Origin of the sequence: Sphingobium sufflavum, assembly GCF_021403115.1 — a bacterium.
Taxonomy (GTDB): Bacteria; Pseudomonadota; Alphaproteobacteria; order Sphingomonadales; family Sphingomonadaceae; genus Sphingobium; species Sphingobium sufflavum.
On sequence record NZ_JAJSSH010000009.1, the window covers coordinates 170081 to 218594 of the forward strand.

Annotated in this window: 52 protein-coding genes (1 of these 52 only partly in view); 20 read left to right on the plus strand and 32 right to left on the minus strand. The window is 64.3% G+C overall.

Annotated features, from left to right (window positions below; genetic code table 11):
• The 4 genes from LWE61_RS14230 to LWE61_RS14245 all read right to left on the minus strand — a co-directional run.
• Positions 1-537: the 5' portion of a Pr6Pr family membrane protein gene (locus tag LWE61_RS14230; RefSeq protein WP_234151300.1), read on the minus strand. 63 nt of this gene lie to the left of the window's left edge; the window shows 537 of its 600 coding nt (coding positions 1-537); its start codon is at positions 535-537; its stop codon lies off the left edge, out of view.
• 10 nt (positions 538-547) lie between these two features.
• Positions 548-1369, minus strand: coding sequence for a DUF4349 domain-containing protein (locus LWE61_RS14235; RefSeq protein WP_234151301.1), 822 nt, complete (start codon positions 1367-1369; stop codon positions 548-550).
• Positions 1370-1440: 71 nt separating this feature from the next.
• Positions 1441-4812 carry a transglutaminase family protein gene (locus tag LWE61_RS14240; RefSeq protein WP_234151302.1) on the minus strand — a complete coding sequence of 1124 codons (3372 nt, stop codon included), beginning with the start codon at positions 4810-4812 and terminating at the stop codon, positions 1441-1443.
• Between the two features lie 74 nt (positions 4813-4886).
• Positions 4887-5576, minus strand: coding sequence for a S24 family peptidase (locus LWE61_RS14245; protein ID WP_234151303.1), 690 nt, complete (start codon positions 5574-5576; stop codon positions 4887-4889).
• Between the two features lie 96 nt (positions 5577-5672).
• Between LWE61_RS14245 and LWE61_RS14250 the strand changes: the two genes are divergently transcribed.
• Both LWE61_RS14250 and LWE61_RS14255 read left to right on the plus strand, forming a co-directional pair.
• The gene (locus LWE61_RS14250) at positions 5673-5915 is read left to right on the plus strand and encodes a hypothetical protein (RefSeq protein ID WP_234151304.1); all 243 of its coding nucleotides are present in this window, start codon (positions 5673-5675) and stop codon (positions 5913-5915) included.
• Positions 5912-6313, plus strand: a complete 402-nt coding sequence (locus tag LWE61_RS14255; protein ID WP_234151305.1) for a hypothetical protein — start codon at positions 5912-5914, stop codon at positions 6311-6313. The genes LWE61_RS14250 and LWE61_RS14255 overlap by 4 nt, the downstream gene beginning before the upstream one ends.
• Positions 6314-6325: 12 nt before the next feature.
• Here the strand turns inward: LWE61_RS14255 and LWE61_RS14260 are convergent, their stop codons facing one another.
• Complete coding sequence (locus LWE61_RS14260; RefSeq protein ID WP_234151306.1) at positions 6326-7402, minus strand: hypothetical protein; 1077 nt, start codon at positions 7400-7402, stop codon at positions 6326-6328.
• Between the two features lie 18 nt (positions 7403-7420).
• Complete coding sequence (locus LWE61_RS14265) at positions 7421-8635, minus strand: TIGR04063 family PEP-CTERM/XrtA system glycosyltransferase (protein ID WP_234151307.1); 1215 nt, start codon at positions 8633-8635, stop codon at positions 7421-7423.
• Positions 8636-8774: 139 nt separating this feature from the next.
• On the opposite strand from LWE61_RS14265, the gene LWE61_RS14270 reads away from it, so the two are divergent.
• Positions 8775-8942: a hypothetical protein gene (locus LWE61_RS14270; RefSeq protein WP_234151308.1), complete on the plus strand. Its 168-nt coding sequence runs from the start codon at positions 8775-8777 to the stop codon at positions 8940-8942.
• Positions 8935-10302, plus strand: coding sequence for a putative O-glycosylation ligase, exosortase A system-associated (locus tag LWE61_RS14275; RefSeq protein WP_234151309.1), 1368 nt, complete (start codon positions 8935-8937; stop codon positions 10300-10302). The genes LWE61_RS14270 and LWE61_RS14275 overlap by 8 nt, the downstream gene beginning before the upstream one ends.
• A 155-nt stretch (positions 10303-10457) precedes the next feature.
• Here LWE61_RS14275 and LWE61_RS14280 read toward each other — a convergent pair whose 3' ends face one another.
• Complete coding sequence (locus tag LWE61_RS14280; RefSeq protein WP_234151310.1) at positions 10458-10805, minus strand: hypothetical protein; 348 nt, start codon at positions 10803-10805, stop codon at positions 10458-10460.
• Between the two features lie 4 nt (positions 10806-10809).
• On the minus strand, positions 10810-11463 hold the full coding sequence (gene fsa, locus LWE61_RS14285) for a fructose-6-phosphate aldolase (RefSeq protein ID WP_234151311.1): 654 nt from the start codon (positions 11461-11463) through the stop codon (positions 10810-10812).
• A gap of 111 nt (positions 11464-11574) precedes the next feature.
• On the opposite strand from fsa, the gene LWE61_RS14290 reads away from it, so the two are divergent.
• Both LWE61_RS14290 and LWE61_RS14295 read left to right on the plus strand, forming a co-directional pair.
• Positions 11575-13743, plus strand: coding sequence for a primosomal protein N' (locus tag LWE61_RS14290; RefSeq protein WP_234151312.1), 2169 nt, complete (start codon positions 11575-11577; stop codon positions 13741-13743).
• 17 nt (positions 13744-13760) lie between these two features.
• Positions 13761-14684: an SDR family oxidoreductase gene (locus LWE61_RS14295; RefSeq protein ID WP_234151313.1), complete on the plus strand. Its 924-nt coding sequence runs from the start codon at positions 13761-13763 to the stop codon at positions 14682-14684.
• Here the strand turns inward: LWE61_RS14295 and LWE61_RS14300 are convergent.
• Together LWE61_RS14300 and LWE61_RS14305 are read right to left on the minus strand one after the other, a co-directional pair.
• Positions 14634-15506, minus strand: coding sequence for a bifunctional transcriptional activator/DNA repair enzyme AdaA (locus LWE61_RS14300; protein ID WP_234151314.1), 873 nt, complete (start codon positions 15504-15506; stop codon positions 14634-14636). The genes LWE61_RS14295 and LWE61_RS14300 overlap by 51 nt on opposite strands.
• A 93-nt stretch (positions 15507-15599) precedes the next feature.
• The gene (locus LWE61_RS14305) at positions 15600-16205 is read right to left on the minus strand and encodes an HAD-IA family hydrolase (RefSeq protein WP_234151315.1); all 606 of its coding nucleotides are present in this window, start codon (positions 16203-16205) and stop codon (positions 15600-15602) included.
• A gap of 162 nt (positions 16206-16367) precedes the next feature.
• Here LWE61_RS14305 and LWE61_RS14310 point away from each other — a divergent pair, with 162 nt between their 5' ends.
• Positions 16368-17948, plus strand: a complete 1581-nt coding sequence (locus LWE61_RS14310) for a S1C family serine protease (RefSeq protein WP_234151316.1) — start codon at positions 16368-16370, stop codon at positions 17946-17948.
• Between the two features lie 6 nt (positions 17949-17954).
• Here LWE61_RS14310 and LWE61_RS14315 read toward each other — a convergent pair whose 3' ends face one another.
• The 5 genes from LWE61_RS14315 to LWE61_RS14335 form a co-directional block, all read right to left on the minus strand.
• Positions 17955-18386, minus strand: coding sequence for a PAS domain-containing protein (locus tag LWE61_RS14315; protein ID WP_234151317.1), 432 nt, complete (start codon positions 18384-18386; stop codon positions 17955-17957).
• Positions 18387-18447: 61 nt separating this feature from the next.
• Positions 18448-19866 carry a PepSY-associated TM helix domain-containing protein gene (locus LWE61_RS14320; protein ID WP_234151318.1) on the minus strand — a complete coding sequence of 473 codons (1419 nt, stop codon included), beginning with the start codon at positions 19864-19866 and terminating at the stop codon, positions 18448-18450.
• Positions 19863-22133: a TonB-dependent receptor gene (locus tag LWE61_RS14325; protein WP_234151319.1), complete on the minus strand. Its 2271-nt coding sequence runs from the start codon at positions 22131-22133 to the stop codon at positions 19863-19865. Before LWE61_RS14325 ends, LWE61_RS14320 begins: the two co-directional genes overlap by 4 nt.
• Positions 22134-22189: 56 nt before the next feature.
• Positions 22190-22621 carry a DUF2946 family protein gene (locus LWE61_RS14330; protein WP_234151320.1) on the minus strand — a complete coding sequence of 144 codons (432 nt, stop codon included), beginning with the start codon at positions 22619-22621 and terminating at the stop codon, positions 22190-22192.
• A 431-nt stretch (positions 22622-23052) separates the two neighbouring features.
• The gene (locus LWE61_RS14335) at positions 23053-23301 is read right to left on the minus strand and encodes a hypothetical protein (RefSeq protein ID WP_234151321.1); all 249 of its coding nucleotides are present in this window, start codon (positions 23299-23301) and stop codon (positions 23053-23055) included.
• Positions 23302-23408: 107 nt separating this feature from the next.
• Here LWE61_RS14335 and LWE61_RS14340 point away from each other — a divergent pair, with 107 nt between their 5' ends.
• The gene (locus tag LWE61_RS14340) at positions 23409-23903 is read left to right on the plus strand and encodes a Fur family transcriptional regulator (protein ID WP_234151322.1); all 495 of its coding nucleotides are present in this window, start codon (positions 23409-23411) and stop codon (positions 23901-23903) included.
• Positions 23904-23945: 42 nt separating this feature from the next.
• Positions 23946-25874, plus strand: a complete 1929-nt coding sequence (gene dxs / locus LWE61_RS14345; RefSeq protein ID WP_234151323.1) for a 1-deoxy-D-xylulose-5-phosphate synthase — start codon at positions 23946-23948, stop codon at positions 25872-25874.
• Between the two features lie 174 nt (positions 25875-26048).
• Here dxs and LWE61_RS14350 read toward each other — a convergent pair whose 3' ends face one another.
• From LWE61_RS14350 to LWE61_RS14370, 5 genes are all read right to left on the minus strand, one after another.
• Positions 26049-26465 (minus strand): DUF3035 domain-containing protein, encoded by a 417-nt coding sequence (locus tag LWE61_RS14350; RefSeq protein WP_234151324.1) that lies wholly within the window; start codon positions 26463-26465, stop codon positions 26049-26051.
• A gap of 50 nt (positions 26466-26515) precedes the next feature.
• Positions 26516-27046, minus strand: a complete 531-nt coding sequence (gene lspA / locus LWE61_RS14355; RefSeq protein ID WP_407696245.1) for a signal peptidase II — start codon at positions 27044-27046, stop codon at positions 26516-26518.
• An 8-nt stretch (positions 27047-27054) separates the two neighbouring features.
• The gene (gene ileS / locus LWE61_RS14360) at positions 27055-30012 is read right to left on the minus strand and encodes an isoleucine--tRNA ligase (RefSeq protein ID WP_234151326.1); all 2958 of its coding nucleotides are present in this window, start codon (positions 30010-30012) and stop codon (positions 27055-27057) included.
• A 59-nt stretch (positions 30013-30071) separates the two neighbouring features.
• On the minus strand, positions 30072-31013 hold the full coding sequence (locus LWE61_RS14365) for a bifunctional riboflavin kinase/FAD synthetase (protein WP_234151327.1): 942 nt from the start codon (positions 31011-31013) through the stop codon (positions 30072-30074).
• Between the two features lie 93 nt (positions 31014-31106).
• Positions 31107-31922: an alpha/beta fold hydrolase gene (locus tag LWE61_RS14370; RefSeq protein ID WP_234151328.1), complete on the minus strand. Its 816-nt coding sequence runs from the start codon at positions 31920-31922 to the stop codon at positions 31107-31109.
• Between the two features lie 285 nt (positions 31923-32207).
• On the opposite strand from LWE61_RS14370, the gene LWE61_RS14375 reads away from it, so the two are divergent.
• Complete coding sequence (locus tag LWE61_RS14375; RefSeq protein WP_234151329.1) at positions 32208-32492, plus strand: VOC family protein; 285 nt, start codon at positions 32208-32210, stop codon at positions 32490-32492.
• 72 nt (positions 32493-32564) lie between these two features.
• On the opposite strand, the gene LWE61_RS14380 is transcribed toward LWE61_RS14375, so the two are convergent.
• From LWE61_RS14380 to purE, 4 genes are all read right to left on the minus strand, one after another.
• A complete protein-coding gene (locus tag LWE61_RS14380) occupies positions 32565-32930 on the minus strand; it encodes a hypothetical protein (protein WP_234151330.1) in 366 nt (121 codons plus the stop codon).
• Between the two features lie 105 nt (positions 32931-33035).
• Entirely contained in the window at positions 33036-33557 is a 522-nt protein-coding gene (locus LWE61_RS14385; RefSeq protein ID WP_234151331.1) for a dihydrofolate reductase, read from the minus strand.
• 7 nt (positions 33558-33564) lie between these two features.
• Complete coding sequence (locus LWE61_RS14390) at positions 33565-34635, minus strand: 5-(carboxyamino)imidazole ribonucleotide synthase (protein ID WP_234151332.1); 1071 nt, start codon at positions 34633-34635, stop codon at positions 33565-33567.
• A complete protein-coding gene (gene purE / locus LWE61_RS14395; RefSeq protein WP_234151333.1) occupies positions 34632-35150 on the minus strand; it encodes a 5-(carboxyamino)imidazole ribonucleotide mutase in 519 nt (172 codons plus the stop codon). Before purE ends, LWE61_RS14390 begins: the two co-directional genes overlap by 4 nt.
• A 246-nt stretch (positions 35151-35396) precedes the next feature.
• On the opposite strand from purE, the gene LWE61_RS14400 reads away from it, so the two are divergent.
• Positions 35397-36005, plus strand: a complete 609-nt coding sequence (locus LWE61_RS14400; protein WP_234151334.1) for a GGDEF domain-containing protein — start codon at positions 35397-35399, stop codon at positions 36003-36005.
• A 20-nt stretch (positions 36006-36025) separates the two neighbouring features.
• Here the strand turns inward: LWE61_RS14400 and LWE61_RS14405 are convergent, their stop codons facing one another.
• Positions 36026-37201 carry an acyltransferase family protein gene (locus LWE61_RS14405; protein WP_234151335.1) on the minus strand — a complete coding sequence of 392 codons (1176 nt, stop codon included), beginning with the start codon at positions 37199-37201 and terminating at the stop codon, positions 36026-36028.
• A 184-nt stretch (positions 37202-37385) separates the two neighbouring features.
• The gene (gpmA, locus tag LWE61_RS14410; protein WP_234151336.1) at positions 37386-38072 is read right to left on the minus strand and encodes a 2,3-diphosphoglycerate-dependent phosphoglycerate mutase; all 687 of its coding nucleotides are present in this window, start codon (positions 38070-38072) and stop codon (positions 37386-37388) included.
• Between the two features lie 163 nt (positions 38073-38235).
• On the opposite strand from gpmA, the gene LWE61_RS14415 reads away from it, so the two are divergent.
• Positions 38236-38949, plus strand: coding sequence for a dienelactone hydrolase family protein (locus LWE61_RS14415; protein WP_234151337.1), 714 nt, complete (start codon positions 38236-38238; stop codon positions 38947-38949).
• 60 nt (positions 38950-39009) lie between these two features.
• On the opposite strand, the gene LWE61_RS14420 is transcribed toward LWE61_RS14415, so the two are convergent.
• The 3 genes from LWE61_RS14420 to LWE61_RS14430 all read right to left on the minus strand — a co-directional run bounded on the left by LWE61_RS14420 (position 39010) and on the right by LWE61_RS14430 (position 41107).
• Positions 39010-39264, minus strand: coding sequence for a hypothetical protein (locus tag LWE61_RS14420; protein ID WP_234151338.1), 255 nt, complete (start codon positions 39262-39264; stop codon positions 39010-39012).
• A 65-nt stretch (positions 39265-39329) separates the two neighbouring features.
• A complete protein-coding gene (locus tag LWE61_RS14425; protein WP_234151339.1) occupies positions 39330-40487 on the minus strand; it encodes a M14 family metallopeptidase in 1158 nt (385 codons plus the stop codon).
• Positions 40484-41107 (minus strand): DUF4136 domain-containing protein, encoded by a 624-nt coding sequence (locus tag LWE61_RS14430; RefSeq protein WP_234151340.1) that lies wholly within the window; start codon positions 41105-41107, stop codon positions 40484-40486. The genes LWE61_RS14425 and LWE61_RS14430 overlap by 4 nt, the downstream gene beginning before the upstream one ends.
• Before the next feature lie 188 nt (positions 41108-41295).
• Between LWE61_RS14430 and ykgO the strand changes: the two genes are divergently transcribed.
• From ykgO to LWE61_RS14445, 3 genes are all read left to right on the plus strand, one after another.
• On the plus strand, positions 41296-41421 hold the full coding sequence (ykgO, locus tag LWE61_RS14435) for a type B 50S ribosomal protein L36 (protein ID WP_004210176.1): 126 nt from the start codon (positions 41296-41298) through the stop codon (positions 41419-41421).
• Positions 41422-41623: 202 nt separating this feature from the next.
• Positions 41624-42106: a nuclear transport factor 2 family protein gene (locus LWE61_RS14440; RefSeq protein ID WP_234151341.1), complete on the plus strand. Its 483-nt coding sequence runs from the start codon at positions 41624-41626 to the stop codon at positions 42104-42106.
• 232 nt (positions 42107-42338) lie between these two features.
• On the plus strand, positions 42339-42587 hold the full coding sequence (locus LWE61_RS14445) for a hypothetical protein (protein WP_234151342.1): 249 nt from the start codon (positions 42339-42341) through the stop codon (positions 42585-42587).
• Positions 42588-42712: 125 nt separating this feature from the next.
• On the opposite strand, the gene pyk is transcribed toward LWE61_RS14445, so the two are convergent.
• A complete protein-coding gene (gene pyk, locus LWE61_RS14450; protein ID WP_234151364.1) occupies positions 42713-44170 on the minus strand; it encodes a pyruvate kinase in 1458 nt (485 codons plus the stop codon).
• 123 nt (positions 44171-44293) lie between these two features.
• Between pyk and LWE61_RS14455 the strand changes: the two genes are divergently transcribed.
• The 4 genes from LWE61_RS14455 (at position 44294) to LWE61_RS14470 (ending at position 46375) form a co-directional block, all read left to right on the plus strand.
• On the plus strand, positions 44294-44593 hold the full coding sequence (locus LWE61_RS14455) for a DUF1244 domain-containing protein (RefSeq protein ID WP_234151343.1): 300 nt from the start codon (positions 44294-44296) through the stop codon (positions 44591-44593).
• Between the two features lie 42 nt (positions 44594-44635).
• Positions 44636-44878, plus strand: coding sequence for a DUF2312 domain-containing protein (locus tag LWE61_RS14460; protein ID WP_234151344.1), 243 nt, complete (start codon positions 44636-44638; stop codon positions 44876-44878).
• 45 nt (positions 44879-44923) lie between these two features.
• On the plus strand, positions 44924-45292 hold the full coding sequence (locus LWE61_RS14465; RefSeq protein ID WP_234151345.1) for a YbjQ family protein: 369 nt from the start codon (positions 44924-44926) through the stop codon (positions 45290-45292).
• A 459-nt stretch (positions 45293-45751) separates the two neighbouring features.
• A complete protein-coding gene (locus LWE61_RS14470; protein WP_234151346.1) occupies positions 45752-46375 on the plus strand; it encodes a glutathione S-transferase family protein in 624 nt (207 codons plus the stop codon).
• Between the two features lie 78 nt (positions 46376-46453).
• On the opposite strand, the gene LWE61_RS14475 is transcribed toward LWE61_RS14470, so the two are convergent.
• Entirely contained in the window at positions 46454-47191 is a 738-nt protein-coding gene (locus LWE61_RS14475) for a Bax inhibitor-1/YccA family protein (RefSeq protein ID WP_234151347.1), read from the minus strand.
• A gap of 120 nt (positions 47192-47311) precedes the next feature.
• Here LWE61_RS14475 and thpR point away from each other — a divergent pair, with 120 nt between their 5' ends.
• A complete protein-coding gene (gene thpR, locus LWE61_RS14480; protein ID WP_234151348.1) occupies positions 47312-47848 on the plus strand; it encodes an RNA 2',3'-cyclic phosphodiesterase in 537 nt (178 codons plus the stop codon).
• A gap of 287 nt (positions 47849-48135) precedes the next feature.
• On the opposite strand, the gene LWE61_RS14485 is transcribed toward thpR, so the two are convergent.
• Positions 48136-48514 (minus strand): OmpA family protein (locus LWE61_RS14485; RefSeq protein WP_234151349.1); only part of this gene is annotated, 379 nt, incomplete at its 5' end.

Sequence of the window (48514 nt, forward strand, 5' to 3'; positions counted from 1 at the left end):
CGCCGCCATCACGACGGCATGGACGGCCACATGCGTCCAGCCATGGGCGGGGAAATCGAGGAAGGGGTAAGCGAAACGCCCCTCTACAGCGCCGCGCACCAGAGCATAAGCGAAATAGGCCAGCGGATAGAGCGTCCACAGCCATGGGTCACGCCGGGTCAGGCCGCCCTTGGGCGCGGCGACCAGCCAACCGAGCGGCGCCAGGACAGGCGTTGCCTTGTGCAACAGCCCGTCCGCGATCAACGCGCCTCCCCTCAGCGGGTGGAGACCCGTGAGCAGCAGCGCATAGACAATGCCAACCAGCAGGATCGCGAGAGTGATTCCGCCCAGCCGTCCCGGCGTGGCGATGTCCCTGCGTCCCAACGCCAGCGCCCCAAACAGGATGGCCAGCAGCAGATTGGTGACGATCGTGAAGAAATGCACCAATATCCACAGCGTCGCGGGCACGGACTGTTCGACCGCCAACGTGGCCGCAAACTGCACGGCCAGCCCGGCCCATGCGGTGAGCGAGACGATCCCCGCGACGGCACCGGACACGCGCGGCACCCTATTCCCTTGCCGCGAAGAGACGTCGACCGAACCGCCGCCACAGCCAGACCAGCAGCCCCGCCAGCACAGCCCAGGGCAGCAGCGTGATGAGGACTGTCAGGATAATGGCGAAACCCGCCACGATATTGGCCCAGCCATCCTTGATCGCGCCGATAATCGGCCCATCGCTCAGACCCGGATCGACATTCCCGGAGACATAGGTGAAGGTCATCGGCGTACTGGCCAGCTTGAGGGCGGCCGTTTCGCGCACGGCCACCGATTGCCGTTTCTGGTCGGACAGGCCGTCCAACCGTGCCTGCAATTGTGTGCGCTCAGCGGCACTCAGACCCGGCCTGGCGGGTTGTTGCACGATGCGGCTGCGCTCTTGTTCCACGGCGGCGTTGTCCCGATCGACCGCTTCGACCTCCGCACCCGATTCCTCGCTGTCGATGCGTGCACCGGACAGCATGCCGCCGCGCTTCACCACCGTCTCCACGCCCGTCTTGCCAAATCCGCGCGCGATCTCCGGGGCCAGCTTCATCTGAAGCGATGCCGTGATCGTGCGGTTGCGCTGCACCTGATAGTCCATGCCGGTGATCCGGCAGCGCGCAGGCGTCAGAACCTCGCACTGGGCGGCATGCTCTTCCTGCACCATCGCGAGCCGCTCCGCAGGCAGGCGAAAGCCATATTGGTAGGTGAGCGACATACCAGGCACTCGTGTCACCGCGACATTGGGCATCAGGGCCTGCGTGTCGGCAAAGCCCTTCTCCTCGGCAGCCTCCGGCTTCCGCCCGCAAGCCGCCAGCAGCAACAGGGTCGTAGCCAACCATATCCGTCGCATCGCTTCTCCCGCCCGCTTCCATCGGCACGCCTTGTTCTTTCACGACATTCCGACGAGCGCAACGAAAGACGTCAGCCGCCCGGCGGTATGCGCAGGTCGAGCGTCACGGGAAACTCACCCGCCCTTTCTTCTGACGGCATGTCGACCGGACCAGGCGTATGACCATAATCCTGGAACCGCGCCTTGCGCCGCGCCTCCGCCTCATATTCATTGACCGGCACGATGTCATAATTGCGCCCGCCCGGATGGGCGACATGATAAACGCAGCCACCCAGGGACCGCCCGCTCCAGCTATCCAGCACATCGAAGGTCAGCGGCGCATTCGCCTTGAGATAGGGATGCAGGCAGTTGGCCGGTTCCCACGCCTTGTAACGAATGCCCGCCACGCCCTCGCCGGGAGTGGCGGTGGCCTGCATCGGCACGCGCCGGCCGTTACAGGCGATGACGTGCCGCCCAGCGACAAGGCCGGTGGCGCGCACCTGCACCCGCTCGGTGCTGCTGTCCACATAGCGAACAGTGCCGCCGATGGCCCCGGTCTCGCCCAACACGTTCCAGGGTTCCAGCGCATGGGCGATTTCGAGGGTGACTCCACCCGCCTCAATCGTGCCATGCACGGGGAAACGGAACTGGCGCTGCGCCTCGAACCAGGCTGGGTCGAAATCATACCCAGCCTGCCGCAGATCGGCGAGCACGTCGAGGAAATCGGCCCACACATAATGGGGCAACAGGAAGCGATCGTGCAGCGACGTGCCCCAGCGGACAAGACGCCCCTGCTGCGGATCGCGCCAGAACCAGGCCACCAGCGCACGCAGCAGCAATTGCTGCGCCACGCTCATCTGCGCGTCTGGCGGCATCTCGAACCCGCGAAATTCGACGAGGCCAAGACGGCCGGTCGGGCCATCGGGCGAGAACAGCTTGTCGATACAGATTTCGGTGCGATGCGTGTTGCCGGTGGTATCGACCAGCAGGTTGCGCATCAGCCGGTCGAGCTTCCAAGGCGGTAATTCACCAACCTCGGGACCAGGGATCTGCGCCAGCGCGATCTCCAACTCATACAGGCTGTCATGCCGTGCCTCGTCGATGCGGGGCGCCTGGCTGGTCGGACCGATAAATAGGCCGGAGAAGAGGTAACTGAGCGAGGGGTGACGCTGCCAGAAAAGCACGAGGCTCTTGAGCATGTCCGCACGGCGGATGAAGGGCGAATCGAGCAGTGTCGGCCCACCCATGACGAGGTGATTGCCGCCTCCTGTGCCGATGGATCGGCCATCCACCATGAACTTGTCGGCGGTCAGGCCGACCTGCCGCGCTTCCTCATACAGGATCGTGGTGATCTCCACCGACTCGCGCCATGTCGTCGCGGGATGGATGTTGACCTCTATCACGCCGGGGTCGGGCGTAATCTTGAAGACGCGCAGCCGCGGGTCGGGTGGCGGCGGATAGCCCTCGATACGGACCGGAATACCGGTCTTCTCGGCAGTCGCCTCAATCTCCGCGACCAGTTCCAGAAAATCGTCGAGCGTCTCCACCGGCGGGATGAAGATGGAGAGATAGCCCTCGCGCGGTTCCACGGTGATAGCGGTGCGGACCGCGCCGTCGATGATGCGCTGCTCGACCCGCTCCTGCGCGTCATGGCCACCTTCCGCCGCCTCGACACGCTCGGACCGTTGCTCCCTTTCGCGAGGAGAGTGGGCCTCCGCATCGCGTTGCCCCCGGAAATCGGCCAGCGGCTCCCGCGCTTCGCTGGTATCGCGGGCATGGATATAGGGGAAATCGGACGGCGGCACATAGGGCAGCGATCCCAGCGGCAGGCGATAGCCCAACGCACTGTCGCCCGGCACCGCGAACAGGACGCCGCGGCGCACCTTCCACTTCTCGCTCTTCCAACGGGGCACCGCCGCCACCTTGCTGTTCCACCGCTGGATAGGCAGGACATAGCCGACCGGATTGGAGAGGCCGCGCTCGAACGCGCGCACAATGCGGCTGCGTTCCTCCGGGTCGTCTATCTTGGGATCGGTAGGGGAGACATTGTCGGGCAGTTCGGCTTCCTTGACCGACCAGCTCAACGCATCCTCATAAACGGCATCGACATAGTCCGTCTCGACGCCCAGCGCCTGCGCCGTCGCGATCAGAAACTCCCGCGCGACAGCGACGCTGAGTTCCGGGCCGGCGGCCGCCTGATCCCCGTTCTTTGGCGGCAGGACCGATCCGGCGATCAGGCTCTGGTCGCGCCACACCGGCACGCCGTCGGTGCGCCAGTACAGCGAATAACCCCAGCGCGGCAGGCTCTCACCCGGATACCATTTGCCCTGCCCATGGTGGAGCAAGGCACCCGGCGCAAAGCGTTCGCGCAGGCGGCGGATCAACTGGTCGGCGTAGAGCGCCTTGGTCGGGCCGACCGCATCGCCGTTCCATTCGGGCGCTTCCGGGTCATCCGCAGCGACGAAGGTCGGTTCTCCGCCCGTCGTCAGCCGCACATCCTGCGCGATCAGGTCGGCCTCCACCCGGTCGCCCAAGGCGAGCAGCGCCTCCCAACGGCTGTCGGTGAAAGGCTTGGTGATCCGCACCGCCTCGGCAATGCGGGATACGGACATCTCAAACTCGAAATTGACTTCCGCATAGTCGGCAACGCCGGTAATGGGCGCGGCGGAACGATAGTGCGGCGTCGCGGCGAGCGGGATATGCCCCTCCCCCGCAAACATGCCGGACGTGGCGTCGAGCGCGATCCAGCCCGCGCCCGGCACATAGGCTTCCGCCCAGGCGTGGAGATCGCACACGTCCTGCGTCACGCCCTTGGGGCCTTCCACCGGCTCCACATCCGCCACTAGCTGGATCGAATAGCCGGACACAAAGCGCGCGGCGAAACCGAGACGGCGCAGAAGCTGGACGAGTAACCAGGCAGAATCGCGGCAGGATCCGGTGCCGACCTCCAGAGTCTCCTCCGGCGTCTGCACGCCCGTCTCCATGCGGATGACATAGCCGATATATTGCTGGACCCGGCTGTTCACATGGACAAGGAAATCCACCGTTCGCCCCCGGAAACCGGCCATTTCGGCGACCAGCGCGTCGAAACGCGCACCCTGCGGCTCCAGCCCATGATAAGCGGCCAGATCGGACGCGATCACCTCGTCATAGGCGAAGGGATAATCCTCCGCGTAAGGCTCCACGAAGAAATCGAACGGATTGATAACCGCCATGTCGGCCAGCAGGTCGACCTCGATCGAAAAATGATCGACCGGATCGGGGAAGACCACCCGCGCCAGCCAGTTGCCATGCGGGTCCTGCTGCCAGTTCAGGAAATGGTTCGCAGGCTCTATCTTGAGCGCATAATTGGGGATTTTCGTGCGGCTGTGCGGCGCGGGCCGCAGGCGAATGACCTGTGGGCCAAGCCGGATAAGCCGGTCATAGCGGTAGGCCGTCTTGTGGTGCAACGCGGCTGTAATCATATCCGCATCAAACGGCGATCCTTGTTGCAATGCAACACAAATCTGCGGCTACCTGAAATGGGCCGTCATTCGCCCTATCCCATACGCCGCCCTGCCCAGATGACCCGGCCGACGATCGCCACGCTGTCCGGGTCTACATCGTCCCAGTCCGGGTAGGCGGGATTATCGCTACGCACAGAGAAACGGTCACGGCGCAGCGTCATGGCGACCCGCTTCACCATCAGTGCATCGTCGAGGCGCAGCACATATATGCCATCGCGCAGCCGGTCCGCGCCATCACTGCGATCCACCATGATATCGTCGCCGTGACCCAGCGTCGGGGCCATCGACTCGCCGTCGACACGAATGATCGACAGGCTGTCGGGCCGCCCGCCCAGATCGCGCAACCAACGCGGGCTGAACGCAATGGCGTCCGCCGCCGCTTCATCTTCATCCAGCGACCCAGCCCCTGCCGACGCGCCGAGCGGCAGGCGGGGCACGACCACCAATTCCCGACCGGGAGGATATTTCCTATTTCCGGCGGTGAGCGCAGGCCGGACCGCAGGCACCCCCCCGTCCCTTCCCCCCAGCAGGCTCTCCTCCACGCCTAGGAAACGCGCGATCCTGCGGCGATCCTCCTCATCCAGCTTTCGCGGCGTACCCCGCTTAACATATTGCTGAATATAAGCAGAATTGCGCCCCAGCAGTGCTGACAGGGCACCATAGCTGGTCCCTTTCTCGCGGATCAGCCGGTCCAGCACGTCGCGGGGCGATGTGTCATCCATAATGGAACATATAGGATAGGATTTTTCCTAGACAAGTAGGATTTGATAGAGAACAAAAAAGGAACATTTTGATTCGAGCGAACGGAGGCGCGCGCCATGACCATCTTGAGAACCGTCGAAATCTTCCTGCGACAGACGGGCATGGCGCCGACCCGTTTCGGGCGGGAAGCGGTGCGCGATCCCCGCATCGTGCTGGACATGCGCAACGGGCGGGAACCGTCGGAACGCATGTGCCGCCGCCTGCGCCACTTCATCGCCACCCATGGCGACTGGCAACCGCCGGTGCGGACAGCCGTCCGAAAGGCCACGCCCATCCAGAATCAGGGAGCACAGGCATGAACGCGCGCGCAATCTTCCCGGCGACAAAGATGAAAGCCTATCGTCTCGCTCGCCGCAACGACGCGATCAAGCCCAGTTCGCCCCGCCCGATGCGCCGCGATTGCCATGGCCGCCTGCTGACCGCGCTGGTCGAAATGGCGGGACCGGGCAGCGAAACGATCGACAGCCACATCACCGGATGGGCCAGCGCCACGTTCGTCGGTGCGCGCCATGGTGTGACACTGGTGATTCGGGGGGATAATGTGGAGGTCCGCGCCGCGGCGCTGCGCCAGTCCCTGCCGGACGCGGAATTCGCCCTGGCCGGTCATATCGTCGCCGACCTGTCCGTCGATCATTGTAGTGCGGACGACGATGTCTGGTTGCTGACACTCTCCATCCTCACCATCGAAGCATGGTGAGGCGACGAAAGGTCAGCGCGCCTTGGCCGACAATTTCCGCAGCGTTTCGAGTGCCGCATTAAGCGCGACATCCACTTCCGGCGCGACATCCCGCTCGTCATCGGCAGGGGGCAACGCCTCGACAGCGGTCGTAATCGGCGTGACGGGATAGCCGGTCAGGCTTTCCTCGACACGGTCCATCGCATTGGCCGCATCGCGCAGGGCAACCCGCTGGGCCACGCCCTGTTCGAAACGGTCTACCAGCGACAGCAGCGAGGGCGGGCCGGGCGTTGCACTATCGGATGCCGGGGCAGCGCTCGCCACGAAGGGCGCTGTCACCGACGGGACCGGAGCCGCCACAGGCGCCGAAACAGGATTATCGCCTTGCGCCTTCGCCTCACGCTCGGCCAGCAGGCCCCGCACCCAGCTCAAATCCGAATCGCTCAGCGGCGCGGGGGAGCGGGGCAGCGGGCGGGGGCGATCCTCGCTGGTGGTATCGCGAATCGGGGAAGCGCAGGGCGGGACCGGGGGTGGCGGAGCCACATCCGGTCCCGCGTCGAGGACGGTGAGTTCGGTGACGCCCGGCAGATCACGGCTGACGACCAGCGGCGCGCGCGGCGGCGCGTCCGGATGCATGTCCCGGCGATTGCGGGCGAGAAAGTCGATGGGCACGGCCGCTTCGCGCTTGCTGCGCAAGACCGGACCGCGCGACAACGGCGCGGGATAGCTATCCAGGCCGCCGTCACCGCCACGGGCAAGGCGTGCCAGATGATGCAGTCCGAGGCTTCGCGTCCAACCCATGATGCCATTCCCTTTCATGCCCGGTCCAACACCCGCGATTCGCACCGCGCCGCCGTCGTCATCCCGGCCCGCCACGATGACCGCCGCGATGGCGGCCCCGATCAGGGCCAGAACGATCCGCACGGGCCACCCGATGGGGGGCGCCAGCACGGGCAAAAGCTCGGAAAGTCCGATGGACGCGAGGATGAGTTCGACCAGCTCGACCGGCACCGCGATCAGGCAGGTCACTGTGACCAGACCCGCAATCGTGGCGCTTTTGAGCCTGTTTCGTTCCCTGCCTTGCGCCCTGAGGCGCTGATGAACTGACATGTCCATCCCGACGCTCCCTCAGCTTTCCAGCACCCTGCCTAGCAGGCGATGGTAAACAGGTTCGTAACGCAGGATATTGGTCGCCCAGTCGCGTTCCTGCTCGACAAAGCGGCGGGCGGTGATGCGGCGGGCATCCCATCCCTCCCGCGCGGACAGCAACCCGGCGATGGCGCGGGCGGCGGCGGGCGGATCATCGGGCGGGAACAGCGTGCCGGTGTCGCCGTCGCGGATCAGCTCGCGATGACCACCCACGGATGACGCCGCAACCAGCCGCCCCTGCGCCATCGCCTCCAGCGGCTTCAGCGGCGTGACCAGTTCGGTCAGGCGCATCGCCTTGCGCGGATAGGCCAGCACGTCGATCAGGCTGTAATAGCGTTCGACCTCCTCATGCGGGACGCGGCCGACGAAATGGATGGCGTGGGCGACCGGCGACGCGGCGGCCTGCACACGCAGCGCATCTTCACGCGGACCGCCACCGACCAGGAGGAGCCGCGCCATGGGTCGTTTTGCCAACAGATGGGGCATGGCGGCGATCAGATCGTCCAGCCCCTCATAATCATAGAAGCTGCCGATGAAGCCCACTACGTCCGCCCCGTCGAGGCCGAGACGGGTGCGAAGCGCGGCATCGGGCGCGGCGGGCGATCCGAACACGCCCATGTCGACGCCATTGGGCGACACGATGATCTTGTCCCCTGCCACCCCCCGTTTGATGAGGTCGCCGCGCAACCCTTCGCAGATCACGGCCAGCGCATCGGCCCGGCGGACGGCATGGCTTTCCAGCGCGCGGGTGACGCGATAGCGAAGCGACCCCTGATGATCCGTGCCGTTGCCGACTGCGGCATCCTCCCAGAAGGCGCGGATCTCATAGAGGAAGGGGATTCGGTGCCGCCGGGCGACCGGCAAGGCGGCGAGCGCGCTCAGCACCGGCGAATGGGCGTGGATCAGGTCCGGCTGCCAGTCGCGTACAGCGGCGGCGATGCCGCGCGACAGGGCGCGAATGTCCTGCCACTCCCGGATCGGGCCGATGCGGCTGGTCGCCACGCTGGGCACGCGCCGGAACGTCAGGCCCTCCACCGTCTCCTCCGCCGGACCAGACAGGACATGGCGACCGCCCGTGATCCCCATCACCTGCCACCCGCGCGCCTGCTGCGCCTTCAGGATCGCACGGGTGCGAAAGGTATAGCCGCTGTGCAGCGGCAGGCTGTGGTCGAGGATGTGCAGGATACGGGTCATGGTCACACCTTGTGCCATCAAGGGTTTAACGTGACGTCAACCCGACCCCATTAGGCAGGGAGCGCGCATCGGCAGGGACGATGCGTGGCGAAGCGACATCGGTGAAGAGACACGGGCAAGGGACCATGAGCGAAGGGACATGATCGACAATCTGACCCTTCTTCTCAGCCATGGTCTGATCCTGCTGACCTGCTGGCGGCTGCTGTCGCGCGCCGACCTGGACACCGACCGGCCGGACCCGGATCGCGGACTTTTCCGTCCCCGCTCCGCGTCCGCGGATACCCGCCGGGACGCAGGCGATGCGTGATCTCGTCTTCATCGCCTTTCTCGCCGCCCTGTTCGGACTGGGCGCCAAGCGGCCGTTCATCCTGATCCTGACCTATGCCTATATCGACATCGTCTCACCGCAGCGGCTGACCTATTTCCTGCTCAACGCCATCCCCATCTCGCTGCTGGCCTTTGTCGCCTCCGTGGGAGCGTGGATCATCTTCGATGACAAGGCGGATACGCGGCTGTCCTCCCGGCAATTCCTGCTGGGGCTGCTGCTGCTCTATTGCGGGATCACCACGGTCAACGCCGACTTCCCGCTCGACGCCGCCGACAAGTGGAGCTGGGTTTGGAAGGCGCTGGTCTTCGCCATCTTCCTCCCCCTCACCCTGCGCACCCGGCTGCGCATCGAGGCGCTCAGCCTCGTCATGGTGCTGTCGGCCAGTGCGATCATCATCAACGGCGGGATCAAGACGGCGCTGTCGGGCGGCGGTTATGGCGTGCTGAACCTGATGGTCGACAATAATGCGGGCATGTATGAAGGCTCGATCATCTCCACGGTCGCCATCTGCATCATACCGCTGATCCTCTATCTGGCGAACTATGGCACCATCTTTCGTCCCGACTGGCGGGTAAAGCTGTTCGCCTATGGCTTCTGCCTCGCCTGCCTGCTGATCCCGATCGGCACGGAAGCGCGCACTGGCCTGATCTGCGCCGCGATCCTGGGCGGCCTGATGTTCCTGAACGTGAAGCGCAAGATGCTCTATGCGACAGGCGGCTTCATCGCCCTGCTGTGCGCCATCCCGTTCCTGCCCGCCAGCTTCACCAGCCGCATGGACACCATCTCCAACTATCAGGGCGACCAGAGCGCATCGACCCGCGTCGCCGTGTGGAAATGGACCCTCGACTATGTAAAGGAGCATCCGTTCGGTGGCGGCTTCGACGCCTATCGCTCCAACAGTTTCGAATATCAGACGGTCAAGAATGTGACCGACCAGAACGGCAATGTCACGGTCGAACGCAAGACCGTGGTGGACAAGGCCCGCGCCTATCACTCCAGCTATTTCGAGATGCTGGGCGAACAGGGCTATCTGGGCATGCTGCTCTGGCTGGTGCTGCATTTCGGCACGATGCTGCGCACCGAACAGGTGCGCCGTCGCTATCGCCACACGACCGACCCGGACAAGCTGTGGATCGCCCCCTATGCGCAGGCGATGAGCCAGGGGCACCTCATCTACATGATCGGCTCCCTGTTCGTCGGTATCGCTTTCCAGCCTTTCGTCTTCATGCTGATGGCGCTCCAGATCGGGCTGAGCACCTATGTAAAGCGGCTGGAGAAGGCTGGCGACTGGCAGCCGATGGTGACGGTGCAAAAGGGTCGGGCGATGGTGGCTGCCTGAGGAAAACTTGGGCAGATTCTTGGCATCCCGCCGTTCGTCATGAGCTTGTCGAAGGACTGCACTTTTCCTTCGAACGGAAGCCAAAGGAAAATGAACGGTCCTTCGACACCGTCACGACAAACGGGTTTCCGGCAACTCACGGACACTTCCGCCCGTTACCGACCCCCTGCAACCCCCAGCCGCTCCAGCCACGCCGCCGCCTGTTTCGGTTCCCCCGGCGCGCTAGGCGCCACCGGGCCACGCGACTTTTCGAACTCTGCATGGAGGTCAAACGGCTCCAGCCCCAGTTGATCACGCATCGCGTCAATCTCCTCGCCCAGATCGCACAGCGCCGTCACGACCGGCGCGACTTTCGCCCGCGCAGCCTTGTCCCTGCTATGATCGAACAGGCCCCAGACGCCGGCCGCGGTGCTTTGCAGCGCCGCGATCAGGGCCTCGCGATACTCCGTCTCCAGTTCCGCCCGGCGGGTGTCGAGACGTTCGAGGCGGTCGGCTCTGGCCATGGAATCAGAGGATCGACTGACCGGTCTTCGCCCAGTCGGCTTCGAACTGCGCCAATCCCTTTTCGGTCAGCACATGGTTGAACAGCGACTTGATGACGGAGGGCGGCGCGGTGATGACATCGGCACCGATCTTGGCACATTCCAGCACATGGATCGGGTGGCGCAGCGACGCGGCCAGGATTTCCGTCGAGAAATCATAATTGTCATAGATCAGGCGAATGTCCTCGATCAGCGCCAGACCGTCGAAGCCATTGTCGTCATGACGGCCGACGAAGGGCGAGATGAAGGCCGCGCCGGCCTTGGCCGCCAGCAGCGCCTGATTGGCCGAGAAGCAGAGCGTCACATTGACCTGAACACCCTCGGACGACAGCGCCTTGCAGGTCTTCAGCCCGTCGATGGTCAGCGGCACCTTAATCGCGACATTGGGCGCGATCTTGCGGAGGACGGCGGCCTCCTTCATCATCGTTTCATGGTCGAGCGCGACGACTTCGGCGGAGACGGGACCGTCCACCAGACCGCAAATCTCCTCGACCACTTCCAGGAACTTGCGCCCCGACTTGGCGATCAGCGAGGGATTGGTGGTCACGCCGTCCAGCAGGCCGGTGGCGGCCAGATCGCGAATTTCGGCGGTGTCTGCGGTGTCGACGAAGAATTTCATGGCGTGCTTCCCTGTACGGCGCCGGGCGCGCCGGTGATTCGATTGCGGCGCTATAGCGCGCAGCCGGTGCGAGCGGTAGCGCGCGGACGCGCCACCCGCTAAGGATCGGGCATGAGCCGAATTCGCGTGATTACCCTCAATGCCGCACTGGGGCCGCTCGACTATCGCCTGCCCCATGGCATGATCGCGCAGCCGGGCAGCATCGTCGTCGCGCCGCTGGGACCGCGGCAGGTGATCGGCGTGGTATGGGACGATGGCAGCTTTCCCGATACGGAGACGGTCGGCGACAATCGCCTGCGCTCGCTGCTGTCGGTGGTGGACGTGCCGCCCCTGCCCGCGCCCTTGCGCCGGTTGATCGAGTGGACAGCCGACTATTATTGCGCACCGCCCGCCGCTGTCCTGCGCATGGCCATCGCCTCCGTCTCCGCGCTGGAAGGCGCGCGATCCGTCATCGAATATCGCGCGACCGGGCGCGATCCACTGCGCAACACGCCCAAGCGGCAACAGGCCCTCGACCGCATCGGCGAGCGACAGGGGCTGGTGCGCGAACTGGCGATGATCGGCGGCGTGTCTGACGCGGTGATCCGCGGCCTCGTCAAGGATGGCGCGATCGAAGGGGTGGAGGTCAGCATGGACACGCCCTTTGCCGACCCCGACCCGGCCTTCGCCCCCGTCGACCTGTCGCCCGAACAGACGGCGGCGGCGGACCGGCTGGTCGAGTTGACGCGGGGACAGGCCTTCCACCCCCTCCTCCTCGACGGCGTCACCGGATCGGGCAAGACGGAGGTCTATTTCGAGGCGGTAGCGGAAGCGATCCGCATGGGGCGGCAGGTCGTCGTCCTCCTCCCCGAAATCGCGCTCACTGAACCCTTCCTCGGCCGCTTCGCCAAACGCTTCGGGCATGAGCCAGTGGCATGGCACAGCGGCCTGCGCCAGACCGAGCGCCGCCGGGCATGGCGCGCCATTGCCAACGGCACGGCCCGCGTCGTGGTCGGCGCGCGCTCCGCCCTGTTCCTGCCCTACGCCAACCTCGGCCTGATTATCGTGGACGAGGCGCATGAGACAAGCTTCAAGCAGGAGGATGGCGTGCGCTATCATGCCCGCGACGTGGCGGTGATGCGCGGCAAGATGGAGGGCTGCCCGGTCATCCTCGCCTCCGCCACCCCCGCTATTGAAACCCGGCATCAGGTCGCGCTGGGCCGTTATGAAGAGATCAAGCTGCCCGCCCGCTATGGCGGCGCGGTGATGCCGGAGATCATCGGCGTCAACCTGATCGAGACGCCACCCGAACGCGGCCGCTGGATCGCGCCGCCGCTGGTCAAGGCGATGGAGGAGGCGCTGGAGAGGGGTGAGCAATCTCTCCTGTTCCTCAACCGGCGCGGCTATGCACCGCTGACCCTGTGCCGCCATTGCGGGCATCGCTTCCAGTGCCCCAACTGCACGGCGTGGATGGTGGAACATCGCCTGACCCACCGCCTTGCCTGCCATCATTGCGGCCATGTCACACCGGCCCCCAAGGAATGTCCCGAATGTCATGCGGACGACAGCCTCGTCGCCTGCGGCCCCGGCGTGGAACGCATCGCGGACGAGGCCGCCGCCCTGTTCCCCACCGCCCGCACCGCCATCGTCACGTCGGACACGCTGTGGTCGCCCGCAAAAGCAGCGGAGTTCGTGCGCGACGTGACGGGCGGGGCCATCGACATCATCATCGGCACACAACTCGTCACCAAGGGCTATCATTTCCCCAACCTGACGCTGGTGGGCGTGATCGACGCCGACCTCGGCCTGGAAGGGGGCGATCTGCGCGCCTCCGAACGCACCTTCCAGCAGATCGTGCAGGTGTCGGGACGCGCGGGCCGCGGCGAGAAGCCGGGCCGCGTCTTCATCCAGACCCATATGCCCGACGCCCCGGTGCTGAAGGCGCTTCTGTCCGGCGACAGCGCACGCTTCTACGCGACGGAGACGGAGGGACGGCGCATCGCCCATGCCCCGCCCTTCGGACGCTTTGCCGCGATCATCGTGTCGGACGTGGACGCGCAGGAGGCCAAGAACAGCGCCCACCGCATCGGCAATGCGAAACCGACGGTGGACGGGGTAGAAATCTATGGCCCCGCACCGGCCCCTCTGGCGGTGCTGCGCGGTCGCCATCGCCACCGCATCCTGATCCACGCCCGGCGCCAGATCGACGTGCAAACCATGATCCGCGACTGGCTGGGCCAGGTGGAGTGGAAGGCGTCGACACGGGTGGCGGTGGACGTCGACCCCTATAGTTTCGTTTGAGAAGGGCAGTGACGCGCATGACCGGATGGACCACCGCCGACCTCCTGCCCCAAACCGGCCACTATTGCGTCATCACGGGGGCGACGGGCGGTATCGGCCTCGAAACCGCGCTGGCGCTGGCGGGGGCGGGATGCATGGTCCTGCTCACCGGGCGCGATCCGGGCAAGGGCGTACGCGCCCTCACCACCATCCGCGCAGCCCATCCCGATGCACAGGTCGCCTTTGCCCTGTGCGACGTGGCAAGCCTGTCATCCGTCAACCGCTTTGCCGACGGACTGGTCGCGGCGGGGCGGCCCCTGGACATGCTCATCAACAATGCAGGCGTGATGGCCCTGCCCCGTCGCGAACTGACCGTCGATGGGCATGAGGCGCAGTTCGGCACCAATGTCGTCGGCCATTATCGGCTGACGGCCCGGTTGATGCCGCTGCTCCGCGCCGCCGCCAGCCCGCGCGTCGTACAATTGGCCAGCCTCGCCCACTTGCGCGGTCGTATCGTCCTCGACGATCTGGATGCGGAGCAAAGCTACGACCCCTGGACCCGCTATCAGCAGTCGAAACTCGCCATGCTGCTCTTCGCGCTCGAACTGCAACGGCGCAGCGATTCGGGAGGATGGGGGGTCACCAGCCTCGCCGCCCATCCCGGCCTCGCCTCCACCAACCTGTTCCGGCGCGGTCCGAGGGAGAGCCTCTACGCCCGTCTGCGCACCGCGGTCATCGACCTGTTCTGCCAGAGCGGCGCGGCGGGAGCATGGCCGACCCTGATGGCCGCGACCGCGCCGGACGTGACGCCCGGCGGCTATTATGGCCCCACCGGCTTCATGGAGACGCGTGGCCCCGCCGGTCCTGCCCGCATTGGTCCCAACGCGCGCGACGCTGCGCTGGCCGCCCAGCTATGGGACAGGCTGGCGGCGATGACCGGCGCGGTCTGGCCGGAGGGATAGGTCACCCACCCCGTCCCCGCCGACCGGCATCGGCACAAGGACCGACCGGGGCTTCGCCATATCCTCCACCAGCGCCACGATAGGCGCGGCGACCGCCGCGAAACCCTCTCCCCCGGCGACGATCTCCGCCCGTGGGAAATGGGCGCGCAATTCCGTCTCTCCCTCACCAAAGGCGATATGGCACGGCCCCTTGTCCGTTGCCGCGACCAGCAACGAACCATGGCGGGTCGCCACCACTGTATGGCGGATAACCTCCCCCGCCCCGCCATTCCTCCACGCCGTCGGCGTCATCCCCAACCGCACGCGGGCGTCCGCATAGGCACGGCTGGGCGCTTCATAGCCGGCGCGATAGATCGCCTCTGTCACATTGCCGTCACCCGCCCGCAACCGCGCGGCAAGCCGGTCGGCACGCACCGACCGGGTGTAGGCGGCAGGGGTCAGGCCCGTATCCCGCTTAAACAAACGATGGAAATGATGCGGCGCATAGCCCGTCGCCCGCGCGATGGCGTCAAGCGACAGCCGCGCCTCACTCGCCGCGATCAGCCGCAGCGCCTCCGCCACAGCCGCACTGTCGCGCGCGGCATCGTCCGGGCGGCAGCGCAGGCAGGGCCGGTATCCCGCCGCCCGCGCCGCCGCGCCATCCGCATGGAACTCGACATTCTCACGCCGGGGCCGCCGGGCCGGGCAACTGGGCTTGCAATATATATGAGTCGTGCGCACCGCGACCACGAAAGCGCCATCGCTCCCCCGGTCTCGCGCCTGAAACGCTGCCCAGGCACCCTCTTCGTCCATCCTGGCCTCTGGCGTGGCGGCGTTCGACATCGACCTGTCCCTATGCGGCAATTGTGCGGCCCATGTGGGGATGGGAGAGGCGCGATGCATCCCGTTTCTTGCGGTCAAAACAGCGGTCGATGTTCAGTCCATCACAGCCGACAGCAGTGTCCGTAGCCCAACCTCTCCGGTCCAGTGCGCCGCCCGCCATCCCACGGCCCTTGCACCCTCCACATTCGCCATCTTGTCGTCGATGAAGAAAAGTTCGTCCGGTGCAAAACCGGTCCGACTCTCAATAGCATGAAAGAAGGCCGCGTCCGGCTTTGAGCAGCCCAGCAACGCGGCATAGTGCATCCCGTCGAAGTGCACCCCAAACCCCATCGTCGTCCACAAATATCGCGCCCGTTCATGCTCCTGCACCGTGGCGAGATGCGTCTCGATCTCCTGTTCACGCAGGGCGATCAGGTCGTCCAGCAAGAGGCGGTCCACATGCGCGTCATGGGCGAACCAGTAATCCACCAGCGTCCCGCACTCGACATGCGGCGCGACCTCCGCCAGCACCCGCGACAGTCGCGCCTGCAAGCCCGCCCGGCCATGCACGATGTCGTCCCAATGAACCGCGAAAAAATATCGTTGCAGATCCTGCACAGAAATACCCAGATCGCGTTCCAGATGGACGCTCCACCCCGCCGGATCGGGATGCCGGACGAGGACGCCGTCCACATCCACCATGATAGCCCTGGTCGTCATGGAACCCCGCCACGCCCGTTTGCTGCCAAGTTCGTTTGCCCTCAAGCCCGATTGCCCATGGTGACATATCGCGCCACCAAACAGGACGCCATCCCGAATGGAGGACATCCACCTCTCCCTTTTTTGTGTCGTTCCACCGCGCCAGCCGATATGGGTCGCGCCATGATCCTCCGTCTCGGCGCCCGCACCCTTGCCTTGCTCTCCCTCGCCCTCGTCGGTGCGGCCCAGCCCGCCCATGCCGACAGCCAGGACATCGCCGCCGCCTCGCGCAGCGTGGTGCGCGTCGCGCTGGTCGCGACCAAGGGTGACGGCGCCTATTTCGTCGGCCATGGCAGCGGCATCGTCGTCGCACCCAACAAGGTGCTGACCAACGCCCATGTCGTCGAACTGGTCCGCGACGAACCGAACATCGTGATCGGCGTCGTGCCCGCCGAGGGCAAGCGCAGCTATGGCGCGCGGATCATCGCTTTCTCGCCGGGCAACGACCTCGCCCTGCTGGAGATCAGCGGCGGCACCCTGCCCCCCGCCACCCTCTTCGCCAACGCCACGCAGGATGGACAGGGCGTGGTCGCCATCGGCTATCCCGGCAATGTCGACCGGGCGCAGGGCATGGTCCTGTCCGACATCATCCAGCCGATGACGCCCGTTAAGACGCAGGGCGCCATCTCCACCGGCCGTTCGTCGAAGCAATATGACACGGTATTGCACACCGCCCCCATGGCGGCGGGCAACAGCGGCGGCCCGCTGGTCGACCTGTGCGGGCGGGTGCTGGGCGTCAACAGCTTCGGCTCCGTGTCGGACGGCAATGACGCCGAATATGGCTTTGCCGTGTCGAACCGCGAAGTCTCCTCCTTCCTGCGGCAAGCGGGCGTCCAGCCACTGCGCACCATCATCCCCTGCCGCTCGCTCGCGGAAACCGACGCGGCAGAGAAGAACGCCACCGAAAAGGCGCGGCTGGAAGCGGACGCCCGCGCCGCCGCCGATGCCGACAGCAGCCGCGAACGGGCGATGCGCGCGCGCCAGGACGCCGAACAGTCGATCATCGTCAGCCGCGAGAATTTCATCGCGGTCGCCGCCGTCCTGCTCGCCCTAGCGCTGGTCTGCGCCGGCGGCGCGGGCATCGCAAAGGTGCAGGGCCGGCCGAAGCAGCTCCGCAATTTCGCCATCGGCGCGGCGGTGCTGCTGATCGGCGCGCTCACCGCCTTCTTCCTGCGCCCCAGCTTCAGCGAGGTGGACGACCGCGCCGCCGCCATCGTCAAGGAACTGACGGAGAAGGACCGGAACAATGACGGCGGGGCCACCGTCGTCAGCGGGGACGCGCTGGGTACGGAGAATATCTGCCGCATCGACCTCGACCGCAGCCGCGTGACGGTGTCGGACACGGCGGACGTGACGCTGGGCTGGACACGGGCGGGCTGCATCAACGGCAAGACGCAGCTTGTGCAGAATGGCGCGACATGGGGCCGCGTGCTGGTGCCTAATGACGAACCCTCCGCCGCCATCCGCACCATCGACCCCGCAACCGGCACCTATCGGTCGGAAAATTACGCGCTGGACGCCGCCACGGCGGAGGCCGCGCGCAAGGCCCGCGCCTCGGTCGATTTCGCGGGCTGCACCACCGAACCGGCGAAGCTGGAAACGCTGACCCGGCTGGAGGCGGAAATCCGCGCCCTGCTGCCCCCCGAACCCAATGAACGGCTGGTCTATCGCTGCACGCCCGGCAAGGCGCCACCTGCGCCCTGATCCCGATCAGGCGCCGCGATGGCGCAACGTCACATCGAATTGCAGGCCGACGAACAGGCTGTCCGTGGACGTGTCCAGCGGGCCAATGGAAAGCTGGTTCCAGAACGGCCGCCCGTCCTTGCGATAGTTGAGGACTTCCCCATCGAAACGCCTGCGCGCCGCCACCGCATCACGCATCGCGGCGACAGTGCGCGGGTCCGTCTCCACACCTTGCAGAAAACGGCAGTTGCGCCCCTCCGCCTCATCCGTGGTATAGCCGGTCAGGGTTGCGAAACCCCGACTGGCAAAGATGATCGGATTGTCGGGCTGCGCTGCGTCGGTAATCAACAGGCCCTGCGTCCAGCCGGGCAACCGTCCGAGATCTAGCCCCAATATCCGGGCAGCTTCCGTCTCTGACAACAAGGCGACGCCCTCCGGCTTTCCAATCGAAAAAGCCAAAGCCGAAAAACCTTGTAATGTCAAAGGCCTGTGTCACAACCATTCCCATAGTGAAACAAATTCACCGGGCCGCGGGCTGCACCCCCAACCAGTGCGACAGGCGTGGCATATGCGGCAACAGCAACCGCTCGACCAGCCACAACAGGATCAGCGACGCCGCGAACAGCGGCAGCAGCACCGCCAGCAACAGGGTTAGGGCGAGGACACCCCGCATCCGGGTCGGCATCCGGGCGACGGGCGGCGCGCCCAGAACCCCATCCGGCCTGCGCCTGCGCCACAGGATGAAACCGCTGACGACCAGCGTCACCAGCATCAGGGCGGTGAGCAGCCCGATCAACTGGTTGACCCAGCCGAACAATGCACCCTCATGCCAGGCCACGCCATAGCCGACGACCCGGTCGATGGCATGTTTGTCGGCAAAGCCTTCGCGCGAAACCTCCTGCCCCGTCGCCATGTCATAGCGCAGGGTGGCCCGCAGCGGCCGGTTCTGCGCGTCGGACCGCACCGTCCACGCCATCTCCGGCGCGGCGCCGAACCGTCCCGGTGCACCCGGCGGCACGATGACGACCGGAAAGGCGAGATGCTCCGCCTGTGCCTTCGCCACGATCTGCGCCAGCGACGGCAGCGCGATGCCGGACGCCTGCATCCGCAGCATGGCGGCATGGTCATGCTCGGCATGTATGCCGCCGCCGCTCATGTCGTGCCCGGCATGCTCTCCGCCAGACGCCGCTACACCCTCGGTCGCCGCTTTGCCCCCGGTCGTCCAATCCTGCGCACCCTGCACAAGGCCGAACTGCTGCCGCACCATGCGGAACGCATCGCCCCAGACGCCCGCCCAGGGCAGTCCCGTGACCAGCAACACCAGCGCCAGCCCCGCGACCCAGAATCCCGTCACCGCATGAATGTCCCGCCAGAAGGCCCGCCGCCCCAGATGGAGGCGTGGCCACAGCACGCCCGCCAGCCCCTTGCCGCGTGGCCACCACAGGTACAGGCCGGTCAGGATCATCACGATGGCCCAGCTTGCGGCCAGTTCGACCAGCCAGCTCCCCCGCGGCCCCAGCAGCAACTGGCCGTGAATATCATGGTCGATGGCCATGATCCGCGTTTCCGGGTCCAGACTGCCGACCACCTTTCCCTGCGGCGCCACGAACACATCCCGCATGCCGACACCGTCCGCTAGTGCGAGGTGGATCATCGCCGCGTCGCCCACCTGTTGCGGCAGGCGATAGCTGTGGAACCGGCTGCCGGGAAAGGCGGCCAGCGCCGCATCCACCTGTGCATTGGGCGAGCCTGCCCGGTCGATGGGCAGGCTCTGGAAGGCCCGCTCTTCCCACCGTTCCACCTGCGGCTTGAACAGGTAGAGCGCGCCCGTCACCGACAGAACCAGCATCAGCGGCATGACCATCAGCCCGGCATAGAAGTGCCAGCGCCACAGTGTCCGGTACAGGGTGGCGTTGGCTTGGGTCACAGCGCGGGTCACAGCTTCCACTCCGCTTCGATCAGGAAATTGCGCTGTGGGTAGGGATGGAACACCCAGGCCCGATCATTGGTGATATTGTTCACGCCCGCCGAAAGCCGCATGGCGTCCGTCACTTGCCATCCCAGCTTGGCATCCAGCGCGAACAGCTCGGACGTATAGCCATAGGTGTCACCCCGTTGCAGCCCGAACAGGTCAGTGTTGGGACGGCTGGCGTAGCGCAGGCCGATGCTGCCCAGCACGCCGGACCCAAAGTCCTGCCGGATGGTGCCGTTGATCCGCCAGCGCGGGATACGTGGGAAAAAGACACCCTCCGCCGCCGGGGCAGGGTCATTACGCAGCGTGCGCGAATCGAGCCACGCCACATTGCCTTCCAACGCCATGCCCCTCACCGGCCAGTTGCGCGACTCGGCGATTCCCTCGAATCCATATTGCCGCGTTTGGTTGATGTTCTTGTAATTGGAGACGAGCACCTGGTTCTGGTTGACACCACTGAATGAGAAGATCGCGTTCGTCACCCGCTGGTAGAAAGCGGAGACCGTCAGCCGCACCGGCCCGAATTTCCGCGAGGCAAGCAGGTTCACGTCTTGGCTTCGCTCGGCCTTCAGATTGGGGTCGAAACTTTGCAGGTTCACCGTCTGGTCCGCCAGCAACGCCGCCTGGAACAACTCCCCCACGGTCGGGAAACGGGTCGCCGTCGCAAGGCTGAACTGCACCCGCACATCTGACGGCAAATCCCATTGCATCGACAGCTTGGGATCGAGCGTCGCCTCCTGCCGCGCGGCATAGCGAAGCCTGTCCGCCACCGACATCAGGCCGCCATCATAGGCTCGCCAATTCTCATAACGTGCGCCCGCCGTCAGGCTGAAGGTCGGCGATATATGCGCCACCGCCTCGACCCAGCCGGCGAGTGTGCGGGTCTTGCCAAAGCTGCGCGTGTTCGGCGTCGCCCCGGCCTTGCTCTGCCAGTTGGTCAGGTTCAGGATGCGGCTATCGGTACGGTAGAAGGCGCCGGACAGACCGAACGCAAGATCGACTGCCCCCGCCTGCCCCTCGACGCTCGCGTCTCCGGTGATCCAGCCGGTCGGCCCCGCCTCCGTTACGCGACCCGCACCATTGGCAAGGCCCGCCGCATAACCGCTGGACTGATAGGCGTCGGAACGGAGTATCTGGTAGGTGGAGACCGACAGGCGCGCCGTCCAGTCGTCCGCCGCCGGCACCGCCAGCTTGCCACCGACGAGCAGTTCGTCCCGCACGGTGCGGGAGAAATTGGCGCCGCTCAGCGTATAATTCACCTCGTTGACGCTGACATTGCCGTCACACACCGCCTGCCCCATTCCATCGCGCAAATAGCAGTCGGGCGCATATTGATTATCGATATTGTGCCAATAGGCGGCGAGTAACTGGCCGCTGATCGCGCCATCGTCATAGCCGATCTTCAGCTTGGCCTGATCTTGCGTCACGGCGGCGGGCGACTGGGCCGCGAATATCTGCGCCGGACCGGCGGCGTTCGTGGCTGGCTGCCGGGGATCGACCACGACGCCCGTGACGGGGGTCACCGCACCGCCGGCATATTTGCCAAGACCGAGGAACGTCATCGGATGGCCGTCATTGCGGAAATGGCGGCCCGACAGGCGCAGCGACCATGGCCCGTCCTTCTGCCGGAACCCCATGCCCGCCTCACCCGACCAACCCCAATAAGTCGCCTTCGTCCCGAACTGGGCATAGGGCTGGCTGAGCGATTGCACCCGGCCGAATGCCTCCGTCCCCTCTGGATCGCGGGTCGTGATATTGACAATGCCGCCCATGCTGTTGCCCGCATAGCGCGCCGAATAGGGGCCATAGACGATGTCGAACTGGCGCACCTCGCCCGGCCCGACCACGCCCCATTTGGGGGCGAAGGCAAAGCTGTTGCCGAGAAAGTTGGAGACGGTGAAACCATCCACCATCACCAGCCCGCGCGCGCTCTGGATACTGTGCGTACCGCGAAAACCGGGCACGCCGTTGCTGTCGCCGGGGAAACGAGTGCGCACGAAAAAGTTCGGCGCATATTTCATCAGATCTTCGGTGTTGGTGGCGTTGACGCCCGCAAATTGCTCTTCGCCCAGGCTGACGGAAAGGCCTCGCGGGGCGATTTCGATGGGGTGCTGCTGCTGCCCGACGACGATGATACCAGGGTCGGCATCCCCCTCCTCTGCATGGGCGATGGCGGTGCAGGACAGGACGGAACCGCACAGCAAGACTGCGCGCGAAACGATCGAAAAACGCATGAATACAACCTTGAATGAAGAAGGCCGCGCATAGCAATGCGCTGGCCAAGAGGGCTTCAGTCGAAGGCTGAGGGCGGTCCAGAGGCAGGCGGCGGCGGCGCCGCAAGACGCGCGATCCAGCCGGCCTTGAGCGCGAACGCGATCGGGCCGGTCGGCAGATGCCAGCTTGGCAGATTGGCCACGGCAGGTTGCGACGGCAACGTGGGGAGCGAGGGCACCCCTGCAAAGGGGCAATGATCGTTGGTGGCCGCGCCGTTATCGGGGTGGCCATTCCCGGCCTTGTCCGCGATCCGGCTTTCAGCCGCACTATCCCGCGCGACCATCACCTTGACCGCACCCTGTCCGGTACAGAGCGTCACCATCACACCCTTGCTCGTCACCACCGGCATGAAACCGCTAGGCGCAAGCAGTCGGGTCAGCAGGACGAGTGCCACCAGCGCGCAAAACAGCGCCCGCAAAGCGGATTGATGGCGAAGTGCCCCCGTCATGGCGCTGCCGTCTAAGAGCATTACACTCGCTTGTCACCTGGACAAAAAGTCGCACGCTTTCCGCAGCCAAGAGGCCTTAGCGATGACGCAGCCCCGGATTATCGTCCTCCAGCCGGACGCGCAGACTGTTCTACTGCAACGCCAGCCAGAAATATTCACCGACCAGCATGGGAAATTCCATCAGCTGCTTCTCGTTCCACGTGCGGGCCAGCGCATCCCACCTCGCATCCGACAGCGCCTGATCGCCTAGTAACTCCTCAACCCCTCGCAGTATCGCCCGATCATGATCGCTACAGCCCCGCGGAAGAGGCTTGCGTCACCCGCTCGCTCCTCCTCCGCTTCGGCCAAGCCATAATGTTTTCCGACTCCCGAATCCATTTGGCCATGACTGTAGGTTCGCACAGTTACATCACAGCTTGGCTACTCTCGCGTCAGTTCGGAGTCTTCTTGCGGATCAGGTAGCGATAGACACCCACCGCGTTGATCGCCAGCAAGGCGACATTCTGCCAACCAATCCCCTCACTGTCGGGTTGCAAGAAGCCCCAGGCGATCAGCGCTATGCTGCTGGTCACGAACAGCACGAAGCCCCAGCCGGTGATGCCTCGCCCCAAATCCAGCGCAACGATAAGCGCGGCGAGCGTCGCCACTGCTGCCCCATAATATTGCAAAGCGTCGAGCATGACCTGTTCCCGGCCCGGCATTGGACCAGAATCACAACGACCCGGCCCGGATGGAAGTTGCGCCTCGCCCGCTTGTGCCCCCGCGCCGGAACGCCTAGGTTGGCGGCATGGCACGAGCCGCGCACAGTCATCATCATCACATCGAACCCGCCGGCGACGATCTGACCACCGCTGCGCGCGCCGCGCTGGAGGCACGAGGCGAGCAGTGGACTGAGATGCGCGCTGCCATCTTCGAGGTGCTGGCCGCCGAACAGGACCGGCCCAGTTCCGCCTACGACATTGCCGACAAGCTGTCTCGCGCCCGCGACAAGCGCGTCGCACCCAATAGCGTCTATCGCATCCTGGACCTGTTTGTAGCCAGCAACCTGGCGTTGCGGATCGAAAGCGCCAATGCGTTCGTTGTTAACGCGCACCCTGGCTGCCGCCACGACTGTATCTTTCTGGTGTGTAAGGGTTGTGGGGAAACGACGCATGTCGACGATGACGCACTCACCACCAATGTTCGCGCCATGGCGGAACGGGAAGGCTTTCTTGCAGAGCGCCCGGTCATCGAAATTCTGGGCCGCTGCGCCAAATGCGGCGCACAGTCCGTTCAGGATTAAGCCCCCGTTAGACTTGCGCGCCAAGGCTGCTAAGGGAACGTCATGACCGACCCGAACGCGACTCCCCTTCTGGACACCGTGACCCTCCCTGCCGACCTGCGCACCCTTGCGCCCGCGCAGTTGCCGCAACTGGCGGACGAGCTGCGGCAGGAGACGATTGCGGCGGTGGGATGCACCGGCGGCCATCTTGGTTCCGGCCTCGGCGTGGTCGAATTGACCGTGGCGATCCATTATGTGTTCAACACACCCGACGACAAACTGATCTGGGACGTCGGCCATCAATGCTATCCGCACAAGATACTAACTGGCAGGCGGGACCGCATCCGCACCTTGCGGCAGGCCGGCGGCCTGTCCGGCTTCACCAAACGGTCAGAGAGCGAATATGACCCGTTCGGTGCAGCCCATAGCTCGACCAGCATTTCCGCCGCATTGGGCTTTGCGGTCGCCAACAAGCTGGCGGGCACGCCGGGCAAGGGCATAGCGGTCATCGGCGATGGCGCCATGTCGGCGGGCATGGCCTATGAGGCGATGAACAATGCTGAGGCGGCGGGCAATCGTCTCGTCGTCATCCTCAACGACAATGACATGTCGATCGCACCGCCAGTCGGCGGCCTTTCCGCCTATCTTTCGCGTATCGTGTCCAGCAGGGAGTTTCTGGGCCTGCGTGACCTTGCCAAGCGCGTCGCACGCAAATTGCCCCGTCCCCTGCATAATGCAGCCAAGAAGACGGATGAGTTCGCACGCGGCATGGCAATGGGCGGGACATTGTTCGAGGAGCTGGGCTTCTACTATGTCGGTCCCATCGACGGCCATAATCTCGACCAGCTTATCCCGGTGCTGGAAAATGTGCGTGATAACGCGGAAGGGCCTGTTCTGGTCCATGTCGTCACGCAAAAGGGCAAGGGCTATGCCCCAGCCGAAGCCGCCGCCGACAAATATCATGGCGTCCAGAAATTTGACGTCATCACCGGCGAGCAAGCAAAGGCCCCTCCCGGCCCACCGCAATACCAGAATGTATTCGGCGAGACGCTGGCCACGCTGGCGCAGACGGACGAACGCATAGTCGCCATCACTGCAGCCATGCCGTCCGGCACCGGGGTCGATAAATTCGCCAAGGCGCACCCCACTCGCACCTTCGACGTCGGTATCGCGGAACAACATGCGGTAACGTTCGCCGCAGGCCTCGCCGCGCAGGGGATGCGGCCTTTCTGCGCTATTTATTCCACTTTTCTGCAACGCGCCTATGATCAGGTCGTGCACGACGTTGCGATCCAGAACCTCCCCGTACGCTTCGCCATCGATAGGGCCGGACTGGTTGGCGCAGACGGCAGCACCCATGCGGGCAGCTTCGACATCACCTATCTCGCCACCCTTCCCAATATGGTGGTGATGGCGCCGGCGGACGAAGCCGAACTGGTGCACATGACCTATACCGCCGCCGAACATGACAGCGGCCCCATCGCCCTGCGCTATCCGCGTGGCAACGGCGTGGGCGTGCCACTGCCCTCCACGCCGGAGAGACTGGAGATCGGCAAGGGTCGCGTGGTGCGAGAAGGCAAGAAGGTCGCTATCCTGTCGCTCGGCACACGTCTGGCGGAAGCATTAAAGGCCGCCGACATTCTGGATGCAAAGGGCCTGCCCACAAGCGTGATCGACCTGCGTTTCGCAAAACCGCTGGACGAGGCGTTAATCAAGCGCGCTATGGCTAGCCATGACGTGTGCGTAACCATTGAGGAAGGCGCCGTCGGTGGCCTTGGCGCCCATGTGCTGACCCTAGCCAGCGACGAAGGTCTGATCGACGCGGGTTTGAAACTGCGCACGATGCGCCTGCCTGACCTGTTTCAGGATCAGGACAAGCCGGAGAAACAATATGCCGACGCCGGGCTGGACGCGGCGGGAATCGTCGATGTGGTGCTCAAGGCACTGCGGCACAACAGCGTGGGCGTGGAGGAAGCGGGTGCAAGGGCGTGACAGGGACTGCTCCCATCAGCAATAACTTGGCCGTTCGAAGCGTGGCGCTCACGAAGCGAATCGCGGACACGCTGAAAGTCCGGGCCAACCGCTCTTAAAATTCCTCAGCAGATAAAAAGAAACCCGGCGTGCTACTGCACACCGGGTTTTCCATATTCGCAGGAAGCGGCGGGATTACTGCCCCGCTGCGGCCCGTGCATTCTGGCCGTCACCTTCCGGCGCGGCGATGATGGTGCGGGTCACGGCGCCCTTGTTGACGACCTTCGTCCCCGGATCGCCCACGTTGGAGCGAATACCGAGCGCGGCAAGGTCGCGACCCGCCGCGGTCAGCGCGGACGTCTCGCCGGGGCTGCGCGCAGCCGGGCCGCCGAACAGGGCATCGAGCGCCTGCTTCTGAATATCCGTGTTTTGCGCTTCCGCCGAACCAGCTTCCGGCGGTACCAGATTAAACTCGGGCGGGATGACCAGCGGGGGCTTGCGCGACACAGCCATCTCGTCCGGGGCGTCCCGGTTGAACAGACCGGACCCGCCGCAGCCCGACAGGGTCAGGATGGTGAGGCCGATGGCAGGCAGGAAAAGACTGGTACGCATGGATCGAAAAGTCTCCCTCACGAGCCGCCCAAGGTGCGGCTCGATAAATCTCAGGCCGCCTTGTCGCGCAGCAGGATCGCGCGCGCAAGCAGGATCAGCACGCCGATGGTAATCGCCGCGTCCGCCAGGTTGAAAATCAGGAAGGGCCGCCAGCTGCCGATATGCAGGTCGGCATAATCGACCACATAACCCAGCCGCACACGGTCGACGATGTTGCCGACCGCACCGCCCAGGACGAGGCCCAGCGCGATCACATCGTCCCGCGCCTTTTCCCGCCACATCCACACCGCCACGAACAGCGAGATGGCGACGGTCATCGCCACCAGTGCCCAGCGCATCGTCCAGCTATCGGCGTGGAAAAAGCCCATCGAAACACCGAAATTCTGCGTGAAGGTCAGGTTGAAAAAGGGCGTGATCTCGATCCCGAAGCCGCCCCGTTCGGGCAGGTGCAATATATCCGTCACCCAATATTTCACGAACTGGTCGAGCAGCGCCACGACCGCCGCGACAAGAACGCCATAGCGCCGCACCACAGGGGTCGCGGGCACGGACGGCGGCGGCGGGGTGGCGGGAAGCTCCATCGACTCGCTCATGCGCCCAGCACCTCGTCACACCGGCCGCACAGTGCCGCTTCCTCCACCACATCGGGCAGATGGCGCCAGCAACGACCGCATTTATGATGGCTGGTAGGCGTGACGGTGATGCCCTCGCCGTCCTCCGCGACATCCGCGACGATGCAGACTTCCGCGAAATCGACATGCTGGGGCACAAGGTACATTTTCACCTCCGCCTCCAGACTGGACCGCACGATCTTCTCCCGGCGCAGCGGCTCGATCGCCTCGTTCACCTGGATGCGCGCCTCGCGGATCGCGGTCCAGCGATCACCCAGCCCGGAGTCGAGCCAACCCGCGTCGACGTCCGGCCACTCAAGGAGATGGACGCTGCCCGCATCGGGATAGCGGCTGCCCCACACTTCCTCCGCCGTGAAGGGGATGATCGGCGCGGCATAGCGAATCAGAGCGTGAAACAGTCTGTCCAGCACCGTGCGATAGGCCCGTCGCTTCTCCGTCTGCGCGCCCGTCGAGACATTGACGTCGCAATAGAGGCAATCCTTGCGAATATCGAAGAAGAAGGCGCTGAGGTCGATATTGGCGAAATCGTTGAGCGCCCGGCTGTACCGACCGAACTCCAGCCAATTCTCCCCCGCCCCATTTCCACCAGAAGGCCCCTCGACCACCGAACGCAATTCCGCATCCAGTTGCGCCAACCGGTGCAGCATATAGCGTTCCAGTTCCGGCATCTCCGCAACTGGCATCGTCTCCGCATCGGTAAAGCCCGCCAGCGCGCCGAGCAGGTAGCGGAAGGTGTTGCGCAGCTTGCGATAGGCGTCGGACGAACCGGCCAGCACTTCCTTGCCGATACGTACATCGTCAAAATAGTCGGTGGAGGCGACCCACATGCGCAATATGTCCGCCCCGCTCTCGTTCATCACCTTGAGGGGATCGACGGTATTGCCCAGCGACTTGGACATTTTGCGGCCCTGCCCATCCAGCGCGAAACCGTGGGTCAGGACCGCGCCATAGGGCGCACGGCCACGCGTGCCGCAGCTTTCGAGCAGCGAGGACTGGAACCAGCCGCGATGCTGGTCCGACCCTTCCAGATAGAGGTCGGCGCGCGCATCCTTGCCATATCGCGCCTCCACGACGAAGCTGTGGGTCGAGCCACTGTCGAACCAGACATCGAGGATGTCGTTGATGACCTCATAATCATCGAGCGCATAGTCGGGGCCGAGCAGCGCCTGATGATCCGCGCCGAACCACGCATCCGCGCCGCCCAGCTTGAACGCCTCCACGATGCGCGCGTTGACGGCGGGATCGTTGAGATAGTCGCCGCTCTGGCGATGGACATAAAGGGCGATGGGCACGCCCCATGCGCGCTGGCGGCTGATGACCCAGTCGGGGCGTCCCTCCACCATCGAGCGGATGCGGTTGGTCGACCGGTCCGGCACCCAACGGGTCTGTTCAATGGCATCGAGCGCGATTTCGCGCAGGGTCGGGCCGTTGGTGAAGACCGGCTCTGCCACGCCGCCCAGCGATGGGTCCGTGGACAACAGGACGTCAGCGACATCGCCCGACCGCTTGTCCATGGGGATGAACCATTGCGGTGTGCAGCGGTAGATGATCCGCGCCTTGGACCGCCATGAATGGGGATAGCTGTGCCGGAACTCGCCCACGGACAGCAGCGCACCGACCTTTTTCAGATCCTCGGTGATCGGGCCACCCGTGCCCTCTTCATTGGGGGCCGCGTTCAGCTTGGGATTGATGACCGACAGCGGATGGCCGCCGAGCCATGCCCAGTCGTCGCGATAACGGCCATCGGCCTGCACCGCGAACACGGGGTCAATGCCGAGCGGCTTGCAGGCGAAGAAATCCTCTTCACCATGGTCCGGCGCCATATGGACCAGGCCGGTGCCCGCGTCGGTGGTGACATGCGGTGCGGCGAGGAACGGGCGGGGCTTAGCAAAGAAGCCGCCAAGATGGTACATCGGGTGGCGGGCGGTAGCGGTTGCTAGATCTTTGCCGGTGCCGCGCCAGACTTCTTCAGTTTCAAAAATGCCAGTCCGCGCGACAAATGCAGAAACAAGATCAGACGCTAGAAGTATACCATTCTCATATAGAGCTAAGTTCTGGTCTGGTCCCGGAAATCCGCCGAATACCGAAGCGATTCCGGTCTGCTTGGGCCTAACCAACACATACTCAATCTCTTCCCCATAGGCCAAACCCTGATTGGTCGGGATCGTCCACGGCGTCGTCGTCCAGATCACCGCATGCGCGCCGACCAGTTCCGGCGCGTTGGGCGCGGAGGTGATCTCAAACGCCACGTCGATCTGGGTCGACGTCACATCCTCATATTCCACCTCGGCCTCGGCCAGCGCGGTCTTTTCGACCGGCGACCACATCACCGGCTTAGCGCCGCGATACAACTGCCCCGACTCCGCGAATTTCAGCAATTCGCCAACGATGGCGGCTTCCGCCTCATATTTCATGGTCAGGTACGGATCGTCCCAGTCGCCCAGGATGCCGAGGCGCTTGAACTGGTCTTTCTGCACGCCGACCCAGCGGTCCGCATAGGCGCGGCACTGGGCGCGGAACTCCTGCGCGGGCACCTCGTCCTTGTTCTGCTTCTTCTTGCGATACTCCTCCTCGATCTTCCATTCGATGGGGAGGCCGTGGCAGTCCCAGCCGGGCACATAGGGCGCGTCCTTGCCCAGCAGGCTCTGCGAGCGGACGATGATGTCCTTGAGCACCTTGTTCATCGCATGGCCCATGTGGATGTCGCCATTCGCATAGGGCGGGCCGTCGTGCAGGATGAAGCGTTCGCGGCCCGCACGAGCGCGCCGAATCTGACCGTACAGATCCTCCGCCGCCCATTTCGCGGCGATCGCCGGTTCCTTGGCCGCAAGACCCGCCTTCATCGGGAAATCGGTGACGGGCAGGAAGACGGTGGACTTATAGTCTTTGGCTTCTTGGCGGGGCGTATCGGTCATGTGTCATCCAGGTCAGACCCGCTCCGGCCATGAGCCAACGGGCAATAGTGCATCGCGCACTACGCCAGCCGGGGATGATCCGCAAGAATATGGCGCGCGATCTCGCAATCGCGGCCAATCTGCCCCTTCAGCGCCTCGAAGCTGTCGAACTTTTCCTCGCCCCGGATGCGGTGGATCAGCTCCACCTCGATACACTGCCCATAGAGGTTGCCGGAGAAGTCGAAGAAGTGCGGCTCCAGCAATTCCTTGGGCACGTCGAACTGGGGCCGGATGCCCAGATTGGCCGCGCCGTCCAGCACCGTGCCATCGGGCAGGCGCCCCCGCACGGCATAGACGCCATAGGCGGGGCGCAGATAGCGAGCGATCAGCAGATTGGCGGTGGGGAAGCCCCATTCGCGCCCGACCTTGTCGCCATGCACCACCTCACCCTCTATGGTGAAGGGGCGCGTCAGCAGGCGGGTCGCGGTGGCGCAATCCCCGTCTACCAAGGCTGAGCGGATACGGCTGGAGGAGACGAGCAACCCTTCCGCGTCCGTGATCGGATCGACCGCCTTGACCACGAATCCCATGGCCGCGCCCAGTTCGGTGAGCGTCGCCACCGATCCGGTCCGCGCCTTGCCAAAGGTGAAGTCCGCCCCGGTGACGACGCCGACCGCGCCGACATCCTCTACCAGCATCCGTACAAAATCCTGGGCGCTAGTCGCGGCCATGGCCGCATCGAAGCGGAAGACCAGCATCGCGCTGGCCCCCGCCGCCGCGAACAGTCGCTCCCGCTGGTCCAGCGTGGTCAAGCGAAAGGGTAGCGCATCGGGACGGAAGAAACGGGCCGGATGCGGATCGAAGGTGGCGACGATGACGGGCCGCCCCCCCTCCGCCGCGCGGCGCACCGCACGCCCGACAACCGCCTGATGGCCAAGGTGAAATCCGTCGAAATTGCCAAGCGCGACAATGGCCCCGCGCAAATGCGCCGGCACCGGTTCGTCACTGTAAAGCCGCTCCATGGCCCCGCCTATAGGGGGACCGGTGCGACCGCGCAATAAAGCGCGAGGGGCGCGCCGGCGTAAATCTTTGCAGCGGCGCGTCCCTCGCCTCGATCAGGCCAGAAAGGTCAGCAGGTCCGCGTTCAGCCGGTCCGGCACCGTCGCGAACAGGCCGTGCGGTTCGCCCTCATATTCCACATATTGCGCGCCGGGGATGCCCTTGGCCGCCGCCTTGCCCGACGGCGCGATGGGAACCGTCTTGTCCGCGGTGCCATGAATGATGAGCGTCGGCACGGTGAAGGCGGCCAGGTCGGAGCGGAAATCGGTGCGGCCAAAGGCATCGACGCAGTCGATCGTCGCCTTGGGACTGGCCATGATGCCCAGAGCGAACGACCAGTCGAGAATGCCGTCACTCACCGGGCTGCTCACCCAGCCGACGCCATAGATAGTCTTGGCGAACGTCTGGAGGAAGGCGAAGCGGTCCTTGCGAATATCCGCTTTCATGTCGTCAAAGACCTCGGCTGGCACACCGTCGGGGTTACTGTCGTCCTTGAGCAGATAGGGCACCACAGACGCGACCAATGCGACCCGGTCGATCTTTGCCGCGCCGTGGCGGCCCAGGTAGCGGGCGATCTCGCCCCCGCCCATGGAAAAGCCGACCAGCGACACACTGGGCAGCGCCAGATGGTCGATCACGGCGGCCAGATCATCCGCGAATACATCATAATTATATCCGTCCGCAGGATGACCAGAATGTCCGAAGCCGCGCCGGTCGTAGGTGATGACACGATAGCCCGCCTCGATCAGCGCCAGCGTCTGATATTCCCACATGTCGCCAGTCAGGGGCCAGCCATGGATCAGGATTACGGGCTTGCCGGCCCCCATGTCCTTGACGTGGATGCTGTGGCCCGTCGGCGTCTCGATATGCATGGCATGCCTCTCGTACTATGTCAGATGGGGTCAGCAACAGGTGGCCGGTGGCATCGTTCCTTTCGCTTCATCCCGTTTCAGCGCAGGATAAGCGGCACCTCTCCCCGCCCCGCAGCCGATCCGCGCCGTGGCGAGTTTCGCGCGCTGCGGGATGCGCGGGAACAGACTTCGGGCAGAAGGCGCGGCCCGCCAATTCAGGCCAGAATGTCATTCCAGATGGAGAACTAGGCATGGACGCCGAGACATTGCATCGGGGATCGCTGATCGACCATATCCCAGCTTGCGGTGCAGAACCCGCCCGCCCGCCGTTTCTACGGTGCGCTGTTCGATGTGTTGGGCATGCCCATCGGCGGCGAGGAGGAAAGCTATTTCTGGGTGGACGAACTGGTCGTCTCCGCCATCGACAGCGCCGCCGCGCAAGGGCGGCCGACTGGACGGCATCATCTGGCGTTTCAGGCTGCGGACCGCACCATGGTGGAGGTCTTTCACAGGCCAGGGCCAGTGGCGACAGCGACAATCGCGGGCCAGGCGAGCGCCCCTATCACCCCGGTTATTACGCCGCCGTCCTAGCCGACCCCGATGGCAATAATGTCGAGGCCGTGTTCCATGGCGCGGCGGATCGGTCCGCAGCGAGCGTGCAGATCAGTTTCCAGCCATGACGGCCTGCCGCCGCCGCGTCCGCTCGCGCGCTTGCCAGCGGGTCCAGCGTTGCCGCCGCCAACCGCCCATCAGATAGAGCATGCTGGGCCAGAAGATGGTCAGCGCCACATCCGCCAGCGTGTCCTCCCACCGCCAACTGCCATGGGCCGCGCGCTGGATGATCTCATTGACCAGTTCCGCACCAATCACCGCCTGAAGCGCGATGCCGGACGCGCGACGTGTCCGCAGCACCATCTGCACCGAGACATAGATCAACAGCCCCACATGCACATGCGCCATGGGGTGCGTCATGTCCGTCCAGCGCAACAGATTTTCGGCGGAGGCGACATAGAGGCTAAAAACATCCATGCCTGCCTTGTAGCGGTCAAGGGTAAAGGTCTGTTTAGGGGGCTGGGTTTCTAGCCGCGCCGACAGTCCGGATCGACCGGCAGGACAGCGAACGGCCGGACCAGCTCAACCCCGACGGCGCAGCGTCACATAGCTATAGGCCGGATGTTTCTCCCCGGTGGAAACATCCTCACGCGCAGTCTCCTCCCAGACGGCGGGATCGAAAGGCGCGACGCGCGCATCCCCCGCCACGTCCACATGCACTTCTGTCAGTTCGATGCGGTCCGCGACCGGCTCGAACAGGCGATAGATTTCCGCGCCGCCGATCACCGAAAGCAACGGACCATCGACTAGCGCCATCGCTGCCTCCCGCGTCGCGGCGACTTCCGCGCCCTCGGCCCGCCAGGCCGCATCGCGGGTCAACACGATATGGCGGCGACCGGGCAGCAGACCGGGCAGGCTCTCGAAAGTCTTGCGGCCCATCACCATCGGCGTGCCCATGGTCATCGCCTTGAACCGCTTCTGCTCGCCGGGGATATGCCAGGGAATATCGCCTGTATCGCCGATCACGCCATTATCGGCGCGGGCGAGCAGCATCACGATCTCCGGCTTGCCGATTTCCACCATGCCCATGCCCCCCATGCTCATCGTCCCGTCACAGGATCAGCCGGGTGACATGCCCCATCTTGCGGCCCGGTCGCGCCTCACCCTTGCCATAGAGGTGCAGATGATTGGCGGGGTCGGACAGGATTTCCGCCCAGGCATCAGCCTGGTCCCCGATGAGATTGTGCATCTCGACCCGCCGCGCGGCCAGCGCCGTGTCGCCCAGCGGCAGGCCGCAGATCGCGCGCACATGATTTTCGAACTGGCTCGTCAGCGCGCCCTCGATGGTCCAGTGACCGCTGTTGTGCACCCGCGGTGCCATCTCGTTGAAGACAGGACCATCGGCACTGGCGAAAAATTCCAGCGTCAACACACCGACATAGTCGAGCGCATCAGCAACCTGCCGTGCCAGCGCCCGTGCCTCCTCCACCTGTGCCGCGACCGCCGAATCACCCGGCACGGTCGAGGTCGCGAGAATGCCATGCTCATGCACATTGACCGCAGAGTCCCAGAAACGGATCTCTCCATCCTCCCCGCGCACGAGGATGACCGAAAATTCCGAACCGAAACGGACGAAGCCTTCGAGGATGCTCGGCTGGCGGCCCACCGCACTCCATGCGCCGACCGCATCGCCCGGCTCGGTAATCCGCGCCTGCCCCTTCCCGTCATAGCCAAAGCGGCTGGTCTTCAGGATCGCCTCGCTGCCAATGCGCGCGATGGCCTCCTCCAGATCGTCGAGGCTTTCGACCGGTGCGAAGGGTGCGGTCCGTCCGCCCAGATCGGCGACGAATTTCTTTTCCACCAGCCGGTCCTGTGCGATGCCCAGGGTGCGAGCATTGGGCCGCACATGGCCAAGATCCGCGAGCAGCGCGATACTGGGCGCGGGCACATTCTCGAATTCATAGGTGATGACGTCGACCTGTGCGGCAAACCCCGCCAACGCGCCCTCGTCCCCATAATCGCCCCGCGTCCAGCGCGGCGACACGTCGGCCGCCGGACCACTGACCTCCGGCGCATAGATATGCGTGCGATAGCCAAGCTGCGCCGCCGCCATGGCGATCATGCGGCCCAACTGGCCACCGCCCAATATGCCGATGGTCGCGCCCGGCGCGATGCGGCTCATGCTACGATGTCGTCCACGGGTGTTTCCGCGACGCTGGCGGTTTGATCGCTACGCCACTTGTCCAGCCGAACTGCCAGTTCCGGGTCGTTCAGCGCCAATATGCCCGACGCCAGCAAGCCCGCGTTGATCGCGCCCGCCTTGCCGATGGCCAGCGTTCCCACGGGAATACCGCCGGGCATCTGGACGATCGACAACAGGCTGTCCATGCCGTTCAGCGCCGCCGACTGCACCGGCACACCCAACACGGGAATACGGGTCATCGACGCGACCATGCCCGGCAGATGCGCCGCGCCGCCTGCCCCGGCGATGATCGCCTGGATACCACGATCCACCGCGCTCTTCGCATAGTCGACCAGCCGGTCGGGCGTGCGGTGCGCGGACACGACGCGACATTCATGCGCGACGCCCAGGGCGGTCAGCGTCTCCGACGCATGGCGCATGGTTTCCCAATCGGACCGCGATCCCATGATGACGCCGATGCGGACTGCCTCCACTGCACTGGTCCCGCCGCCCATATCCTCCCTAGCCCTTCTGATCCCGAAAACGCCTCAAACGCGGCAAGCATCCGAAACGGCGGTAAAATCGCCGCTGGTCTGAAAACCCGCCATAACGGCCCACCTGTCCCCCGACAACCCGCCGCATGAGGGACTCGTCCTGACGAACAGCTTTCCCGCGTTAACGAAAAATTTACGACTTTTGGCCCAACGCAGAAGCTAATAAACGCTCGCAACTAGATCGGGTCGCGATCGGAGGCATGTGTGGTGAGGACTTTGTCCTGCGGCGGCGCCCTTTTGGGGACCGACGATGAACAGGAAAACCAGGAACGCGAACTCGCGGCGCTCCGCAAGGAAGTGGCGATGCTGCGCCTTGTGAATGCGGAGCTGGAGCGTGTGGTCGTCCGCGACACGCTGACCCCGCTCTATAACCGCCGCTATTATATCTCGGCGGTTAACGAGCGCATTTCGCGCGCCAGTCGGTATGAGAGCCGGGCGGTCGCGATCATCATCGACATCGACCATATGAAGCGGATCAACGATGCCCATGGCCATCCCGCCGGGGACTTTGCGTTGATGCATCTGGCGCAGTTGTTGTCGGATACCGTCCGCACCTGCGACGTGGCGGCCCGCATCGGTGGCGACGAATTCGCGCTCATCCTCGACGAACTGGACGAAGCGCAGGCACGGACCAAGATCGCCGCGTTGACAAAATTGGTGCGCGACACCCCCTGCCGTTTCGGCGGTGCAACCCTACCGGTCAGCGCCTCCTTCGGGCTGACAGCGATTCGCGCTGATGACAGCGATGCCGACGTCATGGCCCGCGCCGATCAGGCAATGTACGACCAAAAGCGCCTGCGTCGTTTCGGGCGTTGAACGCCCTGCCTGCCCCGTCTCTACGCCGTGCGGTGCCGATGCTGGAGATTACCCTTTGTTGATGGAGCAGGCTTGCTGACTCGCCCATCGAACAGGAAGGTCAACAACGGCGACCGTTCCACGATCATCCAGAAGCCATAGGACAGGGCAAGCGTCAGCAGCATGATCGCCGCCGCCTTCAATGCCACCGGCATCGATACCGATTGACCCAGCCACACCAGCGTCACCACGATGGGCATATGCACCAAATAGATGGTAAAGGAAGCGGCCACCAGCCGCTGCACCAACGGGATCGGCCGGTCCAGAAACGCCCGCGCACCCGCAAAAACACATTGGGCCAGCGCAAGGCTAGCGATGGTGGCAACGAACCGTCCCGTTGGCGGCGACAGGCGACCCAGATACCAGAGGCTGACGCCGGTCGCGACGACCGCCAATAGCGCCACCGCAATAGACGGCCGCGTCATACGGTCCAGCACAGCCGGCGACCGCTGGATCAGGCAGCCGAGCAGAAACCAGGGCGCATATATGATGAACTCGTCAAGGCGCAGCACCTGCTGCGGCAGGTTCGTCGCCAGCCCCATCTTGTAGAACAGCTCGACCGCGCCCGCTTCCCAAAGGCCCAGCAAAACAGCTACACCCGCCAGCACGAAGGGGAAATGCTGCGCCACCCCGCCATCCATGCGGGACTCGACCAATGCCCAGCGCCACCCCGGTCGCCATGACAGGATCGCAGCGGCAATTGCGCTGCAATAGAGCAGCACGATGATGAACCACAGGTGCCGTACCCAATAGCCGCCCGACGTAGCGCTACTCTGTCGCCACGACGCCAGCGCATCGACAGCAGAAAGATTGGACAACTCCGCCGCCATGTTCATCGGCGGCACCAATATCAACATGGCCGCGACCAGCGGCACGCCCAACCGCACCAGCCGCGCGCGCAGCCACGCGACCGGCTCCCGCCGCGCCAGCAGCAGCGCCGCGAAATAGCCAGCAATCAGGAAGAAGGCCGGCATGCGGAACAGATGAAGGAATTCCGCCAGATAGTTGAAGAACGCCGTGCCTTCCCGCGACACGACGATCCATTCCTGTCCCGGCCGATAGGCGAGCGCGACATGGTAAGGGATGCCCAGAATCATCAGCAGGGCACGTGCGGCGTCCCAGAAATGATCCCGCCTGCCGCTGCCCATCCCGTCCATGCTGTCTCCGATCCCTTGGTCGGAGGACTAACGGCCGGAACCGGATGAACGCCGCTTGAAGCGCCCGCCCATCGCCGCCACTCGTCCTGCCCGTGCCCCACCTCGTCGGCAATCGGGCATTTTCTGGGGATAGGCGGTTGCCCCATGGGCAGGGAGTATCCCCACCCATAAGCCTCTTACCCTGTCAGCGTTCAGAGAGGTAATAGCGATCCTTCGCCGTCAGGTCGTCCGCCAGATCATAAACGATAGGTTGGCCGGTTGGGATTTCCAGTTCGGTAATCTCGTCGTCCGGGATGTTGGACAGATGCTTGACCAGCGCACGCAGGCTGTTGCCATGGGCGGAGATCAGGACGCGCTTGCCGGCCTTCAGTTCCGGCGCGATACGGCTTTCCCAATAGGGCAGGACGCGCGCGATCGTGTCCTTCAGGCTCTCCGTAGAGGGGATCGGAATACCCGCATAACGGCGGTCCTTCGCCAGGTCGAACTCACTGCCCGCCTCCAGGACCGGCGGCGGAATGTCGAAGCTGCGACGCCAGATCTTCACCTGCTCGTCGCCATGCTTGGCCGCCGTCTCCGCCTTGTCCAGACCAGTCAGCCCGCCATAATGACGTTCATTCAGCCGCCAGTCCTTCTCGACCGGCAACCACAACCGGCCCATCGCCTCCAGCGCAAGGTTCAGCGTCTTGATCGCGCGCGTCTGATAGCTGGTGAAGCACTGGTCGAAATCCAGTCCCTTGGCCGCCATCAACTCACCGGCTGCCCGCGCTTCGCCCGCACCCTTTTCCGTCACATCGACATCCCACCATCCGGTGAAGCGATTCTCCAGATTCCAGTGCGACTGGCCGTGGCGGATGAGGACAAGCGTAGGCATGGGCACTCCCTTTGATTGAGCAAAAGTCTTGGCATTGCCCTCAATGGGCCGGATGGCGTTTGCATAGCGACAAAATCATGTCGCGCAACTTGGCGGACCGTCCGCTTTGTGGAAAACCTCGCGCCCATTGCGCCCCGCACCCATTCTGACAGGAGATTCGACGATGGCCATTGAACGGCATGTGCGCGTGTATGAAGCATCCGGCGGCACCTATGAATCCGTGGCGGTGTATGATCCGACGGCGGGCGAGCAGCCCGGCCTCCTCATCTTCCCCAATTTCCTCGGCACCAAGGAATGGGACTTTGCCAAGGGCGAAAAACTGGCCGCACTGGGCTTCAAGGTGCTGGTGGTGGACTTCTATGGGCAAGGCAAGCGCGGCACCGACATGGCGAGCGGCGCGGCCCTGATGACCGATCTGGCCAGCGACCGCGCCGCGATGCGCGAGAAACTCCGCGCGCATCACGCCGAACTGTTCAGGCTGCCGGACGTCAAACCGGGTCGCGTCGCCGCTATCGGCTTCTGCTTCGGCGGCAAATGCGTCCTCGATCTCGCCCGGTCGGGTGCGAACATTGCGGGCGTCGTGAACCATGGCGTCTATGACGCGCCGTCGATCCCCAATGAAAAGATTGTCGCCAAACTGCTCGTCAATCATGGCTGGAACGACGATTATTGCCCGCCGGAAGCGACCGTCGCCCTCGCGCAGGAACTGACCGCCGCCGATGTGGACTGGCAGTTGATCGCCTATAGCCGGACCGGCCATGCCTTCACCGCCAACGACGTGCCGCAGAATGCGGAGCAGAGCTTCGGCTTTCAGCCTGACACAGACCGGCGCAGCTGGCAGGCAACGGTGAATTTCTACGAAGAAACCTTTGGCTGACATGACAGGGGGCGTGGTCCAGGCACCCGCCCCCTGTCATTCAGTCGAGCGCAATTCTCCCTATGCGAGTGCGTCCGCCTCCTGCACAACAGGGCGGCTCTCCCGTGTCCCGCGCATACGGCTGTTGGCGTCATTCACGTCCGCGCTGATGATGACATGGTCGTCATGCACCTCCAGCAGCGTGCCCGCGAAAGGAAAATCCTGAAGGCTGCCGGTCACGCGATAGCTGACCGTATCACCGACCTTGAACGTCTTTTCGTCGAAGTTGAACTCGAACGGGCAAGGTTCACCTGCCGTTTCGCCCATGCCTTGCATATTCCATCTCCTGTCCGGTCGCCGTCGCTTCCATGACGGCATCCTAGCAAAAAAGAACAATGTTCTCAAATATCCCCGATCATTTCTGCCAGCACCGCCATACAATCGCGGCCCAACTGGCGCGAACGGCCCGGCGACCAGCCGTTCACCGGGTCCGGCAGGTCATCATTATCCTTAAATGGCATTTCCAGCGTCATCGCAACCGCGCCGAACCGTTCGGCCAGTTGCGCGGTGGACATGGTCAGGTTCGCCCGGCCCGGCGCCGCAGTCGGATACCCCTTCGCCACCTGAAAATCGGGCGAGCGGATCGCCAGCGTGTCCCGGAACCGCTGGTACAGGCCCAGTTGCCGTTCGGTGATCGACGGTATCCCCTCGAACCCCGCCACGAACACCGCCGGAATCGCCTCGTCACCATGCACATCCATGGCGAAGGCAACTCCCGTTTCCTCCATCGCCGTACGCGCGGCCAACACTTCGGGACTGCGATCCGGCGTCGGCGCATGCCATTCGCGATTCAGGTTCACGCCCACGGCATTGGTCCGCAAATGCCCCCGGAAACTGCCATCCGGGTTCATATTGGGAATGATATGGAATCGCGCGCGCTGGCGCAGCAGCCGTCCCTGCGGACTGGCTGGATCGGTGAGCAGATCCAGCGCGCCCTCCATCCAATATTCCGCCATCGTCTCGCCCGGATGCTGGCGGGCGTAGAGCCACACATGCTTGTCCCCCTCCCCCAGTTCCAGGCAGTCGATGGGCTGCTGGTCGAGGCTGTAGCCGAGACAGCGATAGGACACGCCATCCCGCGCCGCGATCCGCGCGATCAGGTCGTGGTGACGCTCCATCGAATAAGGCGGGAAATAGGCGACCCACAGGATACCGCTTTGGGTGCGGTGGCGAATGGTCATCCGCCCGCCTTCCTCGCGCGGTTCTAAAACCGTCTCGGCCCGGACCCAGTTTTCCCGGTCCTCCGACACGCAGGCGCTATAGCCGGGCCAGCCGTCGGGATAGGCGCTGCCCGCAAGGCCCGTAATGGACAGGACCAGTTCATCGCCCGGTCGCCCCGCCACGCGAAAATGGAACCATTGATAGAATTCGCTGTCCTGATCCTTGCGGATGGTCAGGGTCGCGCGGGTTCCACTAATGCTCTGGACGACGATATTGCCACTATCGAAGGCAGCCGTGATGCTGATCGGCCCGGACGCGGGCAAGGAATTTTCCGTCATTTGACCGTGATAGTCGCTCCCGACTGGCCGGGATAGTCCCTGAACAGCGCATCGGCGAGCTTTCCAGCGGCAATGCCCGGCTGCGCGCCGGGCGTGCCTTCCTTGGCGCGCGTCTCGGCACGGCCTTCCCACAAGGCTTCACCGGACGGGCCGCGCCGTAGCTGCACCGCCAGCCGGGACGCGATGATCGCCTTGGGCGGGCCGGACAGATCGATGCCGATGCCCACGCCCAGACCCCCGCCATAACTGCCCGTCGATCCACCGACCCCGACGCTGACCGGCTTGCCACGCGTGTCCACAGGGCGGTCGATAGTGGTGGCATAGTCGATGCTGGCGATCAGCGGCGCGGGTGCTCCCGCATCCACGACCGCGAAGCCGCTGCGCGTCAGGGCAGTCCGCACCGCATTCGCATAGGTGCGATATTCGATGCTGCTTCCGTCCACGCCCGGCGTCGCCACGACGGCCACCGATTCGCCACGCGGCACATTCCCGACATGAAATCGGGTGACATCGACCGGCGCGATGGACGCAGCGCAGCCGCTCAGCAGGGCAAGACCGACAGCCAGGCCCAAATAACGGACATCAGAGAGGCGAAGTGGCAGGAAGCGGTGGATCATCATATATCCTCTCCCTCGCAGCCGCTTGATGCACGCAGGCTGAACGATCGGGTGTGGTAAATCTGGGGTGTGCCGACTGTCCGCGCAAGAGCGGATAAAGCGCCGATGCTACCCTTGACTTTGACCATGCTGCACCATAGAGGCACGCCTTCGCATTTTGACCCGAACTAACGATTCTGGAAGCCAAGACGATGAAGATCCGCAACTCCTTGAAGTCGCTCAAGGGCCGTCACCGGGACAACCGCGTGATCCGTCGCCGTGGGCGCACCTATGTCATCAACAAGACGAACCGTCGTTTCAAGGCACGCCAGGGCTGAACCCAGCCCGGCCGGGGCTTTTCGCTCTGCCGCCTTGAACCGATACGCAAAAACGCCCGGTCGCATATGCAGCCGGGCGTTTTTGCGCGTCTGCTTCACCCTCTCACGCGAATCGATGGCAGGTTGCCGTTCGGGAACATCGCGCCGTGCGGAATCGCGCTATGGCTTACCCGAAATCGCACAGCATGACGGGAGAGAGTGCATGAACGCCGCCGAAATCGAAGCCCGAATCGCCATCGGAGAGGTAAAGGCCCGCTACTGTCTCGGCCTCGATACGAAGGACTGGGCGATGTATGCCGACTGCTTCACCGAGGATCTGGAGATGGATACCCGGCCTGCGGGCGGCATCCTGACCCATGGCCGCGACACGGCGCTCACCATCGTCCGCCGGTCGGTCGAGACAGCCCACACCTGCCACCATGTTCATTCGCCGCTCATGACCTTCAACCCCGACGGGTCTGCGGATGTCATCTGGGCGATGCAGGATCGGGTGGCCTGGGGCCCGGACCGCCAGTTCGAACCGGGGCTTACCGGCCATACCGGCTTTGGCCATTATCATGAGCATTATGTGAAGCAGGGCGACGGCCGCTGGCAAATCGCACGCACCAAACTCACCCGTCTCCACACCGACAATCATTATGAGGGCGGCGTGACCCGCCCCGCACCCCTGCCCGCCCCGGCCTGACAGGATCGCACGGGGCGGCAGGATCAGAGTCCAGTCGCCCCATATTCCACAAGATGTCCGAAAATCGTGACGACCCGAAGTATCAAATAAGGGGATAACACGTTAGTCCTGCACCCTTGAGCGCAGGAGGCCATGCTTGCCAAAGCATTTTTACTTCATGATTTGCTCACACTTAATTGCGAGTAAACCATATATTCTTCGACTTGTCGTCCAAAGAGACGATCATGACGAAATGGTCGATCATTATTTTGAATATGGCTTTAGGAAATCCGAAAACCTGACTCTGGTGGACAGTCTTTGGTCAACCGACCCGGAGGCACTGCTGGACCATATGCCACGGGAGGAGCAGTTCCACGCCAGCATGGATTTGCGCCTTTTTCTGCGGACCGATCTGGAGGACGCACTGGACGGCTCGCTCATGACCGACGACTTCGAAATCGTGTTGGACAAGCCTGGCATGAGGGCATCGGTTCATGCGTGACGACAGGGTGAAAAGGGGCGACCAGTGTCAGCCGACGTGCGTCAAAACTCACCGGCGAGACACCACCAGAGTGCCATTATGGGAGAGCCACCGCCCTCCCGATCCACCTGATAAGGCCTCAGCCCTTACCCCTCGCCATGCCCCTTCAGCTCATCCCCGCGAATCATCGCGACATGCAGCACATTGGTGGACCCCGGAGTTCCGAAAGGCACGCCCGCCAGCACGATGATCTTGTCGCCTGCCCCCGCGAACTTATGGCGCAACGCCATGCGGCGCGCCTTGCCGATCATCTCCTCGAAACTGCCAATGTCCTTGGTGCGGATCGCATGCACGCCCCACACGATGCCTAGCCGCCGGGCGGTCTGGAACTTCGGCGTCAGCGCCAGGATCGGCGCCACGGGCCGCTCCCGCGCTACCCGGCGGACCGTGCTGCCTGATGAGGTGAAACAGATGACCGCCTTGGCCGATACGGTGGCGGTGATCTGCTGGCTCGCCTCCGCCAGCGCGTCCGCCGTCGTCGCATCCGGCAGCGTCTCGGTATAGCGTAGGCGGCCCAGATAGCCGGGGTCGCGCTCCACCGAATGGGCGATGCTGTCCATCATCGCCACCGCCTGCTCCGGCCAGTCGCCCGCCGCCGTCTCCGCCGACAGCATCACCGCGTCCGCGCCGTCATACACCGCCGTGGCGACATCCGACACTTCCGCACGCGTCGGCGTCGGCGCCTTGATCATCGACTCCAGCATCTGCGTCGCCACGACCACCGGCTTGCCCAGCCGCCGCGCCGTTTCCACGATCCGCTTTTGCAACGGCGGCACCGCATAAGGCGGCAGCTCAACACCCAGGTCGCCGCGCGCCACCATGGCGGCGTCCGCTACCTCCAATATCTCCTCCAGCCGGTCGACGGCGGCGGGCTTCTCGATCTTGGCCATCAGCGCGCCCTGCCCCCCCATCAGGCGGCGCGCCTCCGCCACATCCTCCGGTCGCTGTACGAACGATAGGGCGACCCAGTCCACCTCCTGCTCGATCGCAAAGGTCAGGTCGCGCCGGTCCTTGTCGGTCAGCGCCGCCATCGGCAGCACCACGTCGGGCACGTTCACGCCCTTGCGCTCCGACAGGAAGCCGCCGACCTCGACCCGCGTCTCGATCCGCTCCGGCGAGACAGTCTCCACCCGCAGCACCAGCTTGCCATCGTCCAGCAACAGGCGGCTGCCCGTCACCAGCGCCTGAAAAATCTCCGGGTGGGGCAGGTTGACGCGGGTCACGTCACCCGGCGTCGGGTCACGGTCCAGCATAAAGGCGGCTCCCGTTTCCAGCACCACCGGACCTGCCGCAAACGTGCCGACACGCAGCTTCGGCCCCTGCAAGTCGGCAAGGATAGTCGTCGGGCGATGGAACTCCTTTTCCAGCGCGCGGATGAAGCCCACATTGGCGGCATGGGTTTCATGCGCGCCATGGCTCATGTTCAGGCGAAAGGCGTCAGCCCCCGCCTGAAACAGGCGCCGGATCATGTCGGCGTTGCTGCTGGCGGGGCCAAGGGTAGCGATGATCCGCACCTTGCGGGACCGGGGGGGGAGCTGTTTGATACGCATCTGTCTGTAAAATCGCCGGCTGTGCCGCCGCCCCTCTCGATCATTGTTGTGACATGGACGCCCTCTTGTCAGGAGGGCGCATGACGGGCACCAACCGTTGCACAGGAGATGTGAACGATGAATGACATACTAACCGATGACAAGGTCGCCGCAACCGCGTTTCGGCGGCTGGTCGCACATCTGCAACACCGCACGGATGTCCAGAATGTCGACTTGATGGGGCTGGCGGGCTTTTGCCGCAATTGCCTGGGCGACTGGGTTGCCGAAGCGGACCCCACGATCGAAAAGGACGACGCTCGCGCCGCCGTCTATGGCATGCCGCAATCGGAGTGGAAGGCGAAATATCAGGGCGAGGCGACGCCGGAACAGCTCCAGCGGATGCAGGAAAGCGTGGCGAAAAATCAAACGGGCCACTAGAGAGACGCCCTTATTCGATTCACGCCAGTTCAAGGGGACCATATGAGCGAGGGCAATATCGCGGCGGACCAACTCCGCCTTCTCATCGAGCGCATCGAGCGCCTTGAGGAAGAAAAGCGCGGCATCGCGGACGACATCAAGGATGTGTATCTGGAGGCCAAGGCCACCGGCTACGACGTCAAGACGATCCGTGCCGTCGTGCGCCTGCGCAAGCTGGAAAAGCATGTCCGGCAGGAAGCCGAGGCGCTGCTGGAAACCTACAAGAACGCGCTCGGCCTGGAATAATCCGGCCGGCGATCACCGCCCCATTATCGAAAACGGAGAGACAGCATGGCATCTTCACCCTGGAGCGATAATGGCGGCGGCAATGCCCCGACCGACTTCATCGTCACGACGACCAACGGCATCGATGGTCGCCCGGTTCAGAAATATCTGAGTATCGTGACGGGGGAAGTCATCGTGGGCGCCAACCTGTTCCGCGACCTGTTCGCCAGCATCCGCGACATCGTCGGCGGCCGGTCTGGCGCCTATGAGGAGGTGCTGGCCCGCGCCCGCGAGCAGGCCATCGGCGAAATGCGGGCGCGCGCCGCCACGCTGGGCGCTAACGCCGTCATCGGCGTCGACCTTGACTATGAAGTGCTGGGGGCCAAGGGATCAATGCTGATGGTGTCGGCAACAGGGACCGCCGTGTACGCCTGACAGACCGCGGTTGGTGGGAATTTTGGAGACCGCTGACCGCCGATGCAGTCGTAGAAAGCCGGTCTTTACCCTTCACCAATGTCACCCGGACCTGATCGGCCATTATCTCGCTTAAACATGTACCCTTCCCCCGTTAGTCCTGGGCTTATCGAAGGACTGTCCTTGCCCTTCATGTGCCGTCAAAAGTGAAGTGGAGATGTTGGGCTTCGGTCGACCTTCGGGTTGACAAGCTCACGGCGAACGGCGTTTCTATCCTACAGGCTCAAGCGGGATAATGGCCGACCTGATCCGGGTCTCGCTCCTATTTCACGCGACGCTACCGAGGCAAAATCCGGTCCGGTGGCTGGCGGAAATACCCTCTGCCATCCGGCGTCCCATTGCCAGCTTGCCTATCCGTCCAGATCCGGCAGGCTCGCACGACGGCGACGCCATGCGCCGTTCATCGCCCCAGGAGAGCTTATGACCGACCTCATCTTCTACACAAATCCCCAGTCACGCGGTCGGATCGCCCGCTGGATGCTGGAGGAAGTGGGCGCGCCCTATCGCACCGCAGTGCTGGACTATGCCACCGCCATGAAGGCACCCGACTATCTCGCGATCAACCCGATGGGCAAGGTGCCCGCCATCGTCCACGACGGGCGGGTCGTGACGGAATGTGCCGCCATCTGCGCCTATCTCGCCGACGCCTTCCCCCAAGCCGGTCTGGCACCGTCCACCACCGACCGCGCGGATTATTATCGCTGGATGTTCTTCGTCGCCGGGCCACTGGAAGCCGCCGTCACCACAAAGGCGCTGCATGTGACCGTTGCCGAGGAACAGAAGCGGATGGTCGGGTTCGGCAGTCTGGAGGATGTGCTCGCGACGCTCGAAGCCCTGCTGTCGACGCGCGACTATGTGACGGGGAGCGGCTTTACCGCTGCGGATGTCTATGTCGGCGCGCATCTGCGCTGGGGTATGGGCTTCGGCACGATCCCCGCCAGCCCCGTCTTTACCGCGTATTCGGACAGGCTCGGCGAACGCCCCGCGCTCATCCGCGCCACCGCCATGGACAATGCCCTCACTCCTACCCGGCCCGCAGGCTGACACCCATCGCAATGGCCCAACGAAAAACGGCCCGGAAATCGCTTCCGGGCCGTCTTCATTCGGGTTGCAGGGCGGCGATTACTCGCGATTGCCCAGGAAGCGCAGCAGGAACATGAACATGTTGATAAAGTCGAGGTAGAGCGACAGCGCGCCCATCACGATGGTCTTACCCATCATGTCCGTACCCGCGACATAAGCATACATGCCCTTGATCTTCTGCGTGTCATAGGCGGTCAGGCCCGCGAACAGCAGCACGCCGATGAAGCTGATCGCGAGATCGAGCGCCGACGACTTCAGGAAGATGTTGATGAGCGAGGCGACCAGCAGGCCGACCACACCCATGATCAGGAAGGTGCCGAAACCCGACAGATCCTTCTTGGTGGTGTAGCCGAACAGGCTAAGGCCCGCGAAGGCAGCCGCCGTCGCAAAGAAGGTCTGCGCGATCGACGCCTGGGTATAGACCAGGAAGATCGACGACAACGACAGGCCCATCACCGCCGCATACGCCCAGAACAGGCCCTGCGCCGCTGCCGTGGACAGCTTGTTGATGCCAAAGCTCAGTACCATCACGAAGGCCAGCGGGGCGAACATGATGACATATTTCAGCAGGCCGGGGCCGCCCAATATCTGGGCTGCCAGACCGCTCTGCGCGAACAGCAGCGCGACGACGCCCGTCAGCAGCACGCCGCTCGCCATGTAATTATATACGGACAGCATATAGGACCGCAGGCCGGCATCATAGCCGACGGACTGCGCTCCGGCGGCGGGGCTGTTCATACCCACAGCCGAAGTTGGGGAATCACGCCAGTCAGCCATTGCAATTCGTCTCCTTCACACGCCCATCCATGGGCGGCTCCCTCGAATATCGGACTTCGGGGGACGGAATTCAAGGAAAACCGGATTGCCCGATTGTGGCTGACATAGGATGAGGGAGGGATGGACGCCCGCCTCTTCTATGCCCTGATGCCTTCGGAGGCGCTTGTCGCCTCCCTTCAGCCCGTGATGAAAGGCGTGGCGGGCGCGCGCTGGCAGACGCCAGAACAGCTTCATCTGACCCTGCGGTTTGTCGGGCAAGCCCCGGCGCGCATGGTGGACGATCTCGCCGCTGCGCTGCACTCTATTCCTCCGGAACTGCCGCCGCTCACTCTGTCCGGCGTGGGCTATTTCGACACGCGCGGGCACCCCAATGCCCTATGGGTCGGGCTGGAGCCGAGGGAAGCGCTGACCGTCCTGCACCGGAAACTCGACCGCGCCTGCCAGATCGCCGGGCTGGCGGCGGAGCGCCGCCACTATATTCCGCACATCACCGTCGCCCGCCTGCCTCGCAGTTGTGGCCCCATCGACCGGTGGATCGGGGATCACGCGGGTCTGTCAGGGATAGCGGCCCGCTTTACCCGGTGCAGCCTTGTCGAAAGCATCCTGACCCATGACGGCAGCCATTATGAGGAACTGGCCTCGGTGCCTGTCCGCTGAGCCTTGTGACGACCGCCACGAGGGGGTTGCTTGGGTCGCTCCGGACATCGGCAGAGAACCGCAACGATACCGTAATGCCGTCCCCGACCCCGATGCAGCACGAGGGAGAGCCAGCGCAGGCCAGAAGACTGCATTTCGTGCGCCACCGCAAGTCGCGCCCATAACCCCATGCCGCTTGGGCAGAGCCAGGACGCCACTCGCCCTCCCCACATCTGTCGCGCAAACGAAAAAGGGGACCGGCTCGCGCCGATCCCCCTTCGTCATCAGACCCGAAGGCCCGATAAATCTTACTGACCGGAACCCGGACCGTAGGTGATTTCCACGCGACGGTTCTGCAGCTCGCGAACGCCATCGGCGGTCTCGACGCGGGGACGGCTCTCACCGAACGCTTCGCTGGAGATGACGCCGTCAGGGATGCCCTTCGAGGACAGGTAGCCACGGACAGCCGTGTTACGACGCTCGGACAGGCCGAGGTTGTACTTGGGCGTGCCCGACTTATCGGCGTGACCTGCCAGCAGAACCTGCGCGTTGCCGCAGTTCGCATAGGCCGAAACCGCGTTGTCGAGGATGGTGGCGGCGTCAGGCGTGACGTCCGAACGATCCCACTCGAAGAACACGATGTACGGTCCAGGGGTGCACTGCGCCACCGGCGGGGGCGGCGGGGGC

Bases quoted from the DNA above. Each gene is read 5' to 3' on its own strand.
- LWE61_RS14245 (WP_234151303.1), bottom strand. From the start codon at position 5,576: ATGGATGACACATCGCCCCGCGACGTGCTGGACCGGCTGATCCGCGAG.
- gpmA (WP_234151336.1), bottom strand. From the start codon at position 38,072: ATGCCTACGCTTGTCCTCATCCGCCACGGCCAGTCGCACTGGAATCTG.
- LWE61_RS14415 (WP_234151337.1), top strand. From the start codon at position 38,236: ATGGCCATTGAACGGCATGTGCGCGTGTATGAAGCATCCGGCGGCACC.
- thpR (WP_234151348.1), top strand. From the start codon at position 47,312: ATGGACGCCCGCCTCTTCTATGCCCTGATGCCTTCGGAGGCGCTTGTC.
- LWE61_RS14370 (WP_234151328.1), bottom strand. From the start codon at position 31,922: ATGCATATCGAGACGCCGACGGGCCACAGCATCCACGTCAAGGACATG.
- lspA (WP_407696245.1), bottom strand. From the start codon at position 27,046: ATGGAGCTTCCCGCCACCCCGCCGCCGCCGTCCGTGCCCGCGACCCCT.
- LWE61_RS14335 (WP_234151321.1), bottom strand. From the start codon at position 23,301: ATGCTCGACGCTTTGCAATATTATGGGGCAGCAGTGGCGACGCTCGCC.
- LWE61_RS14260 (WP_234151306.1), bottom strand. From the start codon at position 7,402: ATGTCAGTTCATCAGCGCCTCAGGGCGCAAGGCAGGGAACGAAACAGG.
- LWE61_RS14235 (WP_234151301.1), bottom strand. From the start codon at position 1,369: ATGCGACGGATATGGTTGGCTACGACCCTGTTGCTGCTGGCGGCTTGC.
- LWE61_RS14445 (WP_234151342.1), top strand. From the start codon at position 42,339: ATGGTCGATCATTATTTTGAATATGGCTTTAGGAAATCCGAAAACCTG.
- purE (WP_234151333.1), bottom strand. From the start codon at position 35,150: ATGGGCGGCGGGACCAGTGCAGTGGAGGCAGTCCGCATCGGCGTCATC.
- LWE61_RS14280 (WP_234151310.1), bottom strand. From the start codon at position 10,805: ATGGCCAGAGCCGACCGCCTCGAACGTCTCGACACCCGCCGGGCGGAA.
- LWE61_RS14300 (WP_234151314.1), bottom strand. From the start codon at position 15,506: ATGTCGAACGCCGCCACGCCAGAGGCCAGGATGGACGAAGAGGGTGCC.
- LWE61_RS14430 (WP_234151340.1), bottom strand. From the start codon at position 41,107: ATGATGATCCACCGCTTCCTGCCACTTCGCCTCTCTGATGTCCGTTAT.
- LWE61_RS14330 (WP_234151320.1), bottom strand. From the start codon at position 22,621: ATGACGGGGGCACTTCGCCATCAATCCGCTTTGCGGGCGCTGTTTTGC.
- LWE61_RS14240 (WP_234151302.1), bottom strand. From the start codon at position 4,812: ATGATTACAGCCGCGTTGCACCACAAGACGGCCTACCGCTATGACCGG.
- LWE61_RS14420 (WP_234151338.1), bottom strand. From the start codon at position 39,264: ATGCAAGGCATGGGCGAAACGGCAGGTGAACCTTGCCCGTTCGAGTTC.
- dxs (WP_234151323.1), top strand. From the start codon at position 23,946: ATGACCGACCCGAACGCGACTCCCCTTCTGGACACCGTGACCCTCCCT.
- LWE61_RS14325 (WP_234151319.1), bottom strand. From the start codon at position 22,133: ATGCGTTTTTCGATCGTTTCGCGCGCAGTCTTGCTGTGCGGTTCCGTC.
- LWE61_RS14390 (WP_234151332.1), bottom strand. From the start codon at position 34,635: ATGAGCCGCATCGCGCCGGGCGCGACCATCGGCATATTGGGCGGTGGC.
- LWE61_RS14305 (WP_234151315.1), bottom strand. From the start codon at position 16,205: ATGACGACCAGGGCTATCATGGTGGATGTGGACGGCGTCCTCGTCCGG.
- fsa (WP_234151311.1), bottom strand. From the start codon at position 11,463: ATGAAATTCTTCGTCGACACCGCAGACACCGCCGAAATTCGCGATCTG.
- LWE61_RS14425 (WP_234151339.1), bottom strand. From the start codon at position 40,487: ATGACGGAAAATTCCTTGCCCGCGTCCGGGCCGATCAGCATCACGGCT.
- LWE61_RS14365 (WP_234151327.1), bottom strand. From the start codon at position 31,013: ATGGAGCGGCTTTACAGTGACGAACCGGTGCCGGCGCATTTGCGCGGG.
- LWE61_RS14255 (WP_234151305.1), top strand. From the start codon at position 5,912: ATGAACGCGCGCGCAATCTTCCCGGCGACAAAGATGAAAGCCTATCGT.
- LWE61_RS14275 (WP_234151309.1), top strand. From the start codon at position 8,935: ATGCGTGATCTCGTCTTCATCGCCTTTCTCGCCGCCCTGTTCGGACTG.
- LWE61_RS14340 (WP_234151322.1), top strand. From the start codon at position 23,409: ATGGCACGAGCCGCGCACAGTCATCATCATCACATCGAACCCGCCGGC.
- LWE61_RS14465 (WP_234151345.1), top strand. From the start codon at position 44,924: ATGGCATCTTCACCCTGGAGCGATAATGGCGGCGGCAATGCCCCGACC.
- LWE61_RS14265 (WP_234151307.1), bottom strand. From the start codon at position 8,635: ATGACCCGTATCCTGCACATCCTCGACCACAGCCTGCCGCTGCACAGC.
- LWE61_RS14250 (WP_234151304.1), top strand. From the start codon at position 5,673: ATGACCATCTTGAGAACCGTCGAAATCTTCCTGCGACAGACGGGCATG.
- LWE61_RS14405 (WP_234151335.1), bottom strand. From the start codon at position 37,201: ATGGACGGGATGGGCAGCGGCAGGCGGGATCATTTCTGGGACGCCGCA.
- LWE61_RS14440 (WP_234151341.1), top strand. From the start codon at position 41,624: ATGAACGCCGCCGAAATCGAAGCCCGAATCGCCATCGGAGAGGTAAAG.
- LWE61_RS14295 (WP_234151313.1), top strand. From the start codon at position 13,761: ATGACCGGATGGACCACCGCCGACCTCCTGCCCCAAACCGGCCACTAT.
- LWE61_RS14350 (WP_234151324.1), bottom strand. From the start codon at position 26,465: ATGCGTACCAGTCTTTTCCTGCCTGCCATCGGCCTCACCATCCTGACC.
- LWE61_RS14470 (WP_234151346.1), top strand. From the start codon at position 45,752: ATGACCGACCTCATCTTCTACACAAATCCCCAGTCACGCGGTCGGATC.
- LWE61_RS14460 (WP_234151344.1), top strand. From the start codon at position 44,636: ATGAGCGAGGGCAATATCGCGGCGGACCAACTCCGCCTTCTCATCGAG.
- LWE61_RS14455 (WP_234151343.1), top strand. From the start codon at position 44,294: ATGAATGACATACTAACCGATGACAAGGTCGCCGCAACCGCGTTTCGG.
- ykgO (WP_004210176.1), top strand. From the start codon at position 41,296: ATGAAGATCCGCAACTCCTTGAAGTCGCTCAAGGGCCGTCACCGGGAC.
- LWE61_RS14310 (WP_234151316.1), top strand. From the start codon at position 16,368: ATGATCCTCCGTCTCGGCGCCCGCACCCTTGCCTTGCTCTCCCTCGCC.
- LWE61_RS14290 (WP_234151312.1), top strand. From the start codon at position 11,575: ATGAGCCGAATTCGCGTGATTACCCTCAATGCCGCACTGGGGCCGCTC.
- ileS (WP_234151326.1), bottom strand. From the start codon at position 30,012: ATGACCGATACGCCCCGCCAAGAAGCCAAAGACTATAAGTCCACCGTC.
- LWE61_RS14475 (WP_234151347.1), bottom strand. From the start codon at position 47,191: ATGGCTGACTGGCGTGATTCCCCAACTTCGGCTGTGGGTATGAACAGC.
- LWE61_RS14385 (WP_234151331.1), bottom strand. From the start codon at position 33,557: ATGAGCATGGGGGGCATGGGCATGGTGGAAATCGGCAAGCCGGAGATC.
- LWE61_RS14270 (WP_234151308.1), top strand. From the start codon at position 8,775: ATGATCGACAATCTGACCCTTCTTCTCAGCCATGGTCTGATCCTGCTG.
- LWE61_RS14380 (WP_234151330.1), bottom strand. From the start codon at position 32,930: ATGGATGTTTTTAGCCTCTATGTCGCCTCCGCCGAAAATCTGTTGCGC.